The organism is Massilia sp. UYP32, from assembly GCF_050434365.1.
Classification (GTDB): Bacteria; Pseudomonadota; Gammaproteobacteria; order Burkholderiales; family Burkholderiaceae_D; genus Telluria; species Telluria timonae.
Genome location: NZ_JBNDIK010000033.1, coordinates 1 through 57,671, shown reverse-complemented (window position 1 = coordinate 57,671; position 57,671 = coordinate 1). Strand labels below are relative to the sequence as shown.

The 57,671-nt window shown below is 66.7% G+C and carries 45 protein-coding genes (1 of these 45 running past the window's edge); 29 read left to right on the top strand and 16 right to left on the bottom strand.

All coding sequences use genetic code 11. From position 1 onward, the window contains the following. On the top strand, window positions 1-839 hold the end of the coding sequence (locus tag ABIB42_RS22975; RefSeq protein WP_429249038.1) for a M16 family metallopeptidase. Its footprint begins 1,939 nt before the window's first position; 839 of the gene's 2,778 nt are visible here — the last part of the coding sequence; its start codon lies off the left edge, out of view; the stop codon is at window positions 837-839. A gap of 75 nt (window positions 840-914) precedes the next feature. After that, window positions 915-1,508, top strand: coding sequence for an isochorismatase family protein (locus ABIB42_RS22970; RefSeq protein ID WP_429249037.1), 594 nt, complete (start codon window positions 915-917; stop codon window positions 1,506-1,508). Between the two features lie 16 nt (window positions 1,509-1,524). Here ABIB42_RS22970 and ABIB42_RS22965 read toward each other — a convergent pair whose 3' ends face one another. Next, on the bottom strand, window positions 1,525-2,511 hold the full coding sequence (locus ABIB42_RS22965) for an LLM class flavin-dependent oxidoreductase (protein WP_005663033.1): 987 nt from the start codon (window positions 2,509-2,511) through the stop codon (window positions 1,525-1,527). Window positions 2,512-2,681: 170 nt separating this feature from the next. Between ABIB42_RS22965 and ABIB42_RS22960 the strand changes: the two genes are divergently transcribed. Both ABIB42_RS22960 and ABIB42_RS22955 read left to right on the top strand, forming a co-directional pair. Further along, window positions 2,682-3,821: a serine hydrolase domain-containing protein gene (locus ABIB42_RS22960; RefSeq protein ID WP_429249036.1), complete on the top strand. Its 1,140-nt coding sequence runs from the start codon at window positions 2,682-2,684 to the stop codon at window positions 3,819-3,821. Between the two features lie 183 nt (window positions 3,822-4,004). Then, on the top strand, window positions 4,005-4,547 hold the full coding sequence (locus ABIB42_RS22955; RefSeq protein WP_273028031.1) for a hypothetical protein: 543 nt from the start codon (window positions 4,005-4,007) through the stop codon (window positions 4,545-4,547). 102 nt (window positions 4,548-4,649) lie between these two features. Here ABIB42_RS22955 and ABIB42_RS22950 read toward each other — a convergent pair whose 3' ends face one another. Then, window positions 4,650-6,233, bottom strand: coding sequence for an FAD-dependent oxidoreductase (locus ABIB42_RS22950; RefSeq protein ID WP_429249035.1), 1,584 nt, complete (start codon window positions 6,231-6,233; stop codon window positions 4,650-4,652). A gap of 271 nt (window positions 6,234-6,504) precedes the next feature. Here ABIB42_RS22950 and ABIB42_RS22945 point away from each other — a divergent pair, with 271 nt between their 5' ends. The 3 genes from ABIB42_RS22945 to ABIB42_RS22935 are packed head-to-tail and all read left to right on the top strand — an operon-like array spanning window position 6,505 to window position 12,905. Continuing rightward, complete coding sequence (locus ABIB42_RS22945) at window positions 6,505-9,144, top strand: TonB-dependent receptor (protein ID WP_219862371.1); 2,640 nt, start codon at window positions 6,505-6,507, stop codon at window positions 9,142-9,144. A gap of 48 nt (window positions 9,145-9,192) precedes the next feature. Next, window positions 9,193-11,595: a family 20 glycosylhydrolase gene (locus ABIB42_RS22940; RefSeq protein WP_429249034.1), complete on the top strand. Its 2,403-nt coding sequence runs from the start codon at window positions 9,193-9,195 to the stop codon at window positions 11,593-11,595. Beyond that, window positions 11,592-12,905, top strand: a complete 1,314-nt coding sequence (locus ABIB42_RS22935; RefSeq protein WP_219862375.1) for an MFS transporter — start codon at window positions 11,592-11,594, stop codon at window positions 12,903-12,905. The genes ABIB42_RS22940 and ABIB42_RS22935 overlap by 4 nt, the downstream gene beginning before the upstream one ends. Here ABIB42_RS22935 and ABIB42_RS22930 read toward each other — a convergent pair. Continuing rightward, the gene (locus ABIB42_RS22930; RefSeq protein WP_184238108.1) at window positions 12,892-13,854 is read right to left on the bottom strand and encodes an AraC family transcriptional regulator; all 963 of its coding nucleotides are present in this window, start codon (window positions 13,852-13,854) and stop codon (window positions 12,892-12,894) included. The two genes, ABIB42_RS22935 and ABIB42_RS22930, sit on opposite strands and share 14 nt — an antisense overlap. 276 nt (window positions 13,855-14,130) lie before the next feature. Between ABIB42_RS22930 and ABIB42_RS22925 the strand changes: the two genes are divergently transcribed. Then, window positions 14,131-15,648 (top strand): BCCT family transporter, encoded by a 1,518-nt coding sequence (locus ABIB42_RS22925; protein WP_005663017.1) that lies wholly within the window; start codon window positions 14,131-14,133, stop codon window positions 15,646-15,648. Window positions 15,649-15,682: 34 nt separating this feature from the next. On the opposite strand, the gene ABIB42_RS22920 is transcribed toward ABIB42_RS22925, so the two are convergent. Beyond that, window positions 15,683-16,927 carry a DUF819 domain-containing protein gene (locus ABIB42_RS22920; protein WP_005663016.1) on the bottom strand — a complete coding sequence of 415 codons (1,245 nt, stop codon included), beginning with the start codon at window positions 16,925-16,927 and terminating at the stop codon, window positions 15,683-15,685. Window positions 16,928-17,126: 199 nt separating this feature from the next. Between ABIB42_RS22920 and ABIB42_RS22915 the strand changes: the two genes are divergently transcribed. The 7 genes from ABIB42_RS22915 (at window position 17,127) to ABIB42_RS22885 (ending at window position 24,801) form a co-directional block, all read left to right on the top strand. Then, window positions 17,127-17,336, top strand: a complete 210-nt coding sequence (locus tag ABIB42_RS22915) for a DUF2945 domain-containing protein (RefSeq protein WP_005663015.1) — start codon at window positions 17,127-17,129, stop codon at window positions 17,334-17,336. A gap of 109 nt (window positions 17,337-17,445) precedes the next feature. Further along, on the top strand, window positions 17,446-18,111 hold the full coding sequence (locus tag ABIB42_RS22910) for a response regulator (RefSeq protein WP_429249033.1): 666 nt from the start codon (window positions 17,446-17,448) through the stop codon (window positions 18,109-18,111). Beyond that, a complete protein-coding gene (locus tag ABIB42_RS22905) occupies window positions 18,101-19,465 on the top strand; it encodes an ATP-binding protein (RefSeq protein ID WP_005663013.1) in 1,365 nt (454 codons plus the stop codon). The genes ABIB42_RS22910 and ABIB42_RS22905 overlap by 11 nt, the downstream gene beginning before the upstream one ends. Window positions 19,466-19,527: 62 nt before the next feature. Further along, window positions 19,528-19,737 carry a hypothetical protein gene (locus tag ABIB42_RS22900; RefSeq protein ID WP_005663012.1) on the top strand — a complete coding sequence of 70 codons (210 nt, stop codon included), beginning with the start codon at window positions 19,528-19,530 and terminating at the stop codon, window positions 19,735-19,737. A 25-nt stretch (window positions 19,738-19,762) separates the two neighbouring features. After that, complete coding sequence (locus tag ABIB42_RS22895) at window positions 19,763-20,929, top strand: acyltransferase family protein (protein WP_005663011.1); 1,167 nt, start codon at window positions 19,763-19,765, stop codon at window positions 20,927-20,929. 85 nt (window positions 20,930-21,014) lie between these two features. After that, complete coding sequence (locus ABIB42_RS22890) at window positions 21,015-21,443, top strand: YgiW/YdeI family stress tolerance OB fold protein (RefSeq protein WP_429249032.1); 429 nt, start codon at window positions 21,015-21,017, stop codon at window positions 21,441-21,443. 58 nt (window positions 21,444-21,501) lie between these two features. Further along, window positions 21,502-24,801, top strand: a complete 3,300-nt coding sequence (locus ABIB42_RS22885; protein ID WP_429249031.1) for an SNF2-related protein — start codon at window positions 21,502-21,504, stop codon at window positions 24,799-24,801. Here ABIB42_RS22885 and ABIB42_RS22880 read toward each other — a convergent pair. Both ABIB42_RS22880 and ABIB42_RS22875 read right to left on the bottom strand, forming a co-directional pair. After that, complete coding sequence (locus tag ABIB42_RS22880; RefSeq protein WP_273036768.1) at window positions 24,782-25,324, bottom strand: hypothetical protein; 543 nt, start codon at window positions 25,322-25,324, stop codon at window positions 24,782-24,784. The two genes, ABIB42_RS22885 and ABIB42_RS22880, sit on opposite strands and share 20 nt — an antisense overlap. A 45-nt stretch (window positions 25,325-25,369) precedes the next feature. Beyond that, on the bottom strand, window positions 25,370-26,275 hold the full coding sequence (locus ABIB42_RS22875; RefSeq protein WP_314440556.1) for a LysR family transcriptional regulator: 906 nt from the start codon (window positions 26,273-26,275) through the stop codon (window positions 25,370-25,372). A gap of 157 nt (window positions 26,276-26,432) precedes the next feature. On the opposite strand from ABIB42_RS22875, the gene ABIB42_RS22870 reads away from it, so the two are divergent. Continuing rightward, entirely contained in the window at window positions 26,433-27,182 is a 750-nt protein-coding gene (locus ABIB42_RS22870; RefSeq protein ID WP_005663005.1) for an SDR family NAD(P)-dependent oxidoreductase, read from the top strand. A 57-nt stretch (window positions 27,183-27,239) separates the two neighbouring features. Here the strand turns inward: ABIB42_RS22870 and ABIB42_RS22865 are convergent, their stop codons facing one another. Continuing rightward, window positions 27,240-27,746, bottom strand: a complete 507-nt coding sequence (locus tag ABIB42_RS22865) for a host attachment protein (RefSeq protein ID WP_005663003.1) — start codon at window positions 27,744-27,746, stop codon at window positions 27,240-27,242. Between the two features lie 429 nt (window positions 27,747-28,175). Continuing rightward, window positions 28,176-29,078: a hypothetical protein gene (locus ABIB42_RS22860; RefSeq protein WP_005663000.1), complete on the bottom strand. Its 903-nt coding sequence runs from the start codon at window positions 29,076-29,078 to the stop codon at window positions 28,176-28,178. Window positions 29,079-29,201: 123 nt separating this feature from the next. Here ABIB42_RS22860 and ABIB42_RS22855 point away from each other — a divergent pair, with 123 nt between their 5' ends. The 10 genes from ABIB42_RS22855 to ABIB42_RS22810 all read left to right on the top strand — a co-directional run bounded on the left by ABIB42_RS22855 (window position 29,202) and on the right by ABIB42_RS22810 (window position 41,560). Further along, window positions 29,202-29,741 carry a hypothetical protein gene (locus ABIB42_RS22855; protein ID WP_005662998.1) on the top strand — a complete coding sequence of 180 codons (540 nt, stop codon included), beginning with the start codon at window positions 29,202-29,204 and terminating at the stop codon, window positions 29,739-29,741. Window positions 29,742-29,847: 106 nt separating this feature from the next. Next, window positions 29,848-32,109, top strand: a complete 2,262-nt coding sequence (locus ABIB42_RS22850) for an alpha,alpha-trehalose-phosphate synthase (UDP-forming) (protein WP_005662995.1) — start codon at window positions 29,848-29,850, stop codon at window positions 32,107-32,109. Continuing rightward, a complete protein-coding gene (gene otsB / locus ABIB42_RS22845; RefSeq protein WP_429249030.1) occupies window positions 32,106-32,879 on the top strand; it encodes a trehalose-phosphatase in 774 nt (257 codons plus the stop codon). The genes ABIB42_RS22850 and otsB overlap by 4 nt, the downstream gene beginning before the upstream one ends. 13 nt (window positions 32,880-32,892) lie before the next feature. Next, window positions 32,893-34,719, top strand: a complete 1,827-nt coding sequence (locus ABIB42_RS22840; RefSeq protein WP_429249029.1) for a glycoside hydrolase family 15 protein — start codon at window positions 32,893-32,895, stop codon at window positions 34,717-34,719. Between the two features lie 315 nt (window positions 34,720-35,034). Then, a complete protein-coding gene (wecB, locus tag ABIB42_RS22835) occupies window positions 35,035-36,171 on the top strand; it encodes a non-hydrolyzing UDP-N-acetylglucosamine 2-epimerase (protein WP_177185498.1) in 1,137 nt (378 codons plus the stop codon). Next, on the top strand, window positions 36,155-37,435 hold the full coding sequence (wecC, locus tag ABIB42_RS22830; RefSeq protein WP_005662988.1) for a UDP-N-acetyl-D-mannosamine dehydrogenase: 1,281 nt from the start codon (window positions 36,155-36,157) through the stop codon (window positions 37,433-37,435). The genes wecB and wecC overlap by 17 nt, the downstream gene beginning before the upstream one ends. A gap of 21 nt (window positions 37,436-37,456) precedes the next feature. After that, window positions 37,457-38,668: a TIGR04063 family PEP-CTERM/XrtA system glycosyltransferase gene (locus ABIB42_RS22825; protein ID WP_071360550.1), complete on the top strand. Its 1,212-nt coding sequence runs from the start codon at window positions 37,457-37,459 to the stop codon at window positions 38,666-38,668. Beyond that, a complete protein-coding gene (locus ABIB42_RS22820) occupies window positions 38,668-39,840 on the top strand; it encodes a glycosyltransferase family 4 protein (RefSeq protein ID WP_005662984.1) in 1,173 nt (390 codons plus the stop codon). The genes ABIB42_RS22825 and ABIB42_RS22820 overlap by 1 nt, the downstream gene beginning before the upstream one ends. 78 nt (window positions 39,841-39,918) lie before the next feature. Next, window positions 39,919-41,100 (top strand): MGDG synthase family glycosyltransferase, encoded by a 1,182-nt coding sequence (locus ABIB42_RS22815; RefSeq protein WP_429249028.1) that lies wholly within the window; start codon window positions 39,919-39,921, stop codon window positions 41,098-41,100. Next, the gene (locus ABIB42_RS22810) at window positions 41,093-41,560 is read left to right on the top strand and encodes a hypothetical protein (RefSeq protein WP_005662981.1); all 468 of its coding nucleotides are present in this window, start codon (window positions 41,093-41,095) and stop codon (window positions 41,558-41,560) included. The genes ABIB42_RS22815 and ABIB42_RS22810 overlap by 8 nt, the downstream gene beginning before the upstream one ends. Here ABIB42_RS22810 and ABIB42_RS22805 read toward each other — a convergent pair. The 4 genes from ABIB42_RS22805 to ABIB42_RS22790 all read right to left on the bottom strand — a co-directional run bounded on the left by ABIB42_RS22805 (window position 41,509) and on the right by ABIB42_RS22790 (window position 45,824). Beyond that, the gene (locus ABIB42_RS22805) at window positions 41,509-42,249 is read right to left on the bottom strand and encodes an HAD family hydrolase (RefSeq protein WP_005662980.1); all 741 of its coding nucleotides are present in this window, start codon (window positions 42,247-42,249) and stop codon (window positions 41,509-41,511) included. The two genes, ABIB42_RS22810 and ABIB42_RS22805, sit on opposite strands and share 52 nt — an antisense overlap. Window positions 42,250-42,445: 196 nt before the next feature. Continuing rightward, window positions 42,446-44,887, bottom strand: coding sequence for a hypothetical protein (locus ABIB42_RS22800; RefSeq protein WP_429249027.1), 2,442 nt, complete (start codon window positions 44,885-44,887; stop codon window positions 42,446-42,448). 19 nt (window positions 44,888-44,906) lie between these two features. Continuing rightward, window positions 44,907-45,158: a hypothetical protein gene (locus tag ABIB42_RS22795; RefSeq protein ID WP_157225401.1), complete on the bottom strand. Its 252-nt coding sequence runs from the start codon at window positions 45,156-45,158 to the stop codon at window positions 44,907-44,909. 33 nt (window positions 45,159-45,191) lie between these two features. Further along, window positions 45,192-45,824: a cohesin domain-containing protein gene (locus ABIB42_RS22790; protein WP_005662976.1), complete on the bottom strand. Its 633-nt coding sequence runs from the start codon at window positions 45,822-45,824 to the stop codon at window positions 45,192-45,194. Window positions 45,825-46,001: 177 nt separating this feature from the next. Here ABIB42_RS22790 and ABIB42_RS22785 point away from each other — a divergent pair, with 177 nt between their 5' ends. Next, complete coding sequence (locus ABIB42_RS22785) at window positions 46,002-46,658, top strand: hypothetical protein (protein ID WP_040775381.1); 657 nt, start codon at window positions 46,002-46,004, stop codon at window positions 46,656-46,658. Here ABIB42_RS22785 and ABIB42_RS22780 read toward each other — a convergent pair whose 3' ends face one another. Genes ABIB42_RS22780 through ABIB42_RS22770 form a run of 3 tightly spaced genes read right to left on the bottom strand, consistent with a single transcriptional unit; the run spans window position 46,659 to window position 53,474 of the window. After that, window positions 46,659-47,600 carry a transglutaminase family protein gene (locus ABIB42_RS22780; RefSeq protein ID WP_005662974.1) on the bottom strand — a complete coding sequence of 314 codons (942 nt, stop codon included), beginning with the start codon at window positions 47,598-47,600 and terminating at the stop codon, window positions 46,659-46,661. After that, on the bottom strand, window positions 47,597-50,137 hold the full coding sequence (locus ABIB42_RS22775) for a circularly permuted type 2 ATP-grasp protein (protein WP_005662972.1): 2,541 nt from the start codon (window positions 50,135-50,137) through the stop codon (window positions 47,597-47,599). The genes ABIB42_RS22780 and ABIB42_RS22775 overlap by 4 nt, the downstream gene beginning before the upstream one ends. 37 nt (window positions 50,138-50,174) lie before the next feature. Further along, entirely contained in the window at window positions 50,175-53,474 is a 3,300-nt protein-coding gene (locus ABIB42_RS22770; RefSeq protein ID WP_005662971.1) for a DUF2126 domain-containing protein, read from the bottom strand. Window positions 53,475-53,637: 163 nt separating this feature from the next. Here ABIB42_RS22770 and ABIB42_RS22765 point away from each other — a divergent pair, with 163 nt between their 5' ends. Further along, window positions 53,638-55,050: a circularly permuted type 2 ATP-grasp protein gene (locus ABIB42_RS22765; protein WP_005662969.1), complete on the top strand. Its 1,413-nt coding sequence runs from the start codon at window positions 53,638-53,640 to the stop codon at window positions 55,048-55,050. 1 nt (window position 55,051) lies between these two features. Further along, entirely contained in the window at window positions 55,052-56,077 is a 1,026-nt protein-coding gene (locus tag ABIB42_RS22760) for an alpha-E domain-containing protein (protein ID WP_429249026.1), read from the top strand. Window positions 56,078-56,155: 78 nt separating this feature from the next. Here the strand turns inward: ABIB42_RS22760 and ABIB42_RS22755 are convergent, their stop codons facing one another. Beyond that, window positions 56,156-57,274, bottom strand: coding sequence for a zinc-binding metallopeptidase family protein (locus ABIB42_RS22755; protein ID WP_005662966.1), 1,119 nt, complete (start codon window positions 57,272-57,274; stop codon window positions 56,156-56,158). Window positions 57,275-57,671: the final 397 nt, after the last annotated feature.

Here is a 57,671-nt window from a genome sequence, read left to right as displayed (position 1 = left end):
CCGAGGACGCCGTCAAGCGCATGACGCGCGCCGACCTGGTGAAGTACCACGCCACCTGGTTCAAGCCGAACAACGCCACGCTGCTGGTGGTGGGCGACACCACGCTGGCCGAGATCAAGCCGATGCTCGAGAAAGCCTTCGGCGCCTGGAAGGCGGGCGAGGTGCCCAAGAAAGTGATCGACACGGTGGCGCCGCGCGCCGCGCCGGTGGTCTACCTGGTCGACCGTCCCGGCGCGCTGCAGAGCGTGATCCTGGGCGGCCAGCTGGCGCCGCCGCGTAACAGCCCCGAGGCACTGCCGCTCGAGATCGTCAACGACGTGTTCGGCGGCACCTTCAGCTCGCGCATCAATATGAACCTGCGCGAAGACAAGCACTGGTCGTACGGCGTGCGCAGCCTGGTGTCGCCGGCGATCGGCCAGCGCCAGTTCATGAGCGTCTCGCCGGTGCAGACCGACAAGACCGGCGACGCGCTGAAGGAGCTGGTGGGCGAATACCGCAACATCGCCGGCACCAAGCCGATCGCGAACGAGGAGCTCAAGTTCGCGCAGGACAATAAAACCCTGCGCCTGCCGGGCAGCTTCGAGACCGCGGGCCAGCTGGCCGGCGCCTATTCCACGATCTTGCAGTACGGCCTGCCCGAGGATTACTTCAACACCTATACCGAAAAGGCGCTGGCGCTCACGCCGCAGCAGGCCAACGCCCTGGCCGCGCGCAGCTTCGTGGCCGACCGGCTGGTGTGGGTGGTGGTGGGCGACATGGCCAAGGTCGAGAAGGACATCCGCGCCCTGAACCTGGGCGAGGTGCGCCGCATCGACGTGGACGGCAAGCCGCTGCCGTAATGTTGTCTTGGTTTGTGCCCGGCCTGTGCGCCGGGCATGCCGGGTTTCGGGGACACTATGGGCAGGAGGATGCTCATGGACCAACAACTCACACTGGACCCGGCGCATACCGCGCTGGTCCTGATCGATCTTCAGAACAGCAACGTCAAGCACGCGCTCGCGCCGCACGGCGCCGAGGACGTGGTCGGCAACTGCGTGCTGCTGGCGCAAGAGATGCGCGAACGCGGCGGCCTGGTCATCTACGTGCACGTGCTGCTGAACGAATTGCCGCAAGTGCCGGCCGATGCGCCATTGCGTGCGCAGGGCGCACCGGCGGCCCCGCCCGATGCGTCGTGGCTGGCGCCGGACGCCGGCGTCGAAGCGCAAGACCTCGTCATCGTCAAGCGCCAGTGGGGCGCCTTCTATGGAACCGAACTCGAGCAGCAGCTGCGGCGGCGCGGCATCGACACGCTCATCATGGGCGGCATCGCCACCAATTTCGGCGTCGAATCGACCGCGCGCGCGGCCTATGACTTCGGCTTCAAGCTGGTGTTCGCCGAGGATGCGATGAGCAGCTTCGATGCCGATGCCCACCGCTTCGGGTGCGAGAACATTTTCCCGAAAATGGGGAGGGTGCGCGCGACGCGCACCCTGATCGACGTGCTGCAGGCGGGGACCGGCGCCGCGTGACGCCGGTCGACCGCGGTCAACCAGCGCGCTGGATATCCGCCGTGATCTCGTAGGCGCGCAGGCGCGCCGCGTGATCGTAGATCTGTGAGGTGATCATCAGCTCGTCCGGCTTGGTCTTCTCGATGAAGGCGCGCAGCTGGTGAGCCACCGTCACGCGCGAGCCGATTGCCGAGCACGACAGCACGCTGTCGAGCATCATGCGTTCGGGCAGGTCGAGCGCTTCCAGGTAGCCGCTCACCGGCGGCTTGAGCTTGGTCGGGCGGCCGGTGCGCAAGTTGACGAAGGCCTGCTGCATCGAGGTCGCCAGGAAGTGCGCTTCTTCGTCGGTGTCCGCGGCGAACACGTTAAAGCCCAGCATGATGTACGGCTTGTCGAGCTGTTCCGACGGGCGGAAGTTGCTGCGGTACATGTCGATCGCCTGCATCATCATCTGCGGCGCGAAGTGCGAGGCAAACGCATACGGCAGGCCGAGGTGCGCCGCCAATTGGGCGCCGAACAGGCTGGAACCGAGGATCCACACCGGCACGTCCAGGCCGGCGCCGGGCACGGCCTGCACCGGACGGCGGGTCGAGCCGGCGAAATAATCCATCAGCTCCACGACGTCTTGCGGGAATTCGTCGGCATCCGACGCCAGGTTGCGGCGCAGGGCGCGCGCCGTGGTGTGGTCCGAGCCTGGCGCGCGGCCGAGGCCGAGGTCGATCCGGCCCGGATGCAGCGCCTCGAGCGTGCCGAACTGTTCGGCGATCACCAGCGGCGAATGGTTGGGCAGCATGATGCCGCCGGCGCCCACGCGGATGCGCGAGGTGCCGGCCGCCACGTGGCCGATCAGCACCGCGGTGGCGGCGCTGGCAATGCCCGGCATGCCGTGGTGCTCGGCCAGCCAGAAGCGGTTGTAACCCCAGCGCTCGCCATGTTGGGCAAGGTCGAGCGAGCGTTGGAACGAGGTGGCCGCATCGCTGCCTTCAGCGATCGGCGAGAGGTCGAGTATCGAAAAAGGAATCATGGATCCATGATACGCCGATGCGAAAAAGCGCGTGCGCGGCCACCCAAAAATGCCGGGGCCGCCACTTGGGTTAGTATTTCTTCATGATGCCAAAACACTTTTTTCGCATGCGTGTTGCGATCTTTCCTGCCGTCATGCTGCTCGCCGGCTGTGTCCACCTGCCGACTTCCATGAGCGCCGAACCCCCATTCAATCCGCAACGCGTGACCGCGATCGATCACGCCATCGATGCCGCGATCGCCGCCCGCAAGCTGCCGGGCGCGGTGTACCACCTCGAACGCGGCGCCGCCACCTACGAGCGTGGCTACGGACGGCTCAGCTATGAAGAGGACGCCGCCGCCGTCACGCCCGCGACCGTCTTCGATGCCGCCTCGCTGAGCAAGGTGCTGGTGACAGCGCCATCGGTGCTGATGCTGGCCGAGGAGGGCAAGATCGATCTCGAGGCGCCGCTCACAAATTATTTTCCGGAATGTACCGGGGGCGGCAAGGAGGCGATCGCGGTCCGCCACCTGTTGACGCATGTGTCGGGCCTGGCGTCGGGCTTGCCGGCGAAACCGGCGTGGCAGGGCAAGACGGCGGCGCTGTCCCTGGCCTGCGCGCAGTCGGTGACCCATCCGCCGGGCAGTTTCTTCCGCTACTCGGACATCAACTACATCCTGCTCGGCCTGCTGGTCGAGCGCACGGCGGGCGTGTCGCTCGACCGCTTCGCCCAGGAACGCATCTTCGCACCGCTGGGCATGCTTGACACCGGTTATCGCCCACTGGAACGCATGCCGGCGGCGCGCATCGCGCCGACCCAGCGCGGCGCCAGCGAGGCGGCGCAGCTGCCCACGGCGCACGGCGACCTGGCGCCGGGCGCGCCGCTGCAGGGCGTGGTGCACGATCCGACCGTGCGGCGCATGGGCGGCGTGGGCGGCTCGGCCGGCGTGTTCTCGACCGTCGGCGACGTCGCCCGCTTCGGTCGCATGCTGTTGGGCAATGGAGCACTCGATGGCGTGCGCATATTGCAGCCGGAAAGCGTCCGCCTGCTGACGACGGTGCAGTCGCCGTCCGGCATCGCGGCGCTGCGGGGGATGGGCATGGACATCGACTCGCCCTATGCCAAGCGTCCGCGCGGCAATGTCTATCCGATCGGCAGCTATGGCCATACGGGATTCACCGGCTGCATCCTGTGGGTCGATCCACAGTCACAAAGTTTGTATGTCTTCCTGTCGAACCGGGTCTATCCGGACGACCGCAGCGTGGTGCTGCCGCTGTACACGCAGCTCGGCACACTCTCTGCGCAGGCCGCACTCGAAGCTCTGCAGTAGGTGAAAGATGGACGCAAGATAGTGGAAATTAAAAGACGATGATGTATTTCCGCGCGGCTACCGTGCGCTCCCATCCGTAGCATGTCCCTACACTGGGCTCCTCACCTGGCGCAAATCGTTACCAACTCTTGCGTATGCGTCCGGTACCGCCCCCAGATACATTGTGACATTGAGGAGAACACCATGAAAATGAATACGCTACTCAAAGGAATGCTCGGTGCTTCGGTTGCCGCCGCCATGTTCGGCGCCACAGCGGTCAACGCCCAGACCAGCACCACCGGCTCGACCAGCACCGGCCAGTCGGGCCAGATCGGCAGCAGCACCAGCAGCCAGACCGGCAGCATGCGCGACCAAACCAGCGGCAGCTCGTCGACCGGCGCGACCGGCAGCATGCAGAGCACCGATCCGCAACACCAGCGTGACCGCGACCGCCGCAGCAAAACCGGCACCAGCAGCGGCACCTCGGGCACGAGCGGCACGACGGGCACCACCGGAACGACCGGCACCACGGGGTCGACCGGCACCACCGGCACGACCAGCGGTTCGAGCGGTTCGCTGGGCACCGGCACCAGCGGTTCCACCGGCACCATGGATGACACCGGCCGCACCGGCACCTCGACCGGCACCACGGGCACGACTGGCGCCACCGGCACCACCGGTACGACCGGCACCACCGGCACCACCGGTACGACGGGCACCACCGGCACCACCGGCCGCGGCTACTGATCCAGCCGATAGCGCTTCAGCAGTAACGGCGGCGTCCCCGGCCGCCATCCCGGACACCGGCTCGCGCCGGTGTTCGCGTTTCTGGCGCGCGTTTCCTTTCGTTCAGCGCATGCCGCGCCGTGCGCCGCCGCGCCTGTCCTGCGGCGGCAGCGCATCGCCGGGCGCCAGCGCGATCTTCGCCAGCGGCGTCGGCGCCGGGCCGTGCAGCACCTTGCCCTCGGTATCGAAACGCGAGGCGTGACAAGGGCAATCCCATGAGCGTTCGGCGCCGTTCCAGTGCACCGCGCAACCGAGATGGGTGCACCTGGCCGACAGCGCATGCAGGCCGCCTTCGGGATCGCGATAGACCGCCACCCGGCGCAAACCGTCGCGCAGCACCGCGCCTTCGCCGGGCGGGATCTCTTGTACAGAATCGACTTCTCCGCCGCGCAGCCAGTCGCCGTAGCGCGCCGCTACATTTGCCTGTGCGCTGGCGAATTCGCCCAGCCCGTGCACCGGTTTACGCGCCGGGTCGTACAGCGCGCTCCAGGGATTCGGCCGTTCCATGATCAGGTCGGTCACCAGCATGGCGCCGATGGTGCAGTGGGTCATGCCGTTGCCGGAGTCGCCCGTGATCAGGTAGACGTTGTCGTCGTCCATCGGGTTGCGGCCCAGGAAGGCCAGGCCGTCGCTCGGTTCCATCACCTCGCCCGACCAGCGCCAGGCCAGTTCGCGCGCCATCGGGAAGCGTGCGCGCGCCCAGCGCTCGAGCTCGTCGTAACGGTGGCCGGGATGCGCGTCCTGGACCGTCTTGTGATCGGCCCCGCCCACGACCAGCACCTCGTCGCCGTCGGCACCTGGCGCCAGCCGCACATAGTGATAGGGCTCGTCCAGGTCCCACAGCAGCAGGTGCGGCAGCGCGCCGTGCGGCACCCGCAAGCCGATCACGTAGGTGCGGTAGCCGGCCTGCTTGGTGTGCATGACGACGCGGTCGTTGAACGGCGTGTGCGTGGCCACCACCACGTCCCGGGCCCGGATCTCGCCATGGTCGAGGGACACGAGCTGGCGCCGGTGGTCGCCGCGGATGCGGCGGGCGTGGCTGGCGCCATGGATGCGGCCGCCGCGCCGGATGAAGGCGCGCGCCAGGCCGTCGAGGTATCTGAGCGGATGGAACTGCGCCTGGCCCGGATAGCGCACGGCGGGGCCGGTCTCGAACCCCAGGCCCGGCACGCCGGCGACCATCTCGGCCTGCACGCCGGCGCGCACGGCGGCGTCGCATTCGCGTTCGAGCCGCGGCCCGTCGCCCGCATCCCCGGCCACAAGATAGCCGTCCAGGTGTTCGAGTTCGCAAGCGATGCCTTCCTTGCGCACGATGGATTCGACCATCTGCAGCGCATGGGCATAGCTGCCGGCCACCAGGCGCGCCTGGGCGCGGCCGAAGCGGCGCTCGATGCCGTGGTACCACTCGTCGGGCGGGAAGAAATGGGCGGTGGTGCGGCCGCTCTCGCCGGCGCCGACGCCGAGCGCGTCGACGACCACCACGTCCTTGTCTTCGCACGCCAGCAGATAGGCGGCGGTGAGGCCGGCGATGCCGGCGCCGATCACGCACACCTGGGCTTCCTGCGCGCCGACGAGCGGCGGAAAGACGGGCACCGTGGCGGTGTCCATCCAGAGCGAAGTCGAGCTGCCGTTCGTCGCGCCCAGCATGATGGCCTCCGTCGCCGGTATGGTCGCCACTGCATGCTAGCGCGCCGCCGCGAAGGATGTAGCACGATCGCGCCATGTGCCTCCGGCCTCTGCCAGGTGCGGATGTCATCATGATGAAAAATTGCAGATTGGATAGCAAGATTTGACAAAACCGGGGTCACGGATGCCGCCAGAATGCGTTTCATACATAAACACCAAGAGACGCCCGAACGTCCTGGAAGTCGCGACCGCAAGGGTGTGTAGAACAACCAACCTGGTTTTGGAGAGGCACATGAACGAGTTGAAGGCACGGCAGTACCAGCGCACCGCGATCGCGGCGGCGGTGGCAGGTGTGGCGATGTCGATGGGACAGGCCTGGGCACAGGAGGCGCCCATCGCAGGGCCGCAGACCGTGGTGGTGACCGGGGTGCGCGCCGCGCTCGAGCAGTCGCTGCGCCAGAAGCGCAACGCAGACGCCGTGGTCGAAGTCGTGACCGCCGAGGACATCGGCAAGATGCCCGATAAAAACGTGGCCGACGCGATCCAGCGCCTGCCGGGCGTGAACACGCAATCGTCGGCCGGCGGCGAGGGCGGCTTCGGCGAGAACGACCGCGTCAGCCTGCGCGGCACCAGCCCCAGCCTGCAGCAGACGCTGTTCAACGGCCATGCGATCAGCACCGGCGACTGGTTCGTGCTGAACCAGATCGGCGGCAACGTCGGCCGCTCCAGCAGTTTCTCGCTGCTGCCGTCCGAGCTGGTCGGCTCGATCGTGGTCCAGAAAAGCCCCACCGCCGACCTGGTCGAAGGCGGCGTCTCGGGCGCCATCAACGTCATCACGCGCCGTCCGCTCGACTTCAAGCAGCAGCTGACGGTCGAGGGTTCGGTGCAGGCCAACTACAACGACCTCTCCGGCAAGACCGAGCCGCACCTGTCGGGCCTGGTGAGCTGGAAGAACGCCAGCAATACCGCCGGCATCCTGATCCAGGGCTTCTCCGAGAAGGCCAGCGTGCGCCGCGACGGCCAGGAAATCCTGGGCTACACCCCGATCAGCGCGACCAGCGCGGCGGCCATCGCCAACCCGGCGCTGGCCGGCGTGATCGTGCCGACCTTTATCGGCGCCGCCCTGTTCGAGCAGACCAAGAAACGCGAAGGCGGCGCCTTCGACATCGAGGTGCGGCCGAACCGCGACCTCACGCTGGACCTGAACGGCTTCTATTCGAAACTCGAAGCGCCGCACCAGAACACCAACTCGCTGGCCGCCCCGGCCAATTCGATCAACAGCCTGGGCCTGATTCCGATCAATCCGGTGGTGCGCAACAACACCCTGGTGGGCGCCGAGTTCACCCGCAATGCGGGCGAGGTCGACAATATCTACCGCCCGGATGCGGGCGGCGAATCGTGGTATCTCGACTTCAACGGCAAGTGGCGCGTCAGCGAGCGCTTCAGCCTGTCGGGCAAGGTCGGCAAGACCCATGGCGTGGGCTGGGACCGCGACGACGTCTACTACCAGAACAACGTCGACGGCGGCATGGTGTATGCCTTGAACGGGCTGTCGCCGGCCTCGATCAGCTACCCCGGCGGCAACACCGCCGTGCCCGGCTCGACCGCCTGGGCCGGCGGCGGCGAATCGCAGTCGGTGGACAAGGAAGAATACGCCCAGCTCGACGGCGAGCTGCGCCTCGACAACCCGACCTTCCAGTCGCTGCGCTTTGGTGCGCGCTGGACCGACCACAAGCGCACCGCCGAGCATCCGCTTGAAACCCGTCCCGGCCCGGTCGGCTTCACCAATCCACAGCCGGCCTGGAGCGGCCAGATGTATCCGAGCGACTTCGGCAGCGACATCGGCGGCTACAGCGGCATCCCTTACTTCAAGTACGACGGCGCGGCGCTCGGCGCCTGGGGCGCGATCCCCGGCAACCGCCTGCTCGACTACGTGCTGCGCCATAACTGGATGAACGAGTTCGAGGTGGCCGAGAAGACGACGGCGCTGTACGGCATGGTCGACTTCGGCGGCGATGGCTGGAGCGGCAATATCGGCCTGCGCGCCATCGAGACACGCCAGCGCACGGTGGTCAACCTGCCGGGCGGCCCGACGCCGATCACGGGGTCGGCCTTCGGTCCCTACACCCCGACCACGTTCAAGCGCACCTACCGCGACTACCTGCCGAGCGCCAACCTGAAATATGACCTGACGCCCGACCTGACGATTCGCACCGCGCTGGCCAAGACCATCGCGCGGCCCGACTACAGCGCGCTGGGCGGTTCGGTCTCGCTCAACGACGACGCGCTGAGCGGCAGCGGCGGCAACGTCAATCTCGATCCGGTGCGCTCGACCAACTTCGACATCGGCGCCGAGTGGTACTACGCGCCGAAGGCGCTGCTGTCGGCCGGCCTGTTCTACATGGACCTGCGCTCGATCGTGGCCCAGGGCACGTCGACCGGGAGCTATTACAACAACAAGCGTGAGACCTTCACCGAATACCAGATCACGTCGCCCTACAACACCAGCGGACGTAACCGCGGCGTGGAGCTGAGCTGGCAGCAGCCGTTCCTGGACAACTTCGGCATGCTGGTCAACTACACCTATGCCGACGGTGAGCTGGACGATGGCGGCGAGTTGCTCAACTCGTCGAAGAACACCTACAACGTGACCGGTTACTTCGAAAACGAGCGCTTCTCGGCGCGCCTGGCCTACAACTGGCGTTCCAAGTACAAGGCCGGCGTGGACCGGGGCGCCAGCCAGCACGTGGACGACATGCCGTCGCTGGCGGCCTCGGTCAACGTCAAGCTGACGGACAAGCTCACGCTGACCTTCGATGCGCTGAACCTCACCAACGAGACCATCAAGATGTACGCCGAAAACGAGGACCGGCCGCGCGCCTTCTACTCGAACGGCCGTACCTTCTACCTCGGCCTGCGCGGCAAGCTGTAATCGACCGGGGAGGCGCCGCGCGCGCCTCCCCAACCTGGAATCAATCCCATGACGTACCGACCAGAGGGCGGCCCGGCGATCGCGATCGCCTGGGAATGCCTGAGCAACTTCACACGCGACGACGCGTTTACCGCGCAGCTCACGCTGCGCAACGATGGCCTTGATGCGATCGCGCCCGGCTGGACCCTGTGCTTCAACACCTGCCGCAAGATCCTGCCCGAGACCGTCAGTGCCGGCTTTCGTGCCGCCCACCTGAACGGCGACCTGTTCAGCCTGGAACTACCGGGCGGTGGCGCCTGGTTGCCCGAGCAGGAATATGTCATCGAGTACGAGTCCCTGCACTGGGCGATCAGCATCACCGATGCGCCTTTGGGCTTCTATCTGCTGGATGCGGCGGGGAGGGCGTTCGACCTGGGCGATCCTGAGATCGCTCCCTTCGTGCGACCGGAACAACGCCACCGCATGCGCGGCGACCTGCTGCCCACGGCCGATGCGGCCTGGCGATTCGAACAGAATGCGGTGCTGTCGCTGCTGGACGACGACGCCGTCGGCCGCATTACGCCGCGCCCGCGCATGGCGCGCTTCGATGGGCGCAGCTGTGTGCTCGGGCGGTCGACGCCGATCGACGGCAGCGCCGGGTTCGACGACGAATCCGCCTTCCTGCGCTCGCTCCTGGCAACGCTGCCCGAGGGGGAGGGCGACACCCGCATCGCGCTCGAGACCGATCCCGCGCTGGAAGCCGAAGCCTACCAGCTGGAGATCGCGCCGGAGCGCGTCGTGGTGCGCGGCGCCGGCGCGCACGGCGTGTTCAACGGCCTGCAAAGCCTGGCCCAGCTCCTGGCGCGGGACGGCACGCTGCCATGCGGGACGGTCGTGGACACGCCGCGCTTCGCCTACCGCGGCATGATGCTCGACGTGGCGCGCCATTTCTCCAGCGTCGACACCGTGCTGCGCCTGCTCGACTGCATGGCGCGCTATAAACTCAACCGCTTCCACTTCCACCTGACCGACGACGAAGGCTGGCGCCTGGCGATCGCCGCGCTGCCCGAGCTGACCGAGGTCGGCGCCCGGCGCGGCGTTCCCGCGCCGGGCGAATCCCCCTGCCTGCCGCCGTCGTTCGGCTCCGGCGCCGACACCCGTTCGCCCGGCGGCAGCGGCTTTTATGGCGCCGACGAATTCGTGACCATCCTGCGCCACGCGCGGCGCCTGCACATCGAGGTGATCCCCGAATTCAATATGCCGGGCCACGCGCGCGCGGCGGTCGAGGCGATGCGGGTGCGCCATGCGCGCCTGATGGCGGCGGGAGATATCGCCGGCGCCGAAGAATACCTGCTGAGCGATCCGGATGACGCATCAAGCTACGAGTCGGTGCAGCTGTGGCATGACAACGTGATGTGCATCGCGCTGCCCTCGGTCGACCGCTTCATCGACACCGTGGTCGCCGAGGTCGCGGCGCTGTACCGGCAAGCCGGCGCGCCCTTGCGCGTGCTGCACACCGGCGGCGACGAGGTGCCGGTCGGCGCCTGGCTCGGCTCGCCCGCCTGCCAGGCGCGCATGCGCGCGCACGGCTGGCTGGAGGCGCGCCAGTTGCGCGACGACTTCCAGGCGCGCTGCCGCGCGATCCTGGCGCGTCACGGCATCGCCTTCAGCGGCTGGGAAGAGACCGCGCTGACCTCGAACGGCGCCGGCCAAGGCGAAGACGTCTACGTGTGGAACAACGGCTGGGGTTCCGGCCAGGAAGACTGCGCCAACCGCCTGGCCAATGCCGGCCACGAAGTGGTGCTGTCCAGCGCCGCCAGCCTGTACTTCGACTTCGCCTACGCCAAGCATCCGCAGGAACCGGGCTATTACTGGGCCGGCTTCATCGATACCCGTGAACCCTTCGGCATGGTTCCCCTCGATGCGCCGCTGCTGCCTCAGCATGACGCAATGGGCCGTGCGCCGACCCTTGCGCAAATAGCGGCGCTGGCCCCGCTCGACGCCGGCGGACGCCAACGCGTCAAGGGCTTGCAGGGGCAGCTGTGGGGCGAGAACGCGCGTTCGCGCGAACGGGTCGAGTACCTGGCGCTGCCGCGCCTGATCGGCCTGGCCGAACGGGCCTGGAGCGCCGACCCCGGCTGGAAGCATCCCGACGAACTGGCCGCCGACTGGAATGAATTCGCCAACCGCCTCGGCCAGCGCGAGCTGCCGCGCCTGGACCGCCTGGCGCAGCCCTGGGCCTACCGCCTGCCGCCGCCCGGCGCGGTGGTCGAGGAGGGCTGGCTGCATGCGAATATCGCCCTGCCGGGCCTGGCCGTGCATTACACTCTGGATGGCAGCGAGCCCGGCGCGCACAGCCCGCGCTACACGGCGCCGGCGCCGCTCGCCGGCAGCCGCAGCGTGAAGCTGGCCAGCGTCGACACCCGTGGACGCGCCAGCCGCATCGTCACCCTGAATCTGGAATTGCCATGACCGCGATGAACGACGCCCCTGCCGCCACGGCCTTGAAGGAAAGACGCCGTCATCCGCTGTCCTGGGTGCCGACCCTGTACCTGGCCCAGGGCCTGCCGTTCTACGCGGTGGCCCTGGTGGCGGGCCAGATGCTCAAGAGCATGGGCGTGCCGAACGACCAGATCGCGCGCTGGACTGGCTTATTGGGCCTGGCCTGGGCCTTCAAGGCGCTGTGGAGCCCGTTCATGGAACTGGCTCCCAGCCGGCGCCTGGCGGTGGTCGCCTGCCAGCTGATCGGCGGCGCCTGCCTGGCGCTGGTGGCGCTGGCGCTGCAGCTGCCGGCGTGGTTCGCCCTGTGCATCGCCTTGCTGGCGGTCGTCTCGCTGGCTTCGAGCACGCACGACATCGTCGCCGACGGCATCTATATCGCCAGCCTCGATGCGCGCGAGCAGGCCGCCTATGCCGGCTGGCAGGGCGCCTTCTTCAATGCGGCCAAGTTCATCTCGCTCGGTGGATTGCTGATCCTGGCCGGGGCGCTGGAACAGCGCTTCGGCATCGAGGCCGCCTGGACCACCGTGTTCCTGCTGCTGGGCGGCCTGATGGCGCTGCTCGGGCTGTACCACGTGCGCGCGCTGCCGGCCACGCCCAGGGTGGCCAGGGCCGGGCTCGGCCTGGGCAGCATCGGCGCCACCCTGCTGGACGTGATCAAGACCTTCTTCGCCAAGCCCGGCATCTGGCTGGCGATCCTGTTCATCATCCTGTTCCGCGCCGGCGAAGGGCAGATCCAGTCGATCGGCCCGCTGTTCCTGCGCGACGCGCGCGAAGTCGGCGGCCTGGGCCTCACCACCGCCGAAGTGGGCTGGGCCTACGGCACGGTCGGCACCGCCGCCTTTTTGGTGGGCAGTATCGCCGGCGGCTACTTCACGGCCTGGCTCGGCTTGACGCGCGCGCTGCCGATCCTCATCCTGGCCATGAACCTGCCGAACGCCGCCTTCTGGTACCTGAGCCATGCGCAACCCGAATCGATGGCGCTCATCGTCGGCCTGCTGGGGATCGAGATGTTCGGCTACGGCTTCGGCTTCGTCGGCGTGATCCTGTTCATCATGCAGGTGGTGGCCAGCGGCCGTTACCAGGCGGCCCACTACGCGCTGGGCACCGGTTTCATGCAGCTGGGTTTCGTGTTGTTCCGCACGATCAGCGGCGATATCCAGCAGGCGCTGGGCTACCGCGACTTCTTCCTGTGGGTGCTGCTGGCCAGCGTGCCGGTGCTGGTGCTGAGCCGCTTCATGCGGATCGCGCCCGCGGATAAGTCCGCCTCTAGCGCTTCTTGACCGGCAGGGCCAGCCAGCCGCGCCAGAGTCCGTCGCCGTCGCGCTCGACCTTCTGAATGTGCGGGCGGGTGGCGTCCAGCCGCCACACCGCCTGGCGCTCGAGCCAGTCTTCGTACATCGCGCGAAAACGCGGCCAGTCGCCGTCGAAGTCGAGGCAGGCATAGCTGCCGGCCGGCAGCACGCGCAGGCCGAGCGTCGGATCGTCGTCCGGCGCATCGGCGCCAAAGCCGCCATCCGGCGCCGCCGCGCCGAAGCCAAAGTCGTAGCAGTATTCGCGCTCGCCGGTGAAGCCGGGATCCTCGTCGAACACCCCATACCAGGACGCGCCGCGCGCCAGGCTGGAGCGTTCGCGCTCGCAGATGAAGGCATTGCAGGCCAGCGACAGGGCGGCGCCCGACTGGCCGAAGAAGCGCTGGTAGCGCAGCTTGATGCCGGGCAGGCTGCGCACCGTGACGCGGGCGGCGACACTGCCCGGTTCGGGCGGGCAGTAGGGCGCCTGCAGGGCCGCCAGGTTGCTCGGCTCGGCCACGAAGAAGCTGACGTCGCTCTCGCGCCCGACCTGGGCGTCCATATAGGCGCGCCAGCCGCCGTCGCGCCACTCCTTGGCCGACATCGCGAACTGCTGGCGGAAGGCCTTGGAAAAGGCCGCGTTGGACGGGAAGCCGCAATCCTGGGCGATGCGCCCGACCGGCACGTCCGGCTCGTGGCGCAGCAGGTGGGCGGCGCGGCGCAGGCGGCGCTTGCGCTGGTATTCCACCGCCGAGAAACCGGTGAGTTCGCGGAAGATGCGGTCGAAGTGGTAGCTCGAATAGCTGGCCGAGGCGGCCAGGCTGCCCAGGGCCAGCGGGTCGCCGACCGAATCGAGCATCAGGTCCATCACCTCGTAGAGGCGCGAATCGCGCGCGGTCGCCCGCCCGGCGGGTGGCGAATCCACGCGCGTGCGTGGCATGGGAGATGCGGTGGGGAGTGCGGGAGCGGGCATCGCATAACGTCATTACAAGACTGAATCGATTATGCGGCCAAACCCCTTTGTATGGCGAACTGTGTGTACTCACGACAACACTCTGAGCTTGCGCAATGGTACATGCGTTTTCGTATAAAAAGTATAAGATCCGTCATGACGCAAGAAGTCCTGCTGCGCTGCAATAAGTGATTAAATCACTTACAATGATGAATTATTTAAAACATAAGACGCCGACGCGCGTTACTGTCTACGGGAGAAGACATGCAGACAGCACTCTCGGCGGGTTTCATCCTTGCCATCGTTTTGTGGGGCGTGATCGCTCCTGACAGCATGGGGGCGGTGTTCGACACCGTCCTCGCATCCGTGACCCGCAACTTCGGCTGGTTCTACCTCTGGGTGGTGCTGGGCCTGGTGGCCTTCGCCCTGTTCATGGCCTTCAGCCGCTACGGCAACCTCAAGCTGGGCGACGAGGACGACGAGCCCGAGTTCTCGATCGGCAGCTGGTTCTCGATGCTGTTCGCCGCCGGCATGGGCATCGGTCTGGTGTTCTTCGGCGTGGCCGAGCCGATCTCGCACTACATCGACGCGCCGCCGGGCACCGTGTCTGCCACCCCGGAAGCGGCGGGCGTAGCGATGCGCTACACCTTCTTCCACTGGGGCATCCATCCGTGGGCCGTCTACAGCGCGGTGGCGCTGGCGATCGCCTTCTTCCAGTACCGGCGCGGCGGCGACGCCCTGGTCAGCACCGCGACCGGGGCTTTGCCCTGGCCGCTCGTCAAGCGCCTGGGCGGCCTGTTCAACGGGCTGGCGGTGGTGGCCACCGCCTTCGGCGTGGCCGCTTCGCTCGGCCTTGGCGCCATGCAGATCAACAGCGGCATGAACACGGTGTTCGGCCTCGCGATCAGCGAATATTCGCAGATCGGCATCATCCTGGTCGCCACCGCCCTGTTCCTGGGGTCGGCGGTCAGCGGCGTGACGCGCGGCGTCAAGATCCTGTCGAACATCAACATGACCATGGCGGCCGTGCTGGCGCTGGTGGTGTTCCTGGTCGGTCCGACGGTGGCGATCATCGACACCTTCACCAGCACCCTGGGCAGCTACGTGACCGAGTTCGTGCGCATGAGCCTGCGCGCCACCCCGTTCCGCGACAGCAACTGGGTCGGCAGCTGGACCATCTTCTACTGGGCCTGGTGGATCTCGTGGTCGCCGTTCGTCGGCCTGTTCATCGCGCGCGTCTCGCGCGGCCGCACGATCCGCGAATTCATCATCGGCACCATGCTGGCGCCGACCCTGGCCGCCTTCCTGTGGTTCTCGATCTTCGGCGGCACCGCGCTGCACATGGAGATCTGGCAGCAGATCCCGATCTCGGACGCGGTCCGCGCCGACACCTCGACCGCGCTGTTCGCGCTGTTCGACGCGCTGCCGCTGGGCCTGATCATGTCGGCCGTGGCCACGGTGCTGGTGCTGGTGTTCTTCGTCACCTCGGGCGACTCGGCGGTGCTGGTGCTGGGCATGATGAGCAGCGGCGGCAACCCGAACCCGTCCACCAAGACCAAGCTGATGTGGGGCGGCCTGATTGCCGGCATGGCGATCAGCCTGCTGCTGGCGGGCGGCCTGAAGGCGCTGCAGACGGCCACCATCGTGTTCGCGGTGCCGTTCTCGCTGGTGATCATCCTGATGCTGGTCTCGCTCTACCGCGCCGTGTGCGAGGACTGGACGGCGCACGAGAAGCGCGAGCGCGAACTGCGCCGCCGCATGCGCCAGATGGTCGAGAAATAAGGAAAGCGCGCCCCTGTACGGGGCGCGCGGCAAGTCAGGTGGCCAGCATCCGCAGCAGCAGGCCGGTGAGGTAGGCGCAGTAGGTGCCGAGCGCATAGCCGATCACCGCCAGCAGCACCCCGACCGGGGCCAGCGCCGGATGGAAGGCGCTGGCGATCACCGGCGCCGAGGCGGCGCCGCCGATATTGGCCTGCGAGCCGACCGCCATGAAGAACAGCGGCGCCCGGATCAGCTTGGCCACCAGCAGCATCAGGCCGCCGTGCACCGCGATCCAGATCAGGCCCAGCAGGAACAGCCATGGGCGGTCGAGCAGCGCGTTCAGGTCCATGTGCATGCCGATGGTCGCCACCAGGATGTACAGCATGGCCGAACCGATGGTCGAGGCGCCGGCGCCTTCCAGCTTGCGCGCCCGCGTAAAGCTCAGCAGCAGGCCGAAGGTGGTGGCATACACCACGATCCAGAAGAAGTTCGAGGTCAGGCTGTAGTCCTGCAGGCGCCATTCGGCCGGCAGGCTCGAGATCCAGGCCACGGTGGGGCCGGTCAGCGCATGCGACAGGCCGGTCGCGCCCAGGCCCACGGCCAGCACCACCATCACGTCGGTGAGCGTCGGAATGCGCGCGTGCTCGGCCTGGTAATGCTCGATCTTTTCCTTGAGCGCGTTGATGGCGGAGACGTCGGCGCCGGTCCAGCGGTCGAAGGCCTGGGCGCGGCTGGCCAGGAACAGCAGCACCGCCATCCAGACGTTGGCGACCAGCACGTCGACCGCCACGAACTGGCCGAACAGGGTCGCTTCGACCTCGAACACTTCCTTCATCGCGGCCTGGTTGGCGCCGCCGCCGATCCAGGAGCCGGCCACCGTGGTCATGCCGCGCCAGGTGTCGCCGGCCACGGTTTCGGGATGGATGAAGTCCATCGCGAGGAAAGACACGATGGCGCCCAGCATCACGCCCAGGGTGCCGGTCAGGAACATGATGATGGCCTTCGGGCCGAGCCGCAGGACGGCGCCGAAGTCGATCGCCACGCACAGCAGCACCAGCGCCGTCGGCAGCAGGTAGTCGCGCGCCACCGGATACAGCGAAGAAGCATTGCCATCGATGATCCCCGCCGTGTTGAGCAGCGCCGGGATCAGGTAGCACAGCAGCAGGGCCGGCACATAGGTGTAGAACTTGTGCCAGAAACCGGATTTGCGGGAAGCGCTCCAGAAGACGGCGCCGAGGATGACGGCCAGCATGCCGAGGACGACGGCATCGTTGGTGACTAGCGGAGAGACAGATTGCATCGTAGGTCCAGGTAAAGGGTGGATCGGCGAGCCCGCCGCCAATGCGGCTGGACGGCGCATTCTACAGTTTTTGTCTTGAAAATCATGTCTTTACGGCAAGCCAAAAACGTGGCGCTTGTCTCCCGTTTGTCTCGCTCACATGCGCGGGCACGGGCTCGAAGCATGGTGAAATAGGTCCACATCACATTCAGGAGGCATCATGGCTGGCACATTCAAGGCAGGTGACAAGGTGCAGTGGAAGTCGTCGCAAGGCACGGTCACGGGCAAGGTCAAGAAAAAGCTGACCACGCCGACCGACATCAAGGGCCACCACGTGGCGGCGTCGAAGGATAAGCCCGAATACCTGGTGGCCAGCGACAAGACCGGGGCCGAGGCGGCGCACAAGCCGGGATCGCTCAAGAAGGTATGATGGACTGCGCTTAAGATTCGCTTCACCTTCGCGCGGCATGCTCGGCGGCGGGTCGGACTTTTTTCCCGACCTGCGCCATACTGGCGTTCCCCAGTTGCCGGAACCTCGCATGCGCATCCTGTTGGTCGAAGACGATACCTCTCTTGGCGAAACCATCCAGGCTTGGCTGCGCCTGGACCAGCACGCGGTGGACTGGGTCCAGCGCGGCGACTCGGCCGACACCGCCCTCAAGACCCACCATTACGACTGCGTGCTGCTCGACCGCGGCCTGCCCGGCCTGTCCGGCGACGACCTGCTGGCGCGGCTGCGCGCGGCCGGCAACGGCGTGCCGGTGATCCTGATCACCGCCTTCAATGCGCTGGCCGACCGGGTCGAGGGGCTGGACCTGGGCGCCGACGACTACCTGGTCAAGCCGTTCGAGCTCGAAGAAATGTCGGCCCGCATCCGCGCCGCCGTGCGGCGCGGCGCCAACCAGGTCAGCAATGCGCTGCGGCACGCCGGCATCGCCCTCAACCTCGACACCAAACAGGCCACCCTGGGCGGCCAGCCGGTCGCGCTGACCGCGCGCGAATACAATGTGCTGTACGCGCTGCTATTGAGGAAGAACTCCATCGTCACCCGCGCCCAGATCGAGGAAACCCTGTACGGCTGGGGCGACGAGGTGGAAAGCAATGCGATCGAGGTGTACATCCACAACCTGCGCAAGAAGTTTGGGGGCGACAGCATCGTGACGGTGCGCGGCCTGGGTTACCGGTTGAAGAACGATGGCGAATAAGGCAAGCGACAAGGATGCGCCGTGGTCGCTGCGGCGGCGCCTGCTGGCCGTCATCGTCGCCGCCAGCACCGTGCTGTGGCTGGCGAGCCTGGGCATCGTCACCGTGATCGCCTGGCAGGAAACCAACGAGGTGTTCGACGACGCGCTGGAAGAGTCGGGCTACATGATCATGGCCGCCACCACCGACTGGAACGAACGCGGCCTGCTGCCGCAGGCGGGAGCGGGCGGCGCGCACGGCCGCAAGGTCGACATGCAGTACCAGATCGTGGTCGACGCTCGCGTGATCCAGCGCACCGGCGATGCGCCGTTGCGCCCCTTCGTGTCCAATTTCGACGATGACAACGGCTTCGCCGAGGCGCTGGCCAATGGCGAGCGCTGGCGCGTGTTCGTGGTGCGCGACGAGGCCCGCAACTTCGAGGTGCAGGTCGGCCAGCAGGTGGATAAACGGTACGACATCCTGGAAGAACTGGCCGATTCGCTGTGGCTGCCGGTGTTGGGTTTCCTGCTGCTGCTGGCGCTGGTGTGCTGGATCCTGACCGGCCGCGTCCTCAAACCCTTGCGCCGCACCGCCGCCAGCATCGCGGCCAAGACGCCCGACGACCTGGCCCAGGTGCCGACCGCGGGCCAGGCGCGCGAGGTGCTGCCGATCGTGCAGGCGCTCAACGGCGTACTGGGACGGCTGGACGCGGCCCTGCAGGCCGAGCGCCGCTTCACCGCCGACGCCGCCCACGAGCTGCGCACGCCACTGGCCGGCCTGCATATGCACGTGCAGCTGCTGCAGCGTCAGCATCCCGAGCTGGCCGCGCCGTTCCAGAAGCTGCGCCAGGACATCGCGCGCCTGACGGCGCTGGTCGACAGCCTCTTGACGCTGGCGCGCCTGGATCCGCTGGCGCGCGAGCAGCTGGTGCGCCAGCCGGTCCTGCTGGCGCCGTTGTTCGAGCGCGTGGCCGCCATGCATGCGCAGGAGGCGGCCGCGCGCGGCATCGTGCTGGCCCTGCGCTGCGAGGTGCACGAGGTGCAGGCCGATCCGCAGATGCTCGAGATCGTGCTGCGCAACCTGGTCGACAACGCGTTGCGCTACTGCCCGGACGACAGCCGGATCGAGATCGCGGCCGTGCCCCACGCCGGCCACGCGCGCATCGTGGTGCGCGACGACGGCCCCGGCGTCGATGCCGACAGCCGCCAGCGCCTGACCGAGCGTTTCTTCCGCGTGCTGGGGCAGGGGCGGCAGGGCAGCGGGCTCGGACTGTCGATCGTCAAGCGCATCGCCGACCTGCACGGCATCGTGCTGGCGTTCGGGCCCGGGATCGATGGCCGCGGCCTGGGCGTGACGCTGGACCTGCCCTCTCTCTAGATTATCCACCTTGGGTAAATGTTGGTACTTGTATTAAGCCAACTCGGCATTATGTGCGGGGCATGCTAAAACAGAAACTGAACTGGAAGCGGCCCCTGTTTTACGTTCTTCTGCCGATCTTTTTCGTCATGGCTTTCCTGGGCTTTCCATTGCCGGTCGCCCCGCCGCCGGCCACCAAGCCGGCGCAGGAGCAGGCTGTCGTCGTGAAAAAGAAGAAGAAACGCATCGGATTATTGATGCGTAAAGAGGAGCGCCAGGACGACGCATCCTGAGCAGGGAAAACCACTGAAAGCGACCATGGACCAACCTGGCCGGCTGCACGCGTTCGACAATCTTCGCGCAATCATGATGTGGCTTGGCATCGTTCTCCACGTCGCCCTCAACCATACGACCGGTCAATCGCCCCTGCCATGGCGCGATTCGCAGACAACACCGCTGGCCGACTTCGTCCTGATGTTCATCCACGCCTTTCGGATGCCAGTGTTCTTCATCCTGGCCGGCTTCTTCGTCGCATTCCTTGTCGCGCGCCGTGGGGCGCTGGGCATGCTCAGGCACCGCATGCGGCGGCTGCTGCTGCCGTTCGCGATCTTCTGGCCGATCCTGATCATCTGCACCACCGTCCTGATGCTCGTCTACTTGCACATCATGGCGCGCGGGACGGTCGGCATCGATCTGCGGCTGCTGGCGAACAAGAGCGCCGGCGCGACACCGTTCAACACGATGCATATGTGGTTCATCTATTATCTGATCTGGTTCTGCGTGCTGACCGCGGCGCTGGCGCCGCTGTGGGCCAAGGCGCCCGCCGGACTGCAAGGCCTGGTCGACCGTGTCTTCACAGCGCTGACCACGCATTGGTGGGGCGCCCTGGTGCTTACGGTTCCGCTGGCAGCCGTCGGCGCAGGCTACCGGGCCGGCATGCTCGCTTCCAGCGGCTCTTTCATCCCGCAAGCGGCCGAGGTCGTGCACAACGGCCTGTTCTTCGTGTTCGGATTGCTCGCACATCGGCACCAGGATGCGCTGTTCCCACGGCTCATAGGCAGTGGCTGGCGCAACGCGATTGCCGGCGGTGTCGTATTCACAGGCGTACTCGGCCTGTTTATCGCCTTCGTCACCAGGCCCGGGACTGTGCCCAACGTCGAGATGTGGATCGCCTTTTTCTACAACCTGGCCAGTTGGCTGTGGAGCTTCGCGCTGATCGGCCTGTTCTTGCGCTATGTGTCGAACCAGAACCGCTTGCTGCGTTATGTGTCCGAGAGTTCGTACTGGGTATTTCTGATGCACATGCTGGGAACGATCGGCTTCGGCGCCATGGTATACAGCTTGCCGCTGGGCGCCCTCGCCAAGATGACGCTGAACCTCATCGTCACGACAGTCGCCTGCCTGCTGACCTATCACCTGTTCGTGCGTAACACCTTCATCGGGGTGCTGCTCAATGGCAAACGCCAGCGTCTCCAGGCCTCTTAAGATCGGTTTAATGTCCGGCCGTTGTAATGCGCCTGTGCCTGCCCAGGACGCAGGCGAACCCAACAGACCAGACAAAGGACCGACCATGAAACGCTTATTCCAGTTCTCTTGCATCGCCGCATTGTTCGCCGGTTCGGCCGTCGCCGTCGCCCAGAATGGCGCGGCGCCTGCCGCCGCTCCCGCGGCAGTCGCCGCACCGGCCGCCAAGCCGGCGCCATCGGGCTATACCGGCCCGTCCGGCGCCCCGCTGATGACGGCGAAAGACTTGCTGGCCAAGGGCAAGGACGACCAGTACGTGCGCCTGAAAGGCAAGCTGACCAGCCACAAGGGCGACGAGGACTATGAGTTCACCGACGCCAGCGGCAAGATCACCGTCGAGATCGACGCCGACCGCTTCCCGCAGGGCGTGACGGTCGACCACAACACCCTGGTCGAGCTGACCGGCGAGTTCGACAAGGAGATGTTCGGCGAATCGACGCTGGACGTCGAGCAGATCAAGGTCGTGAGCAACTGAGTCCCCATGCGGCAGGCGTGGGCGATAATGGCGGTTTGACCGCCACGCCACGCCGCCCATGTACTACGATCACGCCGACCTGACGCGCAACTTCGACACCGGCACCCTGCAGCGCGGGGAAGATGTCGCGCGCAAGGGCAAGGTGCGGATGGCGCGCCGCGACGGCGACCGGCTCGTCGGCGAAGTCGGCGGCAGCGGCGGCGAACTGTATCGCCAGACCATCCGCTTCCGCGCCGAGCGGGGCGGCATCGGCTTCCAGGGCAGTTGCAGCTGTCCCATGAGCTATAACTGCAAGCATGTGGTTGCCGTGCTGCTGACGGACCTGGATGCGGTGGCGGCTGCCAGGTCGCCGCAAGCGGTAGCCGCGCTGACCGAGCGCTGGCTGCAGCAGCTGGCGAGCTTGCCGGCCGCCGTGGACGCATCTTCCGGCGGCGCCTCCGAATCGGACCTGGCCTGGGTGCTGGCGCCCGACCCGGCCACGGGCGCGCCGCGTCTGCACGTGCGCCTCGCGCGCCGGCGCAAGAACGGCGATATTTCCACCACCCTCCCGATCAACGATATTCATGCAATGATCGGCTCCCCGGCATTGCCTGGCGAAGAGGAATTCCTGCGGCTGTTCGTGGCGTTGAAGGCAGGCCGGGTGGTCGCCAGCGGCGCCGCGCCATCGGGGCCGATCGGCGCGCAGTTGCTTGGGCGCTTGTGTAGCGCGGGAAGGCTGCTGTTTGGCTGGTCGGACGACGACATGCGGCGGGGGAGGGTCTATCTCATGCGGCCCGGGCCGCGGCGCCAGGCGAGCCTGTGCTGGCGATCCGCCGAACAATTCGGCGATGCCGTGACATTGGGCTGGCAGTTCGACGATGCCGGCGCGCCAGATGCGGTGCTGCCGACCGACCCGCCGTACTACCTCGAGGATGACATGCTCGGCGAGCTGGCCTTGCCGCCGTCGCTCGCGCAATTTCCTCCGGCCTTGCTGGTGAGCGTGGCGGCCGAGGCGCCCGCGCTGCACCCCGAGCAGCGCGCCGGCATGGCCTTGCGCCTTGCCGATCTCGGCCTGGACCGTTTGGTGCCGCTGCCACAGGCAATCGAGACGCGGCGCCGCAGCGACATCGTCCCCATCCCCTGCCTGCTCCTCGACAGCGGATATACCGACCCGGGCCGGGACCTGATCTGGCATGACTACGCGATTCCTTATTTCGAGTACGACGGCTGCAGCACGGACGGTGTGGACGAGCCGGTCCTGCGCACGGTGGAGGATGGCGTCGTCCAGCTCATCGAGCGCGATCTCGCCGCCGAAGCGGCGGCCGCCGCCGTGCTGGCCGATCTCGGTTTCCGCGCGCCGCCAGCCGGTTCCCCGCTGGGCGAGTTGCCCGATGCGCTGCAACTGGACGACGAAGCGGCCTGGGTCGCTTTCGCACGTCGTGATATCCCACGCCTGCGTGCGGCCGGATGGGAGATCGATTTCGATGGCAACTACCGCTACGACCTGGCCGAAGTCGACGACTGGTATGCGGAGCTCGACGAAGAAGGCGAGGGCGGCAATGGCTGGTTCTCGCTCGAGCTGGGCATCGTCGTCGGCGGCGAGCGCCATGCCGTGTTGCCCCTGCTGGTGCAGATGGTGCGCGCCGCGCCGCGCGACTTCACCCCGGCGGCGCTGGCCGCGCGCGGCGACGAGGAACACCTGCTGGTCGAGCTGGACACCTTCGAGCGCGTCGCCCTGCCGTGGGGTCGCGTCAAACCGATCCTGACCACCTTGGGCGAGCTGTACTTCGGCGAGCGCCTGGGCAATGGAGTGCGCCTGCCGGCCATGGATGCCGCGCGCCTGGCCGAACTGGAGCGCGCCGCGCGGCTGCGCTGGATCGGTGGCGAGCGCCTGCGCGAGCTGGGCCGCAAGCTCGACAGTTTCGGCGGCATCCAGGCGGTCGCGCCGCCCGCGGGCTTGCAGGCGTCCTTGCGGCCCTACCAGCTGGGCGGCCTGGCCTGGCTGCAGTTCCTGCGCGAATACGGCTTCGGCGGCATCCTGGCCGACGACATGGGGTTGGGAAAAACGGTCCAGACCCTGGCCCACATCCTGTGCGAAAAAGAGGCCGGGCGGCTCGATGCGCCGGCCCTGGTCGTGGCGCCGACCAGCCTGATGCCGAACTGGCAGGCCGAAGCCGCGCGCTTCGCGCCCGGCCTGCGGGTGCTGCTCCTGCACGGCAAGGAGCGCGCCGCGCAGTTCGACGCCATCGGCGAGCACGACCTGGTGCTGACCACCTATGCCTTGCTGGGCCGCGACGAAGAAGCGTTGCGCCGGCACCGCTACCACCTCATGATCCTGGATGAAGCGCAGTACATCAAGAACAGCCGCACCAAGGCCGCGCAGACCGCGCGCCTGCTCGATGCCCGCCATCGCCTGTGCCTGACCGGCACGCCGGTGCAGAACCACCTGGGCGAACTCTGGTCGCAGTTCAACTTCCTGATGCCGGGCCTGTTGGGCGACGAGAAATCCTTCAAGGCCGATTACCGCAAGCCGATCGAGCAGGGGAACGACGTGCAGCGCAAGGATTTCCTGGCGCGCCGCGTCAAACCCTTCATGCTGCGCCGGACCAAGGACAAGGTGGCCACCGAACTCCCGCCCAAGACCGAGATCGTGCTGCCGGTCGAGCTGGGCAGCGCGCAGCGCGACCTGTACGAGACGGTGCGGGTGGCGATGGACCGCAAGGTGCGGGCCGAGATCGACCGCAAGGGACTGGCGCGCAGCCACATCGTGATCCTCGAGGCCCTGCTCAAGCTGCGCCAGGTATGCTGCGATCCACGCCTGATCGAACCAATGAGCGTGACCGGCTCGGCCAAGCTCGATACGCTGATGGAGTTGCTCGACACCTTGACCAGTGAAGGCCGCAAGGTTCTGGTGTTCTCGCAGTTCACCAGCATGCTGGCGCTGGTCGGCGCCGCATTGCGCGAGCGCGGCACCGACTTCGTCGAGCTTACCGGCAGCACGCTCGACCGCGCCGCCCCGGTCGCCGCCTTCCAGCAGGGGCAGGTCGGGGTGTTCCTGATCAGCCTGAAGGCCGGCGGGGTAGGGCTCAACCTGACGGCGGCCGACACCGTCATCCATTACGACCCCTGGTGGAACCCGGCCACCGAGAACCAGGCCACCGACCGCGCCTGGCGCATCGGCCAGCAGCAGCCGGTCTTCGTCTACAAGCTGATCGCGCGCGGCACGCTGGAAGAAAAAATCCAGGAGCTGCAGTGGCGCAAGGGTGAGCTGGCCGATGCGGTGCTGAGCAATGAGGAAGAGACCGAACTGGCGCCGGGTCTGCAGGCGGACGACTTGCGCGCCATTTTCTCCCTGGATGCTAGTCCTGCACCACGCTGACGCGCGCGAAGCGCAGGTTCTCGAACACCTTGATGCGCCCGGTCAGCGGCCACCAGTCGTACAGGAAGATCTGGGCCGGCCGCCACATCGCCACCCAGCCGATGATGGTCAGGCTCTCGCGCGCGATCCTGGCGAAGTGACCGCTGGAAAACGTCTCGATGGCTGCCGCCAGCAACAGGCAGCTGACGACGAAGGCCACCCCGATCGCCAGGCTGATGCGGCCCTGGCGCAGCAGTTGCTTCAGCTCGCCGCGCACCAGTTCCACCTTGTAGCCGTAGTAGTTATGGATCGCGTCCGCGACCATGTCGCCAGCCTGTCCCACTGGCGGCAACTGCTCGACGTGGATGTTCAGGTGCAGGAGGCTGGCCGGCGGCAGCGACAGCGCCCAGTTCTCGATGTAGGCCTCGCAGGCGTGGTCGAGGTCCTTGTTCAGGAAAGGCGCCGGATCGAGCGAATTGAACAGCTGCTGCAGTTCGCGCACGCGTAGCTCGAGGGTATGGGTGGGTGATTCACTGATGTGCATGCGGCAAGCGTACCGCAGGGCATCATCATGGGCAACCGTGGCCGCTCATTCACTGACACGCTGCGGGAAGCTGTTTGTCAGCCAGTCGATGAACACACGCAGGCGCTGCGTCAGGTGGCGGTTCTGCGGATACACCACGTGGAAGGGAAAGCCGGCCGGGCGCCAGTCGGCCAGGATCTCGACCAGCGACCCATCCCGCAGGTGCTTGCCGGCGCAATAGCTGAAGGTCTGGACGATGCCGAGCCCGGCCACGGCGGCGGCCAGGTGCGCATTGCTTTCATTGATGCCGACCCGGTGCTCCACCTTGATTTCCACGCTCTCGCCGCCGCGCGCGAACCTGAACGGCAGGGCGCGGCCATTCGTGGTCAGGACATAGCTGACGAGGCGATGGCCGTTTTTCAGTTCGTCCGGATAGGCCGGCGTGCCGAACTGCTTCAGGTAGGACGGCGCCGCGCAGGTGACCATCGTGGCCTGGCCGATGCTGCGCGCCACCAACGACGAGTCGTTCAGCGCGCCGCCGCGGATGACGCAGTCGACGTTGTCGGCGATCAGGTCCGCGGCCCGGTCCGAGACGCCGAGCTCGATGCGGATGTCGGGATAGCGCGCCAGGAATTCGGGCAGCGCCGGCAGCAGCACGTCGCTGGCCGTCGACGAGCCGATGTCGATGCGTAGCTGGCCACGCGGCTTGCCGCGGGCGATATCGAAGGAGGTGTCGATCTCTTCCAGGTCGGCCAGGATGCGCCCTGTCTTCTCGTAGTAGTCGCGTCCCTCCGGCGTGACCGTGACGCGGCGCGTGGTCCGCTGCAGCAGCCGCACACCGAGGTGCGTTTCCAGTTCGCGCACCAGCTTGCTCAAGGTGGCGTTCGGCATGTTCAGCGAATCGGCGGCGCGGGTGAAGCTGCCGGCTTCCACCACGCGGCCGAAGGCGCGCAGGGCGAGTAACTGGTCCAAGAGTGTCCTTCCCGAAAAACGTTCTCATTATCTACATGTGTAAATAATGTATTTCACTTTTCAGGATTTATCAATAAACGAGCGGTCGTTAAAGTTCATCCATGCCTTCGCGACGCGACAGGCACACAACGGACCCCGACTACTGAAAGGACATACCATGAACACCCAACTGAACGGCAAGATCGCCCTCGTCACCGGCGGCACCACGGGCATCGGGCTGGCGACGGCGCGCGAATTCGCGGCCCAGGGCGCGCGCGTCTACGTCACCGGCCGTCGCCAGAACGAGCTGGACGCCGCGGTCGAGGCGATCGGCCCGGCCGCCACCGGCATCCGCGCCGATGCGTCGAGCCTGGCCGACCTCGACAAGGTGTATGCGCAGATCGCGCGCGACGCGGGGCGTCTCGACATCCTGTTCGCCAATGCCGGCGGCGGCGACATGATGCCGCTCGGCGCCATCACCGAAGAGCACTTCGACCGCATCTTCGCGACCAATGTGCGCGGCCTGCTGTTCACCGTGCAGAAGGCGCTGCCGCTGCTGGTCGACGGCGGCGCGATCGTCCTGACCGCGTCGACGACTTCGGTGCAGGGCACCGCGGGCTTCAGCGTCTACAGCGCCAGCAAGGCGGCGGTGCGCAACTTCGCCCGCTCGTGGGCGATGGACTTGAAGGAGCGCGGCATCCGCGTGAACGTCATCAGTCCCGGTCCGATCCGCACCCCGGGCCTGGGCGGGCTGGTCGACGACGCCGGCCGCCAGGGCCTGTTCGACCACCTGGCCGCGCAAGTGCCGATGGGGCGCCTGGGCGAGCCGGAAGAAATCGGCAAGGCCGTGACCTTCCTGGCCTCGAACGCCGCCAGCTACATCAACGGCATCGAGTTGTTCGTCGACGGCGGCATGGTCCAGGTCTGAGGCGCCATGCAAAAGGCCCGCCACCGGGGCGGGCCTTACGTCCGGCGCGGCGACTGCTTACGCCGACTTGTCCTGGTGCGCGTCGAGCTGCGCGCGCAATTCCTGGCCGTTCGAACGCGTGTAGTCCTTGTTGACTTCGCGCTTGATCAGCGATTTGAGCTGCGGGTCGATGGTCGAGCGAAGCACGCCCAGGAATTCGGGCGACGCCGATACCACCAGCTGTTCGAAGCGGCCGGCCTGGTGTGCCTGCTGCAGGTAGTTCGACACATCCTTGGCGAATTTCTGCGTCTCGTGCTCGGTCGGCGTGACGGCCGGCTGGTAATCGTTGCCTTGCGCGCCGGCAGGCGCGGCATGCTGGAATCCGCCGCCTTGTCCGCCGCCGATATTGTGGCCGCTGTTCTGCGCGGAACGCGGGCTCATCTTGTCGGTGACAATGTCCAGCTCGCGCTGTTGCGCGGCCGGATTGACCAGGTCTTCGACCTCTTGCAAGGATGCCGCGTTATCGGCGTCGGAAAAGATGCGTGCACGGCCGGCATTGGCTGCGATCGTCCAGGTTGTTGGCATATTACCCCCTGTAAAAATGGTGTGATGGCAATCGCCCGCTACATCGTCCCGATAATGTTGAGCCAGGACTTCTGCATGGCGACAAGTGATGATTCAGTATAGCCCTGCGTGAAAATGCCCGGCGCACCGCCTTCTCTGGCGTGCGTGACTTGCTCCATCGAAACAGGCGCTAAATCAATTTCCTTGGGGCGTGCTGTAGCTAACCGACCGTACTGTTCGTGCGCGGCATCATGAATCCATCGTCAACAAGCATTGGAAGGAGTTCATCATGGGTAAGTATTTCATCGGTTGGCTGCTGGGGATTCCTGCTGTCGTGCTCGTTATCCTGTACTTCATTTTCGGCTGACGCATGTTGGTCGCACAAAAGAAAACGCCACCGTCCAGGTGGCGTTCTCTTTTGTGTGTCCGGCGAATGGGTCGTGGCAAACGTCAGGGCAGGGCCGGTTCCGGGACTTTCTCGGAAGCCAGCTGTTCCGCCGCGATGTCCTGCAGGGCGGCGGCGGTGCGCGCGTCGATGCCGATCTCGCGCGCGATCGCGTCGCCGGCGCCGAGCGAGCGCGGATCGCGTCCAGTGATGCTGCCGAAGATGGTCAGCGCTTCCAGATAATAGCCATGGGCGCTGCCATGATAGGCGTCGTCTCCCCATAGGTTGACCTGGCCGGCGGGTATGCCGTGATAGGGATTGGCGGCGGCCACGCCGCTGGCGATCGCGCGGTTCCATGCTTCGCCGACCGGAATCACGCCGCTGATGAAGCGCGAAGCGGCATGGGCCGCGTCATGGCCGCGGCGCACGTCCAGCGCCATCTGCCGGATCGGCTTGCCGTACCAGACGCCGCTCGGCAGCCAGGTCTGGTCGGCGCGCGACCAGGTTGCGGTCAGGCGGACGTCGACCTGCGGATTTTGCTGGTGGAAAGCCTGGGCCAGCAGGCCGCTGTAATGGATCAGCTTGGCGGGGTCGCCGGGCGCGTCCTGGTCCAGCGTGCTATACCCTTGCAGCAGCACGATATCCCACGGTTTCACGATGAGGCCGTGGCGCTGCTTGTAGTGGAAATCGAGGCCGGCGCCGCCTTCCGTTTCCAGGCTCACCTCGTAGTCCAGTCCCGCCTGCTCCGTCATCGCCTTGAACAGCGCCGGCACGCCGCCGATCTTCGTGCCGTTCAGGTCGCTCACCGTGTGCGGGCGGAAGCCGTTGACCGCCGGCGCGCCGGCGCCGTAGGTAAAACTGTTGCCGACGAAGAGGATGGTGGTGGCGCAGGCCAGCGGGGAAAGACTCATTGCGGAGATGGCGAAGAGCAGGGCGCCGGTGCGGCGCACGGTAAGGGAAACGGACATCGTGATCCTATCTTGCATGTGGGAGATGTCAGTGTGCAAGGAATATAAGCGAGGAAGCAAGCAGGATTTTTGCAAGCCCTGCCGTGTTACTCTTGCTATTCGTTCAATAACAACCGGAATCCAATGAAAGCCATCCTTCCCGTCATTGCCGCCGCCACCCTGATCGCCGGCTGCGCCGCCACCCCGGCCCCGAGCGATTCGCGCGATCAGTTCATGGCGACGCTGCAAGGCATGTGCGGCCAGCGCTTCGAAGGTGCGCAATCGTATGCGGTCGACCCGAACAATGAATTCGCCGGCAAGAAGATCTCGACCCAGGTCCATTGCAGCCCGACCGACATCCGCATGCCGGTGCAGGTCGGCGAAGACCGTTCGCGCACCTGGATCTTCACCAGGCCACAAGCCGGACTGGAACTGCGCCACGATCACCGCCACGCGGACGGCACGCCGGACAAGGTCACCATGTACGGCGGCATGGCGAAGGAGGGCGGCACCGCGCGCTCCCAGGCGTTCCAGGCGGACAAATACACCGCCGACCTCGTGCCCGGCGCGGAAACGAACGTCTGGACCGTCAGCCTGAGCGAGGATGGCAGGACCCTGACGTATCGCCTGGAGCGCCATGCCAGGCCGCGCGCCGAATTCGTCCTGCAGCGCGTACCGGGATAAATGGTGAATCTGGCCGTATGTTGCAGTGCGCAACGTTGCGACGTGATAATTTGCAAATAGCTATACTCAAGCGGTCGGCGATGTCGTCCTATCTTGAAGGAGCTTCATGCGGTTCAGATCGGTACAACTATCCATGCGCTTCATCGTCCCGCTGGCCCTGGTGCTGGCGCTGTTCGGTTATTTCGCGATTCCATGGATGGAAAATCTCACCGTACGCTGGTTCGTACGGGATCTCGATACGCGTTCCCAGCTGGTATCGAGCACGCTGCAACAGCCGCTGCTCAACTATCTTGAGGACAATGATTCCGCGCGTATCAACGACGCGTTCAGCCGTGCGATCCAGGACGAGCGCCTGTATGCGCTCGCCTTCTGCGATCCCGACGGAACCCTCCGCTACAAGACCGATACCTACCCGGAGTCCCTCGGCTGCCGCCAGGGCGCCAATGCCGCGGAGGGCGAGGACGCCAATCCGGTCGTGCGCCTGCCGCGCGGGCCGGTCCATGTCTCGAGCCGTGAGCTGACCCAGGACGGCGTTTCCGCCGGCCGCCTGATCCTGGTGCAGGACATGAGCTTCATCGAGCGGCGCAGCGAAGACACCAAAAAATACATCGTCGGCCTGTTCGTCGTGCTGGCGGGCGCCATCTCCCTGATCACCGTGCTGATCGCGCACCTGAGCTGGCACGGCTGGCTCAACGGCGTGCGCGAGATGCTGCGCGGCGAGCTGTCGCCGCGCGCGTCGAAGGACATGCCGCCGGAAATCGCGCCGCTGGCCAGCGAACTGCGCGCACTGCTCAACGAATACAACCGCGACCTGCAGGGCAGCGGCGTCGAATCCCAGACCTGGGGCGCCGACACGCTGAAGACCTTGCTGAACCAGGACCTGGCGGGCGACGAGATCCTGGTGGTATCGAATCGCGAGCCCTACATTCACGTCAACACATCCAATGGCGTCAAGGTGCAGCGCCCGGCCAGCGGCCTGGTGACGGCGGTCGAAGCGGTGATGCGCGCCTGCTCCGGCACCTGGATCGCGCACGGCGCCGGCTCGGCCGACCGCGCCACGGTCGACGCCAACGACCATGTGCGCGTGCCGCCCGAGAATCCAAGCTACACCTTGCGCCGGGTCTGGCTGTCGAAGGAAGAAGAGCAGGGCTATTACTACGGTTTCGCCAACGAAGGCCTGTGGCCGCTGTGCCATATCGCCCACGTGCGGCCGGTGTTCCGCTCGTCCGACTGGGCCGAATACGTCAGGGTCAACCAGCGCTTCGCCGACGCCGTGATCGCGGAGGCGCGTTCCGACAACCCGGTGGTGCTGGTGCAGGACTATCACTTCGCGCTGCTGCCGCGCATGGTGCGCGCTGTGCTGCCGAAGGCCACCATCATCACCTTCTGGCACATCCCCTGGCCGAATCCGGAATCGTTCGGCATCTGCCCGTGGCGCGAAGAGATTCTCGACGGCATGCTGGGCAGCACGATCCTCGGCTTCCACACGCCGTTCCACCGCAAGAACTTCCTCGACACCGTGGACCGCTACCTCGAGACCCGCATCGAGAACGAGGCCTCGACCGTCAGCTACGGCAACGAGCTGACCCAGGTGAAGCCATATCCGATCTCGATCGCCTGGCCCGAGCCCGTGCCAGGCGAGTGCGACGTGGCGGCTTGCCGCGCCGAGATCCGCCAGGCGCTGGCGTTGCCGGCCGACCAGCTGCTGGGCATCGGCGTCGACCGCCTCGATTACACCAAGGGCATCGTCGAGCGCTTCCAGGCGGTCGAGCGCATGCTCGAGCTGCATCCGGAAATGGTCGGCAAGTTCACCTTCGTGCAGATCGCGGCGCCCACCCGCTCCTCGCTCGACGAATACCAGAACTTCGAAGCGCGGGTGCGCGCGCTGGCCCAGCGCATCAACCAGCGCTTTTCCAGCGGCAGTTACCTGCCGATCATCCTCAAGACCGAACACCATGAACAAGCACAATTGCGCACTTATTTCCGCGCTTCCGAGGTGTGCAGCGTGACTAGCCTGCACGATGGCATGAACCTGGTGGCGAAGGAATTCATCGCCGCCCGCGACGACGAACAGGGCGTGTTGATCCTGAGCCAGTTCACCGGCGCCGCGCGCGAGCTGCACGAGGCGCTGATCGTCAACCCGTATCACATCGAAGAGGGCGCCGAGGCGCTGTACCGCGCGCTGCGCATGCCGCAGGACGAGCAACGCGAGCGCATGCGCAGCATGCGCGTGCGGGTGCGCGACTTCAACGTCTACCGCTGGGCCGGCCGCATGCTGCAGGACGCGGCCCGCCTGCGCCAGCGCGAGCGCGTGCGCTCCAGGATCAATTCGCTGAGCCAGAACCGGGTACGCAAGGGGGACGCATGACTGGACATATGAATGCGACCATCCTGACCAACGAACAGGCGGCGCTGGACCTGCTTGCCGCGCCCGATTGCGCGCTGTTCCTCGACTTCGACGGCACGCTGGTGGACATCGCGCCGCGCCCCGACCAGGTGGTCGTGACGCCCGGGTTGCTGGCCTCGCTGGCGGCGCTGCAGCAGCGACTGGACGGCCGGCTGGCCATCGTCTCGGGCCGCCCGGTTGCCGAACTCGACCGGCTGCTGGCGCCCCTGGTGCTGCCGGCCGCCGGCGTGCACGGCATGGAGCGGCGCGGCGCCGACGGCGTGCTGCGCCAGCTGCCCGCGCCGGACTTTACGGCAGTGCGCACCCAGGCGCAGGCGCTGGCGGCGCGCCATCCCGGCCTGTGGGTCGAGGAAAAGCATGGCGCGCTGGCGCTGCACTATCGCCAGGCGCCGGAACTGCAGGCGCTGTGCGTCGAGACCATGGCGGACGCGGTGCGCAGCAGCCCGGGCCTGCTGCTGATGGAAGGCAAGATGATCGTCGAGATCAAGGCGGCCGGCGTCAGCAAGGGCACGGCGATCCGTGACTTCCTGGCCGAGGCGCCGTTCCTCGGCGCTCAGCCGCTGTTCATCGGCGACGACACCACCGACGAAGCGGGCTTCGATCACGTGCAGCGCATCGGTGGCATCGGCCTCAAGGTCGGGCCCGGGCCGACGGCGGCCAGCTGTCGCATCGCATCGAGCCAGGCCGTGCGCGATGCGCTGGCGCATGCCGCCGCCACGCCAACACCATAGGAAAGGATCCAGCATGAACGATGTTACCCAGCAGTGCACCTCGACCGCGGTGAACGACGCGCCAGGCTCCCTCGATTGCGGCGTGGTCGGCAATTGCGCCTTCAGCGCCATGATCGACCGCATGGGCCGGGTGGTGTGGTCCTGCCTGCCGCGCTTCGACGGCGATCCGGTATTCAACGCCTTGCTCGACCCGAGCGAGAACGGCAGCCTGTGGAGCATCGAGCTCGAGGACGTCGTACGCAGCGAGCAGCACTATGAACCGAACACGGCGGTGCTGCGCACCTGCCTGTATGACGGCGCCGGCAACGGCATCGAGATCACGGATTTCGCGCCGCGCTTCCTGAGCCGCGACCGCATGTTCCGTCCGCTGATGCTGGTGCGCCGCGTCAGGCCGCTCGGCGCCGGCGTGCGCGTGCGCGTCAAGCTGCGGCCGCGGTTCGAGTACGGCGCCAGGCAGCCCGAGATCACCCAGGGCAGCCACCATATCCGCTACATCGGGCCGGACCAGACGCTGCGCCTGAATACCGACACTTCGCTCAGCTATGTGCTGGCCGAATCGTTCTTCCTGCTCGACCGGCCGGTGAATTTCATGCTGGGGCCGGACGAGACCCTGGCCGACGGCATCGACGACACCGCCCACCGCTTCGAGAAGGAGACGATCGGCTACTGGCGCACCTGGACGCGGCGCCTGGCCTTGCCGCTCGAATGGCAGGACGTCGTGATCCGGGCCGCGATCACGCTCAAGCTGTCGCTGTTCGAGGACACCGGCGCCATCATCGCCGCCATGACCACCAGCGTCCCGGAAGCGCCGGGCAGCGAGCGCAACTGGGACTACCGCTTCTGCTGGCTGCGCGACGCCTTCTTCGTGATCCGGGCCCTGAACAGCCTGTCCGAGGTCGGGACCATGGAAGACTACCTGCGCTGGCTGAGCAATGTAGTGGCGCGCGCGAAGGGCGGCCACATCCAGCCGCTGTACGGCATCGGCCTCGAGGAGCAGTTGCCCGAATCGATCGTCGAGCACCTGCCGGGCTACCGCAACCACCGTCCGGTGCGCATCGGCAACCAGGCGCAGGAGCACTTCCAGCACGATGTGTACGGCAATATCGTGCTCGGCGCGGCCCAGGCCTTCTTCGACCATCGCCTGTTCCGCCGCGCCGGCCATGCCGAATTCCGCCTGCTGGAGGCGGTGGGCGAGCAAGCCTTCCGCGTGTGGGCCGAGCCCGACGCCGGCATGTGGGAGCTGCGCACCCGCGCCCGCGTGCACACCTCGTCGGTGCTGATGAACTGGGCCGCCTGCGACCGCCTGGCCAAGATCGCCGACGTGCTGGAGCTGCCGGAGCGCGCCGCCTTCTGGGCCGAGCGCGCCGAACTGATCCGCAACCGCCTGCTGGAAGAAGCCTGGAGCGAAGAGCGCCAGGCCTTCGCCGAGAGCCTGGGCGGACGCGACCTCGATGCCAGCGTGCTCCTGATGGCCGAGATCAATTTCATCGACCCCAAAGATCCGCGCTTCGTCGCCACCGTCGACGCGCTGGAGAAATCGCTGTGCGACGGCCCCTATATGCGCCGCTACGAAGCGCCGGACGATTTCGGCGTGCCCGAGACCGCCTTCAATATCTGCACCTTCTGGCGCATCGACGCGCTGGCACGGATCGGGCGGACGAAGGAAGCGCGCGAGGTGTTCGAGGCCATGCTGGCGGCGCGCAACCACCTGGGGCTGCTGTCGGAAGACACCCATCCGGTTACCGGCGAAATGTGGGGCAACTTCCCGCAGACGTATTCGATGGTTGGTCTGATCAACTGCGCGATGCGCTTGTCGAAATCGTGGAATAGCGTCGTCTAGCGCAGCGTGGTCAAGTTGTTAATGGCACAGCTTCTGTATCGTTGTGCTATTGACCACAAAAATTGATTATTTTATTTCCAACGGATGCGTTAGTATCGCAGGTGTCTTTACGCCTGGAGGCCGCATCCGGTGGGGCGAAAAGGGGGTATGAAGCTTTCCGATAGGAACGCACGATTGAAATTCGCATCAGATTGCTTGATGTATAATTTCCTGGTCAAAAAATTATCCATCAGGAAACATAACGCCGTTGACATCCTATCAGTATGCGCACGGGCGTTTGCCGCCTCCGATCGTCTCACGACAGCAATCAATCAGATGACTATTAAAGTTCTCACCGTTTTCGGGACGCGACCGGAAGCAATCAAAATGGCTTCCGTGGTGCGCGTACTGTCCGAATCGCCCGACGTCGACGTCAAGGTCTGCGTGACCGCCCAGCACCGGCAAATGCTGGACCAGGTATTGAGCCTGTTTTCGCTCACCCCCGATTTCGATCTGAACCTGATGACCCCGGGCCAGGACCTTTCCGATATCACCTCGAAGGTACTGACAGGCATGCGCGGCGTGTTGCGCGAGTGGCGCCCGGATGTCGTTTTTGTTCACGGCGATACTACCACGACCTTTGCGACCAGCCTCGCCGCGTATTACGAGCGGATACCGGTCGGCCACGTGGAAGCGGGCCTGCGTACCGGGAACATCTACTCGCCCTGGCCCGAGGAGGTCAATCGCTGCCTGACCGGCGTGATCGCCAGCCTGCATTTCGCCCCGACCGAGCACGCGCGCCAGAATCTGCTCAATGAAGGCGTGCCGGCCGCGAATATCTGCGTCACCGGCAATACCGTGGTGGATGCCTTGCTGGACGTCGTCCGTCGCCTGGAAACCGACACCCAGCTCAAGCGCGAGATGGAAGCGCAGTTCGATTTCCTCGACAGCAAGAAGAAGCTGATCCTGGTGACCGGTCACCGGCGCGAGAATTTCGGCGACGGCTTCGAGAACATCTGCCGCGCGCTGGATGAAGTGAGCCGCATGCCGGACGTCGAGGTGCTGTATCCGGTGCACCTGAATCCCAACGTGCAGGAACCGGTGCAACGTATCCTGAAGGGCAACCCGAACGTGCACCTGATCGATCCGGTGAGCTACCTGCCTTTCGTCTACCTGATGAACCGCGCGGCGATCCTGCTGACCGACTCCGGCGGCATCCAGGAAGAGGCGCCATCGCTCGGCAAGCCGGTCCTGGTGATGCGCGACACCACCGAACGTCCCGAAGCCGTGGCGGCCGGCACCGTGCGCCTGGTCGGCACCGGCATCGATTCCATCGTCGGCGGCATCCGCACGCTGCTGCAAGACCCGGCCGAATACGAGCGCATGAGTTCGGCCACCAATCCCTACGGCGACGGCACCGCCGCGACCCGCATCCTTAACTTTTTAAGAGAAAAACATGAGCAGCACCTTTGATACTATCTCGATGATCGGTCTGGGTTACATCGGTCTCCCAACCGCTGCAATGTTCGCGTCCCGCAAGAAGAACGTCATCGGCGTCGATATCAACCAGGATGCGGTCGACACCATCAACAGCGGCCAGACCCACATCGTCGAACCCGACCTGGACATGATCGTCGCCGCGGCCGTCAACCAGGGCTATTTGAAGGCGTCCACCACCGTGCAGCCGGCCGACGCCTTCCTGATCGCCGTGCCGACGCCGTTCCGCGGCAACCACGAACCCGACGTCAGCTACGTCGAAGCGGCGGCGCGCTCGATCGCGCCGGTGCTCAAGAAGGGCGACCTGGTCATCCTCGAATCGACCTCGCCGGTGGGCACCACCGAAAGCCTGGCCAAATGGCTGGCCGAAGAGCGCCCCGACCTCAAGATTCCGCTGGGCCCGAACGACGAAGCCGACATCAACCTGGCCTACTGCCCCGAGCGCGTGTTGCCGGGCAAGGTGATCCACGAGCTGGTGTCGAACGACCGCATCATCGGCGGCATCACCAAGGCCTGCTCCGAGCGCGCCATCGCGCTGTACCAGACCTTCGTGCAGGGCGAGTGCATCGAGACCAACTCGCGCACGGCCGAGATGTGCAAGCTCACCGAGAACTCCTTCCGCGACGTGAACATCGCCTTCGCCAACGAACTGTCCGTCATCTGCGGCAAGCTCGGCATCGACGTGTGGGAACTGATCGCGCTGGCCAACCGCCATCCGCGCGTGAACGTGCTGCGTCCGGGACCGGGCGTGGGCGGCCACTGCATCGCGGTCGACCCGTGGTTCATCGTGCACAGCGCGCCGGAACAGGCCAAGCTGATCAAGGCGGCGCGCGAAGTCAACGACTACAAGCCGCACTGGGTGCTGGACAAGGTGCGGGAAGAAGTCGAGAAATACCTGGCCGCGAACCCGGAGCGCAAGGAATCCGACGTCACCATCGCCTGCTTCGGCCTGGCCTTCAAGCCCGACATCGACGACCTGCGCGAAAGCCCGGCGCTCGACATCGCCGCCGAGATCGCGAAAACGCACAGCAGCCGCGTGATCGTGGTCGAGCCGAACATCTCGGCGCTGCCGGCCAGCCTCGACAAGGGCGAGCTGCGCACGCCGCAGGATGCGCTGGCGCGTTCGCAGATCGTCGTCATGCTGGTCAATCACAAGCCGTTCCTGGCGCTCAAGGAGTCGCTGTTCGCCGACAAGGTGATCATCGACACCTGCGGCTACCTCAGCGCCACCGGCCGCTAACGCTCGTAAAAGGATTCCGTCATGCGTGTTCTCCACGTCCTGGATCATTCGATTCCGCTGCACAGCGGCTACACCTTCCGCACCCGATCGATCCTGCGCGAACAGCGCGCGCTGGGCTGGGAGACCTTCCACGTGACGGGCTCCAAGCAGAACTCGGGCGACATGCGCGAGGAAACGGTGGACGGCCTGCATTTCTACCGCACCCCAAGCGCCGCCGGCGCGCTGGCCAGGCTGCCGGTGCTGAACCAGAAGCAGGTGATCGACGGCCTGGTGCGCCGCCTGTCCGAGATCATCCCGCAGATCAAGCCGGACGTGCTGCACGCCCACTCGCCGTCGCTCAATGCGATCGCGGCGCTCAAGGCCGGTAAAAAATTCGGCATCCCCGTGGTGTACGAGGTGCGCGCCTTCTGGGAAGACGCCGCGGTCGACCACGGCACCTCGACCGAGGGCGGCCTGCGCTACCGCCTGACGCGCGCGCTGGAAACCCATGCGCTCAGGCAGGCCGACGCCGTCACCACCATCTGCGAAGGCCTGCGCCGCGACATCGTGGCGCGCGGCATCCCGGCCGACAAGATCACGGTGATCCCGAATGCGGTCGACATCGACAAGTTCGCCGTCGGCGGCGTGGCCGACCAGGACCTCAAGACCAAGCTCGGCCTGCAAGGCGCGCGCCTGATCGGCTTCATCGGCTCCTTCTATGCCTACGAGGGCCTGGACATCCTGCTGCGCGCGGTGCCGGCGCTCACCGCCGAGCGGCCCGACCTGCGCGTGCTGCTGGTTGGCGGCGGTCCCGAAGACGCGCGCCTGCGCCAGCTGGCCAAGGATTTGAATATCGTCGACAAGGTGGTGTTCACGGGCCGCGTGCCGCACGAGCAGGTGCAGATGTACTACGACTTGCTGGACGTGCTGGTCTACCCGCGCCTGTCGATGCGCCTGACCGACCTGGTCACGCCGCTCAAGCCGCTCGAGGCGATGGCCCAGGGCCGGGTGCTGGCGGCGTCCGACGTGGGCGGCCACCAGGAGCTGATCGTCGACGGCAAGACCGGCGTGCTGTTCAAGGCCGACGATCCGCAGGCGCTGGCCGTCAAGGTCGGCGGCCTGATCGACGCCCAGGCCGAATGGCCCGCCCTGCGCGCGGCCGGCCGCGAGTTCGTTGAAAGCGAGCGCAACTGGAAAGCCAGCGTGGGCCGCTACAAGAGCATCTACGGCCGCCTGACCGGAGCCGCGGCCTGATGAAGATCCTGACGTTCAGCACGCTGTTTCCGAACAGCGAAAAGCCCGGCCACGGCATTTTTGTCGAAACCCGGCTGCGCCACCTGGTCGCCAGCGGCCAGGTCGAGGCGCGCGTGGTGGCGCCGGCGCCGTGGTTCCCGTCGAAGAACCCAAGGTTCGGACAGTATGCGCGCCAGGCCAAGGTGCCGCGCCGCGAAGTGCGTCACGGCATCCAGGTCGAGCATCCACCCTACCTGGTGGTGCCCAAGATCGGCATGAACGTGGCGCCGGCGCTGCTGTTCCAGTCGGCCAAGGGCACGATCGCGCGCATGATCGACGAGGGCTATGATTTCGACCTGATCGACGCCCATTATTTTTATCCGGACGGCGTGGCGGCGGCCATGCTGGCGCGCTACTTCAACAAGCCGTTCGTGATCACGGCGCGCGGTTCGGACATCACGCTGTTCCCTAAATTTCCGCTGCCGCGCAGGATGATCCACTGGGCCGCCAGCCGCGCCGACGGCATCATCACGGTGGCCAATGCGCTGCGCGACGAGGTGATTGGCCTGGGCATCGACCCCGCGCGCGTGGTCGCGCTGCGCAACGGCGTCGACCTGGAGCTGTTCCGCCCGCCCGAGCAGCGCGAAGAAACACCGTTCACCCTGGTGACCGTGGGCCACCTGGTGCCGGTCAAGGCCCAGGAACTGAGCATCGGCGCCTTGCCCATGTTGCCCGGCGTGCGCCTGGTGATCGCCGGCGAAGGCCCGAACCGGGGCATCCTCGAGAATCTCGTGCGCGAGCTGAAACTCGAGGATCGCGTCACCTTCCTGGGCGCCGTCTCGCAGCAGGAGCTGCGCGTCCAGTACGGCAAGGCCGACGCGATGGTGCTGTCGTCCAGCCGCGAGGGCTGGGCCAATGTGCTGCTCGAATCGATGGCTTGCGGCACGCCTGTCGTGGCCAGCCGCGTGTATGGCACGCCCGAAGTCGTGGCGGCGCCGGAAGCGGGCGTGTTGATGAACGAGCGTACCTCCGAGGGCGTGGCCGAAGCCGTCAACCGCCTGCGCGCCAACTACCCCGATCGCGCCGCCGTGCGCCGCTACGCGGAGCGCTTCAGCTGGGACGACACCACCGCCGGCCAGCTGCGTTTGTTCCGCTCCATCCTCAAGCAGGGCGAGTCGCTGGCCCTGGCGTAATGGTGCACCCCGCCGTCATGGGCGGGTCATATTTCGCGATTACATTCGCCTGCATACCGTGACCCGAGGGGCGTGTGCATGAGGCAGGGCGATTTTCAACAAGGCATTGCTGGGAAAAAAATCCTCTTGCTCAGCGTGCCCGCCGGCGCCGGCCACACCCGGGTTGCCGAGGCGATCCGTTCCCGCGCGGCCGCCGACCATGCCTGCGTCAAGGTGATCCACCTGGATGCGATGGCCTTCGCCGCGCCGCGCCTGCGCAAGGTCTACACCGACTTTTATCTTTTCCTGATCGGCCGCGCGCCCGGCCTGTGGCGCCACGTGTACCGGCTGACCGACGAGGCCAATCCGGACGGCTGGTTCAACCGCCTGCGGCGCTGGGTCGAGCGGCGCGATTGCCGCCTGCTGGCCGCCGAAATCGCCGCGCTGGCGCCGGACGCCATCGTTTGCACGCATTTTCAGCCGGCCGAGATCCTGTCGCAGCAGATCGCGGCCGGCAAGCTGGCCTGCCCGGTGTGGGTCCAGGTGACCGACTTCGACCTGCACCGCATGTGGATCCACCCGCACGTCGCCGGCTATTTCGCCGCCAACGACGAGGTGGCGTTCCGGATGCGCGAGCAGGGCATCCCGGCGCATGCGGTCCATGTGGCCGGCATTCCGACCATGCCGGCGTTCTCCCAGGCGCATGACCGTGAAGAATGCGCCCGTGAGCTCGGCCTCGATCCCGCGCTGACGACCTTGCTGCTGATGGGCGGCGGGGCCGGGCTGGGCGGCTTGAGCCGGGTGGCGGAAAAACTGTTGTCCATCCCCGGCGACTTCCAGCTGATCGCCCTGGCCGGCAAGAACGCGGCCGAGCTGGCGGCCCTGCAGCGGCTGGCGGTGCGCTATCCGGGGCGGCTGGCGCCGCAAGGCTTCACCGACCGGGTCGAGCGCCTGATGGCCTGCGCCGACCTGGTGGTGACGAAACCGGGCGGCGCCACCAGCGCCGAGTGCCTGGCGATGGGACTGCCGATGATCGTGAACGCGCCGATCCCGGGGCAGGAAGAACACAACGCCACCTACCTGCTCGAGCAGGGGGCGGCGCTCAAGGCATCCGACCTGGCCACCCTCGAATACCGGGTGCGCCACCTGCTGGCGCATCCCGAACGGCTGCAGGCCATGGCGGCCCGCGCGCGGGCGCTGGGCCGGCCGCACGCCGCGATGCAGGTGCTGGAAACCGTGTTGATGCAGTGCGAACGCAAGAGTGAAGAGGCTTATGCTTGAATTGTCGGAGGGCGGCAGGGTCGTATCGATGGTGGGTGCGGTGCTGGTGGCGGCCTACCTGTTCGCGCGGGTGGAGGTGGAAATCGAAGGCGAAGCCGGGTGGGCGGCGAACCTGCCGACCTGGCGTATCGAGCAGCATCCGCTGCTCGACATCTTCATGGGCGGGCGCGCGCTGACCGGCTACCATCTGTGGATGTTCGCCTTCATCGGCCTGATCTTCCACTTCCCGCTGTTCTTCATGGGGCAGTGGTCATGGAAGCTGGAAGCCTGCGCCGCGGCCTCGATCATGCTGTTCTGGATCGTCGAAGACTACCTGTGGTTCGTCATCAACCCGGCCTTCGGCTGGCGCCGCTTCAAGCAGGAACTCGTGCCCTGGCATAAGCACTGGGCGTTCGGCGCGCCGGTCGACTACTGGATATTCGGCGCCATCAGCCTGCTGCTGTTCTGGTACGGCGCCTGAGCCAGCACGCCCAGGTCGAGCGCGTGCCGGATCCGGCAGCACAGCTCGGCCGAGCTGCGCGAGATCAGCTCATGCGGGATCTCGAACCTGGTCGTCAGCCGGTCGTGGCATTCGAAGCCGTAGGAGACCATGAACGGGTGCATGCCGGTGCTGACCGCCGCCATGAAGTCCTTGTGTTCGTCGCCGCAGATGAAGGCGCGCGCCGGGTTGACGCCGAACTGTTCGCGCGTGGCGCGGAACTGGGCGGTCTTGGTGTCCTTGAGGGGAATGTGGACCAGGAAGTCGAGTTCGGCGATGTCGATGTCGTGGCGCAGGAACAGCTGGCGCAGGGTTTCCAGCGGTTCGATCGTGACGTTGCGCGTGACGATGCCGACCGTGATGTCGGGCGCGGCGATCAGTTCGCGGATCAGGTCGGCGATGCCGTCGTACAGCCGGGCTTCCTGCCGGTAGATGCCGGTGAGGGTGTCGATCAGCTGGGCGCGACTGTTCTTGCGCAGGTTCTTGCGGACGATCGACGGGAATTCCTTCAGCCCGCCCATGTACTTGAGCAGCTTGTGCCGCTTCTGGAAGCGGGTTTCGTCGCCGATCACCAGCCCATGGTGGGAGAAAGCCGCTTCGATGGCGGCGAAGGCATCGATGGTGGTGCCGTCCGCATCGAGGATCAAGAGCTTCTTGTCGCTTTTGTACATGATGTCTTCGCATCCGGTAGCGTTGGCCGGTCCGGCGTGAACACGTGCCGGAGCTCACTGTTGACCATCATCCGCCTGCGTCATGACAGGCGTGTGACAACCGGGGGAAAACGGCGGGCCGATGTTTTCCGGACACAGGCACGGGCGCCAGCTCAACGGCGCGCCGCGGCGCTGATCGCCGCGGCCATGCGCGTTGCTATTGCCGTGCGCACGATGGACGGGTGCAGGCCAGGCTGACCTTGCGTGCATCCAGCACGGTCACGCGGCCGTCGCGGTCCATGTCGCGCGGGTCGGCGTCGCCGGAAGCGGACTGGTTGCGCGCCACGAACACCAGCTGGGCATCGTCACGGTCGACGTCGCCGTCGCCATCGACATCGCCCGCCAGTGTCGCGGCGCGCACGACCTGCGTGAACACCGTGCCATTGGCCGACGACGCTCCCGTGACCGCCAGCGAGACGGCATTGGTCGTGCCCACCGGCGTGGCGGCGGGGATGGCGATCCGCACGTCGACGAAGGCGGACCCGTTCGGTCCCAGCACGAGGCTGCGGGGATAGTCCTGGACGAATCCGCGTTCGTCGGTGGCGTTCACGGCGAAGGTGTCCTGGGCGCCCAGATTCGTCACGCGGAAGCGCACCGCGTAGCTTTGTCCCGGGCTGAAGGCGCCGAAGCCGCCGCCCAGCGTCTCGACCTTGACGGTCCGGCCCAGGAACATCGGCGGATGGATGCGCTGGAACGCGTCTCCCGTGGCCAGGCGGCCGCTCACCATGACGCGGAACGGCTGCGTGGGCAGCACGAAGTCCGCCAGGAATTCGTCGGGCATGGTCTCTCCGGCGCGGCGCGTGGCGGGCAGCTGGGCGATGGTGTCGCCGGCCTCGTTCACCAGCGCGAATTGCGCGGTATTGAATGCGCCGAGCACCGTCGCGCGCGCCTGCTGGGTGGCGCGTGCGAGCGGCTGGCTCTTGATCGGGTACAGGCCTTCGTGGCCTTCGCGTCCGCGCGTTTCGACGAACTCGAACCGGTTCAGTTCCAGGGGGCTGTCGCCCGACACCGAGACGTCGTAGTTGCCGACGCCGGCCAGCGCCAGCCGCCAGTTGCCGGCGGCGGGCGCCGTCAGGGCGATCAGCTTGCCACCCGTCAGGGTGGTGATCGTCACGCCCGCCGTGCCGCCGACCACCTCGCGGCCGGCCGGATCGAACAGGCGCGCGCTCGCACTGGCGTCGACCGCGACCGATACCTGAAGGCTGCGCAGCGTGCGGTCGACCGGGAACTGCAGGTTGCGCGCACCGCCGACCATGCCCTTGGCGGCCAGCAGGGATTTTGGGCTGGCGCTAACGTAGGGCATCACCAGGCCGAAGACTTTCTCGGTTTCTTCGGCCGTGCGCTGCAGCGCGTACAACTGGCCGCCGGTCTCGGCCGCAATGGTGTAATAGGCCGGATCGATCGGCGAACACGAGCCGAAGGTAAAGAAAGTGACGGTGATGTCCTTGGCGTTGGCCTGGGTGACGACGTTGCCGGACAGCGCGGCGTCCTTGGCCGAGGCATCGGTGAAGACATACAGCTGGGAGCCGTTCGGCGCGGCGTTGACCGCGCGCAGCGTGCCGGCCATGGACAGTTCCGGACAGTCGCCGCCGCCGGCGGCGGACAGGGCATTGGCGCGCGCCAGCAGCGCCGCGGCGTCGGCCGTGACGAAGGCGGCGCCGACCTCGGGATCGCCGAAATTGACCAGCAGGTAGCGGTCGGGCTGGTTGGGGCTGGTGCGCACCGTCTCGACGATCCGGGCGATGGACGACTTGACCCCGGCGATCACGCCGCCCATGCTGCCGGTATCGTCGACCACGAAGCCGACCGCGCCGCGCACGTCGAGGAAGGCGCGGATCGCCTTGTCGTTGCCCGCGACGCCGGGCGCCGCAAGGATCTGGCGGATCAGGCTCTCGGTCGCGTCCACCGCGGCGGCGCGCGCGGGCGCGTGGCCGGCGCGGCCCGGCGCATCCTTGTGGATGCCGGGGTCGAGCAATAGTCCATGGTTGCACTTGCCTTCGGGCGGCGCCAGGAAGGGATTGAAATAGCCGGTCGTCGGGAAACTCAGGCCAAAGGCGGCCAGGGTGCCGGAGCCGATCGACGACAGGCCGCGCTCGCAGGTGTCCTGGCTGGGGGCCAGGCGTGGGATCACCGTGGTGCCCAGGCCCGGCTGGCCGCCGGAAATATTGATCCAGTTGCTATGCGAGAAAAAATCCTGCAGCGTGTGCAGCGCCCGGCCGACCTGGCGGCGCGCGCCTTCGCCATCCGGCTCCGGCGCGGCGAGCAGGCCGATCGTCGCATTCTTGATCGCGATGATGCGCTGCGAACATTCCGGCAGCAGTTCGTCGTCGCAGTGGGCGGTGGGCACCGACAGCTCGCCGCGCGAGGAGACGATCTCGTCGACGCCGGCCGTGCTGTCGCGTACTTCCAGGATGGCGCGTTCGGAAAACCGGTAGGTGTTGCCACCGGGCGCCGGGACGCTGATCCGGGTCAGCGCGTCCCTGACGATGCCGACATGGCCGAACTCCTGGGTCGGCTTGAAGGCGATCGCCGCCGGAATGGCGACGATGCCGACCAGCAGGACCGCCAGGCCCGCCAGCTTCAGTTTTGCAGATTGCATTCCATCTCCCGAGCGAGGTTCATCGAAAACCAAGAAACGACATCAGGTCCACCCACCCCTGCCGCGCCAGCGCGATGGCGACCGCCGCATACAGCAGCGGCAGCGCCGCCAGCGCGGCGCTGCGCCAGGCGTGCAGGCTTCCTTCCATGAGGGCGCGCAGCAGCAGCGCCAAGGCCAGGACGGCAGTCAGCGCCAGCACCCCGATGACCACGAAGGGCGCCTTGTCGTTACCGGAACAGCGGGCGTACAGCACGCCCACCAGAAGCAGCAAGGGCGCGGCCGCGGCGAGCCGGTGCGCCACGCGTCACAGGGCGGCGCGTCGGCCGCGGCTCGATGGACGGCGGCCGGGGGCCAGGATGGCGCCCAGCATGAGCAAGGCCAGCGTGGACGGCTCCGGGACAGAGTTGGCCGTGCCGATGTCGACGACGGCGCCGTGGACGGCGCTGACGGCGATGGCCTCGCCGAATCCGTCGCTGAGCAGCAGGCCCGGCGCCGTCAGCAGGTCGAAGTCGATCGACACGGCGCCAGGCGCGAGCGCCGTAAACACCAGTCGCGCAAGCGGGAACACCCCGGGCTGCAAGCCGATCAGGGCCGCGTCATCCAGCAGCGATACCGCCGCGAAGTCCGCCCGGCCTGCGCCGAAGAGTGCGTGGGTCAGCTGGTCGGCATCGACCTCGCCCAGGTGGTGGCCGAACTCGGCACTCACCGGCGCAACCAGCGCCGGATCGAATACCAGGTCGAGGTCGAATGCGGCCAGGGCCTGGGCCGGCCCCAGGTCGCCGACCATGACGTCGAGGGAGAATTGCTGCCCCACCGCGACCGCGGCGCTCGACAGCGAGGTCGTCAGGACCGCGGCGCCGGCGGGGGCGGCAAGCGCGACGGCGCACACCAGCAGTGCTGCGGTCGTGCGCATGATTCTTGGGAGTACCGAAGCCATGGTCGAATGTCCTTGTTGAGATGAGAGAAGCAGGCTGGATCCATCATCCCGGATGCATGAGACCTTGTCTTTTTGTTAGCGCAAGAAGTTGGCGATTCGTCCATGGCGCGAGCGTGGCGCGCCGGCATCTTTCCGGCAGCTAAACTGACAGCCATCGACAACGCCACAATGACCAGCATGCGCTATATGGATTTCAGTTCATGGCAAGGCGCGATGACGACGATCATCGGGCTTGCCGTCTTTACCTTGCTGGGCGTGGGCATCCGCATCCTCATGATGCAGACCATCCAGCAGCGCCGCGAGCGCATGAACCGCCAGATCAACGAGCGCCTGAAAACCCTGATCGCCGCCTACCGCACCCTGGGCGGCTCGTTCACCGGGCAACTGACGGTCGATCCCACGCATTTGCGCGATGTGCGCGAGCGGGCCCAGTCGGGCGAGGAGGGATCGAATGAGGGAATGGCCAGCTCGGACCGCTCGCGCCGCATCCGCGACGCCGTCGAAGCCGCGCTGGCCGACATCCTGCTGCTCGGCACCGAAGAGCATTGCCGGCTGGCGGCGCAGGCGGCGGCCGACCTGGCGGCGGGGCGGCCGATCCACACGGCGGAGCTGGTCGTCAGCCTGCGCACCTTCATTCGCGCCGCGCTCGATCTCGATCCGATGCCGGACGAGGTCATGATTCCGCTGCAGGGGCCGACGCGCACGCAGGGTGGCGGCGGTCGTGCGAAAGGCGAGGCCGGCGGCGGTGGAAACCGCGGCGGCGGCGGCGGCATGGACGGCGGCGGCGCGGGCATGCCCATCCCCGCCGGGCTTGGGCACAAGGACGGCGTCTAGTCAGGCCTCGTCGAGCAGGGGCAGGGGCGTCACCGTCACCTGGACGTCGAGCTCCTGCTTGCCGCCCCCGAGCACGATGCCGCGCAGCGGGGTCACGTCGCTGAAGTCGCGTCCCCAGCCCAGCGTGATGTGTTCATGCTGCACCAGGCAGCGGTTGGTCGGATCGAAATCGACCCAGCCCAGCGCCGGGCAGAACACCGACACCCAGGCGTGCGAGGCGTCGGCGCCGACCAGGCGCGGCTTGCCCGCCGGCGGGTGGGTCAGGATGTAGCCGCTCACATAGCGCGCCGGCAGGCCGATGCTGCGCAGGCAGCCGATCATCAGCTGGGCGAAGTCCTGGCACACGCCGCGCCGGCCGCGCAGCACCTGATCGAGCGGGGTCGAGATGTCGGTCGCCTTGGCATCGAATTCGAAGTCGTCGAAGATCCGGTACGTCAGGTCGAGCGCGGCATCGAGCTGCGGCCGGCCCGGGGTGTAGCTGGCGCGGGCATAGGCTTCGAGCTCGGGGAAGCTGGCGACATGCGGCGAGGCATACAGGTAGCGGCAGGCTTCCAGGGTGGCGGGGCTTTTTTCCTTGCCCATCATGTCGCGCACGCATTCCCACGGCAGCGTCCCGGCGATCTGCGCCAGGGTGTAGCGCGCGCGCAGCGAGACCGTCGATTCGGCGTGCACCAGCAGGCTGTCATGCGGTACGGTCAGCGTCACGTGGCGGGTCAGGTTGCCGAAGTAGTCGACGCCGTCCTTGCCGTCGTTGACGACCGGATCGAGCCAGATCAGGTGCGACTCGGTCTGCTGGCAGGGGAAGGAGCGCGGTGTCAGGTGCAGGTATTGCTGCGACAGGGTGACCGGGCTGCTGTAGGTGTAGCGCGTTTCATGCACCACGCGATAGCGCGCGCAGGCGCCGGCGCTCGCCGGTGAATTATCCATGAGCTGTGCGATCATGAGCTGCGGTTCCTTTGGCGGCCATTGTCGGTATAGCTGAAAAATTGCACGCTGATCTGCTCGGACAGGGCCGCGCTGGTGCGCCCGATCCGGTCCAGCAGGCCGCCGAGCAAGGGGTTGCCGTGCTTCAGGTCAGTGTCCGGATCGAGCGCAAGCAATTCCTTTTTCAAGGGCGTCAGCATATGCGTGCCGCAGGGACCCTGGGTTTGTTCGATCTTGCCCAGCGTGCTCAGGATACCGTTGAGCTGGAAGACGATCGAGCGCGGATTGGTCTCGTCGAGCAGCAGCAGGTCGAGCACCGGCAGCCATTCGGGCTGGGCCCGGTAGCGGGCCCGGTAAGTGATGATGCTGTCGGATAGCTCCAGTAGCCATTCGAGGTTGCCGCTCCCGTTCATGGCAAGCGCGCGCTGCAGCACCACGCTCTGGAATTGCAGTCGCTCCAGGCGGCGTCCGATCGACATGAAACGCCAGCCAAGATCGCGCGTCATGCCATCGAGGGCGAAGCCGGCCAGCGTCATCAGCGCGGCGGCGGCATCGTCGAGGATCGTCATGACCCCCGACTGCGATGGCCGCTCGCCGGCGGCGGCGGCGGGCTGCACCATCCGGTTCAGTGCACGCCAGTTGTCGACCGAGAAGCGTTCGTGCAGCTGCCCGGCAAGCCGGTGCAACTGCTGCTGCTGCCGTGCCAGGCCAGGGACCGCGGGCGAGACGACCGCCGTCAGGAGGGCCGACTCGATCTCGGCATCAGTAAAGATGGGGCCGCTTTGGCTCGCGTCTGGCGTGGCCGGCTTCTTCCCTTCGTCGAGCAGGCCGAACCAGATGCACAGCGCCTCGACGGTCGGCCATTCCGCGCCGCGCTGGTCGAAACGGACGTTGAACAGGAAATCGAGCGCGACCCGCAGCAGGCGGCAGATATTGTCGGTGCGTTCCGCATGGCGTCCGAACCACAGCAGGTTTTCCGCCACGCGGCTCGGCAGGTTGGTGTCTTCGCGCACCAGGTCGCGGCCCGAGATGCTGCGCTGCTGCAGGCGGTGCACTTCGGCCCTGGCGCGCGCCTGGACCCAGGTGTCCTTGCTGGCGCCGCCCATCTGCATCGTCAGCACGCGCGCATCGGGCCCGGTGGCCACCCGGGTCAGCCCGCCCGGCATCACCACATAGCCATTCGGCGTGGCGCAGGCGAATACCCGCAGCCCGATGGCGCGCGCCTGCAGGCCGGGCGCGGCGCCGTCCTTCCACACCGGCGCCTGCGACAGCCGCACCAGTTCCTGGGCAATGTAATTATTGGGATTGGCGCGCAGGCGGGCGATGAAGGCCGCGCGCGCGGCGCCGTCCAGGTCCTGGCCGAACACGGCCGCCTGCGGCAACTGCGAAAAACCGGGCTTGATCACCAACCGGTCGAGCCTGGCGACCACGGTTTCCAGCGCCGCTTCTTCGCCGCACCACCAGGTGGCCACCGATGGCATCTTGAGGGGCTCGCCCAGCAGGCGCTTCGACAGCGCCGGCAGGAAGCCGAGCAGCGCGCCCGATTCGAGCAGGCTCGAGCCGAGGCTGTTGGCGACCAGCACGTTGCCGCGCATGGCGGCCTGGGTCAGGCCGGCCACGCCCAGCAACGAGCTTTGCAGTTCGAGCGGATCGCACGATTCGTCGTCGACCCGGCGCATGATCACGTGCACCCGGTGCAGGCCGGCCAGGGTTTTCAGGTACACCACGCCGTCGCGCACCGTCAGGTCGCCGCCTTCGACCAGCGGCAGGCCGAGATGGCGCGCCAGGTAGGCCTGCTCGTAGTAGGTGGCGGTGAGCGGGCCGGGCGTGAGCAGCACGATCAGCGGCGCTTCGCCCTCGCGCAGCGGCGCCGGCGCGTCGCCGCCGGCCGCGCACCGGCGGCCCCAGTGCGCCAGGCTTTCGTGCATGGTGCGGAAGAACCGGTTCAGGGGCTGCACTTTGAGCTCGCGCAGCAGGTCGGGGAAGGTGGGAGCGATGATGGCGCGGTTTTCCAGCGCATAGCCGGCGCCGAAGGGCGCCTGGGTACGGTCGGCCATCACCCACCAGCGGCCGTCCGGGGCGCGCGCCAGGTCGACCGCGTAGAAGTGCAGGGCGACGTCGTCGTGATGGCGCATCCCGTGGCAGGGGCGCAGGAAGCCGGCGTGGCCGTGGATCAGCGCCGGCGGCAGCAAGCCTTCGCTCAGCATCTCCTCCTTGCCGTAGACGTCGACCAGGATCTTGTTGAGCAGGGTGGCGCGCTGGATCACGGCGGCCTCGATGCCGCTCCATTCCTCGTGCGGCAGGATCAGCGGCAGCACGTTCAGGTCCCACTGCCGTTGCCGGCCGTGGGCGTCGGCGGGCACGTTGTAGCTCACCCCGTTTTCGCGCACCTGGCGCTGCACCATCTCCTGGCGCTGGCGCATCATGGTGGGCGCCTCGTGCGCCAGGTTGTCCAGCAGCGCACGCCAATGCGCGCGCGGCGCCTTGGCCGCGTCGAGCATTTCGTCGAAACTGTCCGGCGCGGCCAGATAGTGGGCAAGTAGTTGATTCGGCATCGAAGCTGCTGATTACGGGTGGTACAAAAGCGATAGGTTAGCTTGCCTGCCAGCGTAAATCTAGTGTCGTAGGGAAACTAGGATTGAGCGGCTCCTTGCGCACCGTCATCGGACCCGGGGTATGGCCATGCGGCCAGAAGCGCGCGAAACGGCGCGCCTCGGCGGCATTGGCATTGACCGGCGCGCCCGTTTCATTGCGTCCGCCCGGATGCACCACGTGGTAGGTGCAGCCGCCGATCGCGCGCCCGCTCCAGGTGTCGACCAGGTCGAACACCAGCGGCGCCTGCACCCGGATGCTCGGATGCAGGGCCGACCACGGGCTCCACGCCCGAAAGCGCACGCCCGCCACGTACTCGCCGGGCACGCCGGTCGGGTGCAGCGGCAGCATGCGGCCATTGCAGGCCACCACGTGGCGGCCGTCGGTCAGCCCGCGCACCAGCAGCTGCATGCGTTCGACCGACGAGTCGACGTAGCGCGCGGTGCCGCCGGCCGCGACTTCCTCGCCCAGCACGTTCCACGGCTCGATCGCCTGGCGCAGCTCCATCTCGACGCCCTCGTAGACGACGGTGCCGAAGCGCGGGAAGCGAAATTCGATGAACGGCTCGAACCAGTGGTCCTCGAAGGCATAGCCGGCCACGCGCAGGTCGCGCGCGACGTCGCGGATGTCCTGGGCGACGAAATGCGGCAGCATCCAGCGGTCGTGCAGGGCGGTGCCCCAGTGCACCAGCCGGGCCTGGCACGGCTCGCGCCAGAAGCGCGCGACCAGGGCCCGCAGCAACAGCATTTGCAGCAGGCTCATACGCTCGTGCGGCGGCATCTCGAAGGCGCGGAACTCCACCAGGCCGAGGCGGCCGGTGGGGCCGTCCGGCGAATACAGCTTGTCGATCGAAAATTCGGCGCGGTGCGTATTGCCGGTCAGGTCGACCAGCAGGTTGCGCAGCAGGCGGTCGACCATCCACGGCTTGTCGCCCGGCTGCAGGGTCGGCAGCACCTTGTCCATCTGCTGGAAGGCGATCGCCAGTTCATACAGGTTGTCGTCGCGCGCCTCGTCCACGCGCGGCGCCTGGCTGGTCGGTCCGATGAAGGTGCCCGAGAACAGGTAAGAAAGCGCCGGGTGGATCTGCCAGTAGGTGATCAGGCTCTTGAGCAGGTCGGGACGGCGCAGCATCGGGCTGTCTTCGGCGCTGGCGCCGCCCAGGGTGGCGTGGTTGCCGCCGCCGGTGCCGGTGTGGCGGCCGTCGTGCATGAATTTCTCGGTGCCCAGGCGGGTGAGGCGCGCCTCCTGGTACAGGGTCGTCACGTTGTGTACCAGCTCGTTCCACGACGCGGCCGGATGGATATTGACTTCGATGACGCCCGGGTCGGGCGTGACGCTGAGCAGCTTGATGCGCGGGTCGCGCGGCGGCGCATAACCTTCGATCCGCAGCTTCATCCCGAGCCTGGCGGCGGTGGCCTCGACCGCGCCGGCCAGCGCCAGGTAATCCTCGAGGCGCTGCTGCGGCGGCATGAAGACGTACAGGCGTCCGGCGCGCACTTCGACGCACAGCGCGGTGTGGATCACCTCGCGCGCGTCCGGCGCGAAGGGAGAGGCCGGCTGGACGGCCGCGCGGTCCGGCGCCGGCTGCGCGGCGTGGTGCGCGGCCACCAGGGCGCTGCGCGGGGCAAACGGGTCGACCTCGAAACCGGGATCGCGTTCGCGCGGCGGCACCCATGGCAGCGTGGCCAGCGGCAGGCGCAGGCCGATCGGCGAGTCGCCCTCGAGCAGGTACAGGTGTTCGCGCCGCAGCGGCCAGGCCGAGGTGCGCCAGCCGGCGCCGTCGGCGGCCTGCAGCGGCAGCACGTAGCCGGCCACCTGGCCCAGGCCGCGTTCGAGCAGGCGCGCCAGCCGGCGCCGTTCCTCCGGCGCGTCCAGGTCTGCCCGCAGGGGATCGAGGTTGGGCGGCAGCGCCTGCTCGCGTTGGGCCTGCAGCAGCACGTCCTCATAGGCGGGGATGGCGCTGCCGGCGGGCAGGCCGAGCGCATCGACCAGCGCGGCGGCGAAGCGGCGGGCGTCTCCGGCGTCATAGCCGTCGTCGACGTGTTCGCTAGAAAACAGGCCGGGGTCGCGCCACAGCGGCTCGCCGTCGACGCGCCAGAAGATGTTCAGCGCCCAGCGCGGCAGCGGTTCGCCCGGATACCATTTGCCCTGGCCGTAGTGCAGCAGGCCGCCGGGCGCGAAATGATTCTTGAGCCGCTGCGCCAGCGTGCCGGCCAGCGCGCGTTTGCGCTCGCCATGGGCCTGGGTATTCCACTCCGGCGCGTCCATGTCGTCGATCGAGACGAAGGTGGGCTCGCCGCCCTGGGTCAGGCGCACGTCCTGGGCCAGCAGGTCGGCGTCGACCTGCCGGCCCAGGCGGTCGATGGCCTCCCAGTCGGCGTCCGAATACGGCTTGGTCACGCGCGGGTCTTCATGGATGCGGGTGATCGTCATCTCGTGGATGAAGGTGACCTCGGCCTTGTCGCTGAAGCCCGTCACCGGCGCCGCCGACGAGGGCAGCGCCGTGCAGGCGAGCGGAATATGGCCTTCGCCGGCCAGCATGCCCGAGGTCGGGTCGAGCCCGATCCAGCCGGCGCCGGGGATGTACACCTCGGTCCAGGCGTGCAGGTCGGTGAAGTCTTCGAGCGCGCCGCTCGGACCGTCGAGCGCCTCCTGGTCGGCGCGCAGCTGGATCAGGTAGCCGGAAACGAAACGCGCCGCCAGTCCCATCGTGCGCAGGATCTGCACCAGCAGCCAGCCACTGTCGCGGCAGGAGCCGGAACGCTTCTCGAGCGTGTCTTCGGGCGTCTGCACGCCCGGTTCCATGCGCAGCAGATAGGCGATGTCGCGCTGCAGGCGCTGGTTGATCGCCACCAGGAAGTCGGTGGTGTTCATCGGCTGCGCCAGCAGCTCGCGCCGCGCCGCTTCTACCCATGCCAGCAGCAGCGGGCCGGCCGGCTCGGGCTGCGCGTAGGCGCTCAGTTCCCCCTGCAACTGCTCGGGATAGACAAAGGGAAAATGCTCCGCATATTGTTCGATGAAGAAATCGAAGGGATTGATGACGGTCATGTCGGCGACCAGGTCGACCGTGAACTCGAGCGTATCCGTTTTTTCCGGGAACACGAAACGGCCGATGTAATTCCCGTAGGGGTCTTGCTGCCAGTTGATGAAATGCTCCTGCGGCAGCACCGACAGCGAATACGACAGGATCGGCGTGCGCGCATGCGGCGCCGGACGCAGGCGCACCTCATGCGGCGAGAGGGCGACTTGCCGGTCGTAGCGGTAACTGGTCTTGTGGTGCAGCGCGATACGGATAGCCATGCGGGAGTGCCTTTATAGGGGTGGTCACGAACGATACCAGCACATCGATATATACCTGTTTCAACTGTGCACAAGCATGATTCATACCCGCAATATAATTCTCTCGTGCGGCGTCGCCGAGCTGGCACGTTTCTTGATTGCACCTATGCCACTGGAGGATCCGATGCCGAACTTTTACGATGAAATGTATTCCTCTGCGGCAATTGCAAGGCCTCACTACGACGCGTTTGCGCGGTGGCTTGCCTTGCAGTCGCCGCAACTGATCGCGCAAAAACGTGCCGAAGCCGAGCTGACCTTCCAGCGGGTGGGGATCACCTTTGCCGTCTACGGCGACAACGCCGGCAAGGAGCGCTTGATCCCGTTCGACATCATTCCGCGCGTGATCGACGCCGCCGAATGGGCCCGGCTGCAGGCCGGCCTGGTGCAGCGGGTGACCGCGCTGAACCGTTTCCTGCACGATGTCTACCATGACCAGGATATCCTGAAGGCGGGCGTCATCCCTTCCGAACAGATCCTGAACAATGCGCAGTACCGGCCCGCGATGCAGGGCGTCAAGGTGCCTTCGAACATCTATGCCCATATCGCCGGCGTCGACATCGTGCGCGCGGGCGAGGGCGAGTTCTACGTCCTGGAAGACAATCTGCGGGTGCCTTCCGGCGTGTCCTACATGCTGGAAAACCGCAAGATGATGATGCGGCTGTTTCCCGCCCTGTTCGCGAGCAACCGCGTGGCGCCGGTCGAGCACTATCCCGACCTGCTGCTCGACAACCTGCGCACCGTGGCGCCGGACGGACCGCTTGACCCGACCGTGGTCGTGCTCACGCCGGGCATGCACAACTCGGCCTATTTCGAACACGCATTCCTGGCCCAGCAGATGGGCGTGGCGCTGGTGCAGGGGCAAGACCTGTATGTCAGCGACGACACCGTCTACATGCGCACCACGCGCGGGCCGAAGCAGGTCGACGTCATCTATCGCCGCATCGACGACGACTACCTCGATCCACGCGCCTTCCGCCCCGAGTCCACGCTGGGCGTGCCGGGCCTGCTCGACGCGGTGCGCGCGGGGCGGGTGGGCCTGGCCAACGCCATCGGCACCGGGGTGGCCGACGACAAGTCGATCTATCCCTACGTGCCGGACATGATCGAATTCTACCTGGGCGAAAAGCCGATCCTGAACAACGTGCCGACCTACCAGTGCCGGAAAAAGGAAGACCTGGCCTACACCCTGTCTCGGCTGCCCGAGCTGGTGGTGAAGGAAGTGCACGGCGCCGGCGGCTATGGCATGCTGGTCGGCCCGGCCTCGACCCACGCCGAGATCGAGGCCTTCCGCGCGCGCTTGATCGCCAACCCGGACGGCTATATCGCCCAGCCCACGCTGGCCTTGTCGGCCTGCCCGACCTATGTCGAATCGGGCATCGCGCCGCGCCATATCGACCTGCGTCCCTTCGTCCTGTCGGGCAAGACCGTGTCGATGGTGCCGGGCGGCCTGACCCGGGTGGCGCTGCAGGAAGGTTCGCTGGTGGTCAATTCGTCGCAGGGCGGCGGCACCAAGGATACCTGGATACTGGAGAACTAAGATGTTGAGCCGCACCGCAGACCACTTGTTCTGGATGGCCCGCTACACCGAGCGCGCCGAAAACACGGCCCGCATGCTCGATGTCCGGGTCCAGTATTCGCTGATGCCGCAGTCGGCGCAGGCCGAGCAGCAGGGCTGGCGCAGCATGCTGGGCGTGTCCGAGCTGGAATCGCAGTTCGAGGCCAAATACCCGGCGCTCACGCAGAAGGACGTGATCGACTTCATGGTGCGCGATCCGGACAACCTGTCCTCGATCACCAGCTGCCTGCGCGCATCGCGCGAGAATGCGCGCGCCGTGCGCGGCGCCCTGACCACCGAGGTATGGGAAACCGAGAACACGACCTGGCTGATGCTGCAGAAGCATCTCAAGAACCGCACCTTCGAGCACGATCCCGGCCAGTTCCTGGAATGGGTCAAGTACCGCTCGCACCTGTCGCGCGGCGTCACGCTGGGCACCATGCTGCAGGACGAGGCGTTCAACTTCATCCGCCTCGGCACCTTCCTGGAACGGGCCGACAATACGGCGCGCATCCTCGACGTCAAGTTCAGGTTCGGGGCGCATGATGCGGTCCAGGCCGGGACGCAGGCGGAGTTCTACCAGCTTGCGGCGCTGCTGCGCTCGGTGTCCGCCTTCGAGACCTACCGCAAGGTCTACCGCGACGCCATCACGTCGACACGGGTGGCCGAACTATTGATACTGCAAGAGAAAATGCCGCGCTCGCTGGCGGCGTGCATGGCCGCGGTGGTGGCCAACCTGAAGGATGTGCGCAATGCGCAGTCGCACGATACCGAACGCCTGGCCGTCGAGCTGTACGCCATGCTGCAATCGTCCCCGATCAGCGCCATCCTCGAAGAAGGCCTGCACGCCTTCCTGACCCGCTTCCTGGCGTCGGTCGACGCGCTGGGCAACGGCATCAGCCGCGACTTCCTGATCCCGATCGAGCCGGCCCCGCCGGACGAAGGACAAACCCAGTCGCAGACGCAGACCCTGGGCGGAATGACGCAAACCCAGACCCAGACCGCGTAAGCCGGGCGCACCGGCATGGCGCGCGCCGCACCGTTTCGGGGGAAGGCGGCGGCGCGGGCATCATGACGGTGCGTCGGCTCAGGCGCCCGGCGTGGCGGGCGCCGGCGTCGCGGCCGGCCTGGCTGGCGCCGTCGCCTGCTTGATCTGGGCGCGCACGACCCGGTGCACGAAGTGCAGCTTTTCCAGTACCGGCGGGCTGAGCGTGAACGGATAGGAGTCCGGCATCCCGATGCTGCGATTCAGGCTGTTGAGCACGTAAGTCAGCGCGAACCAGTCGCTCAGGGTATCGTCGAACGCGTCGGTCCTGGTCGGCAGGGTGATGCCGTCGAGCGCAGGCTCGTCGGCCTTGCGCGGCTTGAGCTGCAGGCCGCAGGAGTGCGCCGTCTCCAGCGTATCGATCATGTGGAGGTAGTGGGCCCAGGTCTCGGCCCAGTCTTCCCACGGATGCGAGCTGGCGTAGCTGCTCACGAAACGCTCCGCCCAGTCTTCCGGCGGCCCGTTCTCGTAGTGGCGCTTCAGGCTTTCGCCATAATCCTGGCGCTCATCGCCGAACAGGGCGCGGTACTCGTCGATCCATGGGCTGTCGGCCACCAGGCGGTCGAAATAGTAATGGCCGCTTTCGTGACGGAAATGGCCCAGCAGCGTGCGATAGCGCTCGTGCATCTGCTCGCGCGTGCGTTCGCGCTCGGCCGGATCGGCTTCGGCAATGTTCAGGGTGATCACGCCGTTGGCATGGCCGGTCATCACGCACTGGTCGGTCACGCCGTCTTCCAGGAACTGGAATGCAAGGCCGGTTTCCGGCTCGGCTTCCTTCGATGCCGGGGTGAGGTTGAGCGTCGCCAGCGAAAACAGCAGGCGGCGCTTGGCCGCTTCGAGACGCGCCCACAGGATGTGGTTCTTGTCGGACGTCAGGGCCGGGATGACCACGGTCAGCTGGCAGGAGGCGCACAAATCGTGCGGGTCATCCGCGGGCAGCATCCAGTTGCAGACATTGTGCTGGACATAATTGCTGCATTGCTTGTAGACCTTGCCCGCGTCGGTGCGGTTCAGGCTGCGCCACAGGCCGTCCTCGGTCTGCTCGAAGCTGTTGACGCTGCGCGTGGCCGGCTGGTAGCCGAGCGTGCTGTCGCAGTTGAAGCAGAGGGTATTTTCAAAAAATATCTGTTGTGAGCACTTGTCGCAGTGAAAGGTTTTCATGGCAGAAAGAAGAGTGGGCTAACGGTCGGTATTCGGTATTAATAATCTAACAGCAAAACCGATCTAGGCAGGCACGTGTCAGACAACGCCGCATGAGGTGGTGGGGGACAAAGGAAGGACAAACGTGGAGGTGCCGGGAATAGAGGCGGCAGTGCGGGTGATGCGGGCGAGGGTATAAGAGGCGGAATCGATCCCGACGTTGGGCGCGACGACGACGGGCCGGCGGGTTAAGGGCAGTCCTGCTTACGCCACCAGGATGCTTTACGTGGTCCCACTGAATCGGGACCAAGCGCACAAGCTATGGAGCCTGTCAGAATTTCTGTGTGGAACGGGGTCATGAAATAATCCCGAAAGGACTGTTCCATGACCGAAGTGATGACCACCAAGAAGCCCAAAA

What these genes read in the sequence shown, in the direction of transcription:
- ABIB42_RS22820 (WP_005662984.1), top strand. Translation starts at nt 38,668, where the DNA reads ATGAAGATCCTGACGTTCAGCACGCTGTTTCCGAACAGCGAAAAGCCC.
- ABIB42_RS22755 (WP_005662966.1), bottom strand. Translation starts at nt 57,274, where the DNA reads ATGAAAACCTTTCACTGCGACAAGTGCTCACAACAGATATTTTTTGAA.
- ABIB42_RS22760 (WP_429249026.1), top strand. Translation starts at nt 55,052, where the DNA reads ATGTTGAGCCGCACCGCAGACCACTTGTTCTGGATGGCCCGCTACACC.
- ABIB42_RS22965 (WP_005663033.1), bottom strand. Translation starts at nt 2,511, where the DNA reads ATGATTCCTTTTTCGATACTCGACCTCTCGCCGATCGCTGAAGGCAGC.
- ABIB42_RS22775 (WP_005662972.1), bottom strand. Translation starts at nt 50,137, where the DNA reads ATGCCGAATCAACTACTTGCCCACTATCTGGCCGCGCCGGACAGTTTC.
- ABIB42_RS22955 (WP_273028031.1), top strand. Translation starts at nt 4,005, where the DNA reads ATGAAAATGAATACGCTACTCAAAGGAATGCTCGGTGCTTCGGTTGCC.
- ABIB42_RS22865 (WP_005663003.1), bottom strand. Translation starts at nt 27,746, where the DNA reads ATGCCAACAACCTGGACGATCGCAGCCAATGCCGGCCGTGCACGCATC.
- ABIB42_RS22860 (WP_005663000.1), bottom strand. Translation starts at nt 29,078, where the DNA reads ATGTCCGTTTCCCTTACCGTGCGCCGCACCGGCGCCCTGCTCTTCGCC.
- ABIB42_RS22880 (WP_273036768.1), bottom strand. Translation starts at nt 25,324, where the DNA reads ATGCACATCAGTGAATCACCCACCCATACCCTCGAGCTACGCGTGCGC.
- ABIB42_RS22850 (WP_005662995.1), top strand. Translation starts at nt 29,848, where the DNA reads ATGCGGTTCAGATCGGTACAACTATCCATGCGCTTCATCGTCCCGCTG.
- ABIB42_RS22800 (WP_429249027.1), bottom strand. Translation starts at nt 44,887, where the DNA reads ATGCAATCTGCAAAACTGAAGCTGGCGGGCCTGGCGGTCCTGCTGGTC.
- ABIB42_RS22900 (WP_005663012.1), top strand. Translation starts at nt 19,528, where the DNA reads ATGCTAAAACAGAAACTGAACTGGAAGCGGCCCCTGTTTTACGTTCTT.
- ABIB42_RS22905 (WP_005663013.1), top strand. Translation starts at nt 18,101, where the DNA reads ATGGCGAATAAGGCAAGCGACAAGGATGCGCCGTGGTCGCTGCGGCGG.
- wecC (WP_005662988.1), top strand. Translation starts at nt 36,155, where the DNA reads ATGAGCAGCACCTTTGATACTATCTCGATGATCGGTCTGGGTTACATC.
- ABIB42_RS22890 (WP_429249032.1), top strand. Translation starts at nt 21,015, where the DNA reads ATGAAACGCTTATTCCAGTTCTCTTGCATCGCCGCATTGTTCGCCGGT.
- ABIB42_RS22970 (WP_429249037.1), top strand. Translation starts at nt 915, where the DNA reads ATGGACCAACAACTCACACTGGACCCGGCGCATACCGCGCTGGTCCTG.
- ABIB42_RS22870 (WP_005663005.1), top strand. Translation starts at nt 26,433, where the DNA reads ATGAACACCCAACTGAACGGCAAGATCGCCCTCGTCACCGGCGGCACC.
- ABIB42_RS22915 (WP_005663015.1), top strand. Translation starts at nt 17,127, where the DNA reads ATGGCTGGCACATTCAAGGCAGGTGACAAGGTGCAGTGGAAGTCGTCG.
- ABIB42_RS22935 (WP_219862375.1), top strand. Translation starts at nt 11,592, where the DNA reads ATGACCGCGATGAACGACGCCCCTGCCGCCACGGCCTTGAAGGAAAGA.
- ABIB42_RS22940 (WP_429249034.1), top strand. Translation starts at nt 9,193, where the DNA reads ATGACGTACCGACCAGAGGGCGGCCCGGCGATCGCGATCGCCTGGGAA.
- ABIB42_RS22925 (WP_005663017.1), top strand. Translation starts at nt 14,131, where the DNA reads ATGCAGACAGCACTCTCGGCGGGTTTCATCCTTGCCATCGTTTTGTGG.
- ABIB42_RS22825 (WP_071360550.1), top strand. Translation starts at nt 37,457, where the DNA reads ATGCGTGTTCTCCACGTCCTGGATCATTCGATTCCGCTGCACAGCGGC.
- ABIB42_RS22810 (WP_005662981.1), top strand. Translation starts at nt 41,093, where the DNA reads ATGCTTGAATTGTCGGAGGGCGGCAGGGTCGTATCGATGGTGGGTGCG.
- ABIB42_RS22960 (WP_429249036.1), top strand. Translation starts at nt 2,682, where the DNA reads ATGAGCGCCGAACCCCCATTCAATCCGCAACGCGTGACCGCGATCGAT.
- ABIB42_RS22930 (WP_184238108.1), bottom strand. Translation starts at nt 13,854, where the DNA reads ATGCCACGCACGCGCGTGGATTCGCCACCCGCCGGGCGGGCGACCGCG.
- ABIB42_RS22805 (WP_005662980.1), bottom strand. Translation starts at nt 42,249, where the DNA reads ATGTACAAAAGCGACAAGAAGCTCTTGATCCTCGATGCGGACGGCACC.
- ABIB42_RS22920 (WP_005663016.1), bottom strand. Translation starts at nt 16,927, where the DNA reads ATGCAATCTGTCTCTCCGCTAGTCACCAACGATGCCGTCGTCCTCGGC.
- ABIB42_RS22765 (WP_005662969.1), top strand. Translation starts at nt 53,638, where the DNA reads ATGCCGAACTTTTACGATGAAATGTATTCCTCTGCGGCAATTGCAAGG.
- ABIB42_RS22895 (WP_005663011.1), top strand. Translation starts at nt 19,763, where the DNA reads ATGGACCAACCTGGCCGGCTGCACGCGTTCGACAATCTTCGCGCAATC.
- ABIB42_RS22815 (WP_429249028.1), top strand. Translation starts at nt 39,919, where the DNA reads ATGAGGCAGGGCGATTTTCAACAAGGCATTGCTGGGAAAAAAATCCTC.
- ABIB42_RS22950 (WP_429249035.1), bottom strand. Translation starts at nt 6,233, where the DNA reads ATGCTGGGCGCGACGAACGGCAGCTCGACTTCGCTCTGGATGGACACC.
- ABIB42_RS22945 (WP_219862371.1), top strand. Translation starts at nt 6,505, where the DNA reads ATGAACGAGTTGAAGGCACGGCAGTACCAGCGCACCGCGATCGCGGCG.
- ABIB42_RS22785 (WP_040775381.1), top strand. Translation starts at nt 46,002, where the DNA reads ATGCGCTATATGGATTTCAGTTCATGGCAAGGCGCGATGACGACGATC.
- ABIB42_RS22910 (WP_429249033.1), top strand. Translation starts at nt 17,446, where the DNA reads ATGCGCATCCTGTTGGTCGAAGACGATACCTCTCTTGGCGAAACCATC.
- ABIB42_RS22855 (WP_005662998.1), top strand. Translation starts at nt 29,202, where the DNA reads ATGAAAGCCATCCTTCCCGTCATTGCCGCCGCCACCCTGATCGCCGGC.
- ABIB42_RS22770 (WP_005662971.1), bottom strand. Translation starts at nt 53,474, where the DNA reads ATGGCTATCCGTATCGCGCTGCACCACAAGACCAGTTACCGCTACGAC.
- ABIB42_RS22790 (WP_005662976.1), bottom strand. Translation starts at nt 45,824, where the DNA reads ATGGCTTCGGTACTCCCAAGAATCATGCGCACGACCGCAGCACTGCTG.
- ABIB42_RS22885 (WP_429249031.1), top strand. Translation starts at nt 21,502, where the DNA reads ATGTACTACGATCACGCCGACCTGACGCGCAACTTCGACACCGGCACC.
- wecB (WP_177185498.1), top strand. Translation starts at nt 35,035, where the DNA reads ATGACTATTAAAGTTCTCACCGTTTTCGGGACGCGACCGGAAGCAATC.
- otsB (WP_429249030.1), top strand. Translation starts at nt 32,106, where the DNA reads ATGACTGGACATATGAATGCGACCATCCTGACCAACGAACAGGCGGCG.
- ABIB42_RS22840 (WP_429249029.1), top strand. Translation starts at nt 32,893, where the DNA reads ATGAACGATGTTACCCAGCAGTGCACCTCGACCGCGGTGAACGACGCG.
- ABIB42_RS22780 (WP_005662974.1), bottom strand. Translation starts at nt 47,600, where the DNA reads ATGATCGCACAGCTCATGGATAATTCACCGGCGAGCGCCGGCGCCTGC.